The sequence below is a fragment of the Arthrobacter sp. K410C genome, from assembly GCF_059090105.1.
Map to the genome: position 1 here is coordinate 854,653 of NZ_JBNHFJ010000001.1, position 57,025 is coordinate 911,677.

The 57,025-nt window shown below is 62.3% G+C and carries 51 protein-coding genes (2 of these 51 running past the window's edge); 21 read left to right on the top strand and 30 right to left on the bottom strand.

The features are described from left to right. A protein-coding gene (locus tag AC5RU7_RS04045) for a glycoside hydrolase family 26 protein (protein WP_494051162.1) crosses the window boundary here: on the bottom strand, positions 1–1,236 show its 5' portion. 33 nt of this gene lie to the left of the window's left edge; the window shows 1,236 of its 1,269 coding nt (coding positions 1–1,236); it begins with the start codon at positions 1,234–1,236; its stop codon lies beyond the left edge, outside the window. A 504-nt stretch (positions 1,237–1,740) separates the two neighbouring features. On the opposite strand from AC5RU7_RS04045, the gene AC5RU7_RS04050 reads away from it, so the two are divergent. Then, on the top strand, positions 1,741–2,619 hold the full coding sequence (locus AC5RU7_RS04050; protein WP_494051163.1) for a glycoside hydrolase family 25 domain-containing protein: 879 nt from the start codon (positions 1,741–1,743) through the stop codon (positions 2,617–2,619). A gap of 107 nt (positions 2,620–2,726) precedes the next feature. After that, positions 2,727–3,389 (top strand): class I SAM-dependent methyltransferase, encoded by a 663-nt coding sequence (locus AC5RU7_RS04055; protein WP_494051164.1) that lies wholly within the window; start codon positions 2,727–2,729, stop codon positions 3,387–3,389. A gap of 759 nt (positions 3,390–4,148) precedes the next feature. Here AC5RU7_RS04055 and AC5RU7_RS04060 read toward each other — a convergent pair. Continuing rightward, complete coding sequence (locus tag AC5RU7_RS04060) at positions 4,149–4,304, bottom strand: hypothetical protein (RefSeq protein WP_494051165.1); 156 nt, start codon at positions 4,302–4,304, stop codon at positions 4,149–4,151. A gap of 306 nt (positions 4,305–4,610) precedes the next feature. Between AC5RU7_RS04060 and AC5RU7_RS04065 the strand changes: the two genes are divergently transcribed. After that, positions 4,611–4,961 (top strand): flavodoxin family protein, encoded by a 351-nt coding sequence (locus tag AC5RU7_RS04065; RefSeq protein ID WP_494051166.1) that lies wholly within the window; start codon positions 4,611–4,613, stop codon positions 4,959–4,961. A 512-nt stretch (positions 4,962–5,473) separates the two neighbouring features. Here the strand turns inward: AC5RU7_RS04065 and AC5RU7_RS04070 are convergent. Beyond that, positions 5,474–5,692 (bottom strand): hypothetical protein, encoded by a 219-nt coding sequence (locus AC5RU7_RS04070; protein ID WP_494010237.1) that lies wholly within the window; start codon positions 5,690–5,692, stop codon positions 5,474–5,476. A 226-nt stretch (positions 5,693–5,918) separates the two neighbouring features. Between AC5RU7_RS04070 and AC5RU7_RS04075 the strand changes: the two genes are divergently transcribed. Next, positions 5,919–6,644, top strand: a complete 726-nt coding sequence (locus AC5RU7_RS04075; protein ID WP_494051167.1) for a hemerythrin domain-containing protein — start codon at positions 5,919–5,921, stop codon at positions 6,642–6,644. A 247-nt stretch (positions 6,645–6,891) separates the two neighbouring features. Here the strand turns inward: AC5RU7_RS04075 and AC5RU7_RS04080 are convergent, their stop codons facing one another. Continuing rightward, positions 6,892–8,106 (bottom strand): acyltransferase family protein, encoded by a 1,215-nt coding sequence (locus tag AC5RU7_RS04080; protein ID WP_494051168.1) that lies wholly within the window; start codon positions 8,104–8,106, stop codon positions 6,892–6,894. 185 nt (positions 8,107–8,291) lie between these two features. Next, entirely contained in the window at positions 8,292–9,131 is an 840-nt protein-coding gene (locus AC5RU7_RS04085; RefSeq protein ID WP_494051169.1) for an SGNH/GDSL hydrolase family protein, read from the bottom strand. Positions 9,132–9,255: 124 nt separating this feature from the next. On the opposite strand from AC5RU7_RS04085, the gene AC5RU7_RS04090 reads away from it, so the two are divergent. The 3 genes from AC5RU7_RS04090 to AC5RU7_RS04100 all read left to right on the top strand — a co-directional run bounded on the left by AC5RU7_RS04090 (position 9,256) and on the right by AC5RU7_RS04100 (position 12,147). Further along, positions 9,256–9,642: a hypothetical protein gene (locus tag AC5RU7_RS04090; RefSeq protein WP_494051170.1), complete on the top strand. Its 387-nt coding sequence runs from the start codon at positions 9,256–9,258 to the stop codon at positions 9,640–9,642. Then, on the top strand, positions 9,635–11,662 hold the full coding sequence (locus tag AC5RU7_RS04095) for a DUF8189 domain-containing protein (RefSeq protein WP_494051171.1): 2,028 nt from the start codon (positions 9,635–9,637) through the stop codon (positions 11,660–11,662). Before AC5RU7_RS04090 ends, AC5RU7_RS04095 begins: the two co-directional genes overlap by 8 nt. Positions 11,663–11,901: 239 nt before the next feature. After that, positions 11,902–12,147, top strand: coding sequence for a three-helix bundle dimerization domain-containing protein (locus AC5RU7_RS04100; protein ID WP_494051172.1), 246 nt, complete (start codon positions 11,902–11,904; stop codon positions 12,145–12,147). Here the strand turns inward: AC5RU7_RS04100 and AC5RU7_RS04105 are convergent. The 6 genes from AC5RU7_RS04105 to AC5RU7_RS04130 form a co-directional block, all read right to left on the bottom strand. Beyond that, positions 12,113–12,928 carry an MBL fold metallo-hydrolase gene (locus AC5RU7_RS04105; RefSeq protein ID WP_494051173.1) on the bottom strand — a complete coding sequence of 272 codons (816 nt, stop codon included), beginning with the start codon at positions 12,926–12,928 and terminating at the stop codon, positions 12,113–12,115. The genes AC5RU7_RS04100 and AC5RU7_RS04105 overlap by 35 nt on opposite strands. 87 nt (positions 12,929–13,015) lie before the next feature. Beyond that, positions 13,016–15,169 (bottom strand): CBM96 family carbohydrate-binding protein, encoded by a 2,154-nt coding sequence (locus tag AC5RU7_RS04110; RefSeq protein ID WP_494051174.1) that lies wholly within the window; start codon positions 15,167–15,169, stop codon positions 13,016–13,018. A gap of 156 nt (positions 15,170–15,325) precedes the next feature. Beyond that, positions 15,326–16,510, bottom strand: coding sequence for a glycoside hydrolase family 16 protein (locus AC5RU7_RS04115; RefSeq protein WP_494051175.1), 1,185 nt, complete (start codon positions 16,508–16,510; stop codon positions 15,326–15,328). Positions 16,511–17,474: 964 nt separating this feature from the next. Then, entirely contained in the window at positions 17,475–18,128 is a 654-nt protein-coding gene (locus AC5RU7_RS04120) for a sugar transferase (protein ID WP_494010219.1), read from the bottom strand. A gap of 21 nt (positions 18,129–18,149) precedes the next feature. Further along, positions 18,150–19,283: a DegT/DnrJ/EryC1/StrS family aminotransferase gene (locus AC5RU7_RS04125; protein ID WP_494051176.1), complete on the bottom strand. Its 1,134-nt coding sequence runs from the start codon at positions 19,281–19,283 to the stop codon at positions 18,150–18,152. Then, on the bottom strand, positions 19,280–20,983 hold the full coding sequence (locus AC5RU7_RS04130) for a polysaccharide biosynthesis protein (protein ID WP_494051177.1): 1,704 nt from the start codon (positions 20,981–20,983) through the stop codon (positions 19,280–19,282). Before AC5RU7_RS04130 ends, AC5RU7_RS04125 begins: the two co-directional genes overlap by 4 nt. A 580-nt stretch (positions 20,984–21,563) precedes the next feature. On the opposite strand from AC5RU7_RS04130, the gene AC5RU7_RS04135 reads away from it, so the two are divergent. Continuing rightward, positions 21,564–22,616 (top strand): GNAT family N-acetyltransferase, encoded by a 1,053-nt coding sequence (locus AC5RU7_RS04135; RefSeq protein ID WP_494051178.1) that lies wholly within the window; start codon positions 21,564–21,566, stop codon positions 22,614–22,616. 165 nt (positions 22,617–22,781) lie between these two features. Continuing rightward, positions 22,782–23,687 carry an acylphosphatase gene (locus AC5RU7_RS04140; RefSeq protein WP_494051179.1) on the top strand — a complete coding sequence of 302 codons (906 nt, stop codon included), beginning with the start codon at positions 22,782–22,784 and terminating at the stop codon, positions 23,685–23,687. Between the two features lie 100 nt (positions 23,688–23,787). Here AC5RU7_RS04140 and AC5RU7_RS04145 read toward each other — a convergent pair whose 3' ends face one another. Continuing rightward, positions 23,788–23,895, bottom strand: coding sequence for a sugar transferase (locus tag AC5RU7_RS04145; RefSeq protein ID WP_494010368.1), 108 nt, complete (start codon positions 23,893–23,895; stop codon positions 23,788–23,790). Positions 23,896–23,915: 20 nt separating this feature from the next. Between AC5RU7_RS04145 and AC5RU7_RS04150 the strand changes: the two genes are divergently transcribed. Then, entirely contained in the window at positions 23,916–24,515 is a 600-nt protein-coding gene (locus AC5RU7_RS04150) for a YdcF family protein (protein ID WP_494010214.1), read from the top strand. A gap of 47 nt (positions 24,516–24,562) precedes the next feature. Here AC5RU7_RS04150 and AC5RU7_RS04155 read toward each other — a convergent pair whose 3' ends face one another. Further along, complete coding sequence (locus tag AC5RU7_RS04155) at positions 24,563–26,164, bottom strand: glucosamine inositolphosphorylceramide transferase family protein (RefSeq protein WP_494051180.1); 1,602 nt, start codon at positions 26,162–26,164, stop codon at positions 24,563–24,565. A 190-nt stretch (positions 26,165–26,354) separates the two neighbouring features. Between AC5RU7_RS04155 and AC5RU7_RS04160 the strand changes: the two genes are divergently transcribed. Continuing rightward, a complete protein-coding gene (locus AC5RU7_RS04160; RefSeq protein WP_494051181.1) occupies positions 26,355–27,668 on the top strand; it encodes an O-antigen ligase family protein in 1,314 nt (437 codons plus the stop codon). Between the two features lie 35 nt (positions 27,669–27,703). Here the strand turns inward: AC5RU7_RS04160 and AC5RU7_RS04165 are convergent, their stop codons facing one another. The 8 genes from AC5RU7_RS04165 to AC5RU7_RS04200 form a co-directional block, all read right to left on the bottom strand. Further along, positions 27,704–28,837, bottom strand: coding sequence for a hypothetical protein (locus AC5RU7_RS04165; protein ID WP_494051182.1), 1,134 nt, complete (start codon positions 28,835–28,837; stop codon positions 27,704–27,706). Between the two features lie 114 nt (positions 28,838–28,951). Next, positions 28,952–29,557, bottom strand: a complete 606-nt coding sequence (locus tag AC5RU7_RS04170; protein ID WP_494051183.1) for a YveK family protein — start codon at positions 29,555–29,557, stop codon at positions 28,952–28,954. Between the two features lie 285 nt (positions 29,558–29,842). Continuing rightward, on the bottom strand, positions 29,843–31,369 hold the full coding sequence (locus tag AC5RU7_RS04175) for a glycosyl hydrolase family 28-related protein (RefSeq protein ID WP_494051184.1): 1,527 nt from the start codon (positions 31,367–31,369) through the stop codon (positions 29,843–29,845). Positions 31,370–31,637: 268 nt separating this feature from the next. Next, complete coding sequence (locus tag AC5RU7_RS04180; protein WP_494051185.1) at positions 31,638–32,690, bottom strand: glycosyltransferase; 1,053 nt, start codon at positions 32,688–32,690, stop codon at positions 31,638–31,640. A 101-nt stretch (positions 32,691–32,791) separates the two neighbouring features. Beyond that, on the bottom strand, positions 32,792–34,078 hold the full coding sequence (locus tag AC5RU7_RS04185) for a nucleotide sugar dehydrogenase (RefSeq protein WP_494051186.1): 1,287 nt from the start codon (positions 34,076–34,078) through the stop codon (positions 32,792–32,794). A 52-nt stretch (positions 34,079–34,130) separates the two neighbouring features. Beyond that, a complete protein-coding gene (asnB, locus tag AC5RU7_RS04190; protein WP_494051187.1) occupies positions 34,131–36,098 on the bottom strand; it encodes an asparagine synthase (glutamine-hydrolyzing) in 1,968 nt (655 codons plus the stop codon). Between the two features lie 55 nt (positions 36,099–36,153). Next, positions 36,154–37,362 carry a glycosyltransferase family 4 protein gene (locus AC5RU7_RS04195; protein ID WP_494051188.1) on the bottom strand — a complete coding sequence of 403 codons (1,209 nt, stop codon included), beginning with the start codon at positions 37,360–37,362 and terminating at the stop codon, positions 36,154–36,156. Beyond that, a complete protein-coding gene (locus AC5RU7_RS04200; protein WP_494051189.1) occupies positions 37,362–38,300 on the bottom strand; it encodes an NAD-dependent epimerase/dehydratase family protein in 939 nt (312 codons plus the stop codon). Before AC5RU7_RS04200 ends, AC5RU7_RS04195 begins: the two co-directional genes overlap by 1 nt. 544 nt (positions 38,301–38,844) lie before the next feature. Between AC5RU7_RS04200 and AC5RU7_RS04205 the strand changes: the two genes are divergently transcribed. From AC5RU7_RS04205 to AC5RU7_RS04230, 6 genes are all read left to right on the top strand, one after another. Continuing rightward, positions 38,845–39,603: a prolipoprotein diacylglyceryl transferase gene (locus AC5RU7_RS04205; protein WP_494051190.1), complete on the top strand. Its 759-nt coding sequence runs from the start codon at positions 38,845–38,847 to the stop codon at positions 39,601–39,603. After that, on the top strand, positions 39,600–39,932 hold the full coding sequence (locus tag AC5RU7_RS04210; protein WP_494051191.1) for a hypothetical protein: 333 nt from the start codon (positions 39,600–39,602) through the stop codon (positions 39,930–39,932). The genes AC5RU7_RS04205 and AC5RU7_RS04210 overlap by 4 nt, the downstream gene beginning before the upstream one ends. Positions 39,933–39,966: 34 nt before the next feature. Beyond that, on the top strand, positions 39,967–40,326 hold the full coding sequence (locus tag AC5RU7_RS04215; RefSeq protein ID WP_494051192.1) for a hypothetical protein: 360 nt from the start codon (positions 39,967–39,969) through the stop codon (positions 40,324–40,326). Then, positions 40,323–41,921 (top strand): radical SAM protein, encoded by a 1,599-nt coding sequence (locus AC5RU7_RS04220; protein WP_494051193.1) that lies wholly within the window; start codon positions 40,323–40,325, stop codon positions 41,919–41,921. Before AC5RU7_RS04215 ends, AC5RU7_RS04220 begins: the two co-directional genes overlap by 4 nt. Before the next feature lie 20 nt (positions 41,922–41,941). Beyond that, positions 41,942–42,316, top strand: coding sequence for a hypothetical protein (locus AC5RU7_RS04225; RefSeq protein WP_494051194.1), 375 nt, complete (start codon positions 41,942–41,944; stop codon positions 42,314–42,316). Positions 42,317–42,498: 182 nt separating this feature from the next. After that, positions 42,499–43,227, top strand: coding sequence for a hemerythrin domain-containing protein (locus tag AC5RU7_RS04230; RefSeq protein WP_494051195.1), 729 nt, complete (start codon positions 42,499–42,501; stop codon positions 43,225–43,227). 366 nt (positions 43,228–43,593) lie between these two features. Here AC5RU7_RS04230 and AC5RU7_RS04235 read toward each other — a convergent pair whose 3' ends face one another. Beyond that, positions 43,594–44,793 (bottom strand): YVTN family beta-propeller repeat protein, encoded by a 1,200-nt coding sequence (locus tag AC5RU7_RS04235; protein WP_494051359.1) that lies wholly within the window; start codon positions 44,791–44,793, stop codon positions 43,594–43,596. 658 nt (positions 44,794–45,451) lie between these two features. Between AC5RU7_RS04235 and AC5RU7_RS04240 the strand changes: the two genes are divergently transcribed. Continuing rightward, positions 45,452–45,973, top strand: a complete 522-nt coding sequence (locus AC5RU7_RS04240; RefSeq protein WP_494051196.1) for a hypothetical protein — start codon at positions 45,452–45,454, stop codon at positions 45,971–45,973. A 62-nt stretch (positions 45,974–46,035) separates the two neighbouring features. On the opposite strand, the gene AC5RU7_RS04245 is transcribed toward AC5RU7_RS04240, so the two are convergent. The 3 genes from AC5RU7_RS04245 to AC5RU7_RS04255 form a co-directional block, all read right to left on the bottom strand. Beyond that, positions 46,036–46,653: a response regulator gene (locus AC5RU7_RS04245; protein ID WP_494051197.1), complete on the bottom strand. Its 618-nt coding sequence runs from the start codon at positions 46,651–46,653 to the stop codon at positions 46,036–46,038. Positions 46,654–46,676: 23 nt separating this feature from the next. After that, positions 46,677–48,089, bottom strand: coding sequence for a sensor histidine kinase (locus tag AC5RU7_RS04250; RefSeq protein ID WP_494051198.1), 1,413 nt, complete (start codon positions 48,087–48,089; stop codon positions 46,677–46,679). 233 nt (positions 48,090–48,322) lie between these two features. Beyond that, positions 48,323–48,865, bottom strand: coding sequence for a hypothetical protein (locus AC5RU7_RS04255; protein ID WP_494051199.1), 543 nt, complete (start codon positions 48,863–48,865; stop codon positions 48,323–48,325). Positions 48,866–49,405: 540 nt separating this feature from the next. Between AC5RU7_RS04255 and AC5RU7_RS04260 the strand changes: the two genes are divergently transcribed. Then, complete coding sequence (locus tag AC5RU7_RS04260; protein ID WP_494010193.1) at positions 49,406–49,627, top strand: hypothetical protein; 222 nt, start codon at positions 49,406–49,408, stop codon at positions 49,625–49,627. A 104-nt stretch (positions 49,628–49,731) separates the two neighbouring features. On the opposite strand, the gene AC5RU7_RS04265 is transcribed toward AC5RU7_RS04260, so the two are convergent. Genes AC5RU7_RS04265 through pdhA form a run of 3 tightly spaced genes read right to left on the bottom strand, consistent with a single transcriptional unit; the run spans position 49,732 to position 53,616 of the window. After that, the gene (locus AC5RU7_RS04265) at positions 49,732–51,258 is read right to left on the bottom strand and encodes a dihydrolipoamide acetyltransferase family protein (protein ID WP_494051200.1); all 1,527 of its coding nucleotides are present in this window, start codon (positions 51,256–51,258) and stop codon (positions 49,732–49,734) included. A 4-nt stretch (positions 51,259–51,262) separates the two neighbouring features. Continuing rightward, complete coding sequence (locus tag AC5RU7_RS04270) at positions 51,263–52,375, bottom strand: alpha-ketoacid dehydrogenase subunit beta (RefSeq protein ID WP_494051201.1); 1,113 nt, start codon at positions 52,373–52,375, stop codon at positions 51,263–51,265. Continuing rightward, a complete protein-coding gene (gene pdhA, locus AC5RU7_RS04275) occupies positions 52,372–53,616 on the bottom strand; it encodes a pyruvate dehydrogenase (acetyl-transferring) E1 component subunit alpha (RefSeq protein ID WP_494051202.1) in 1,245 nt (414 codons plus the stop codon). Before pdhA ends, AC5RU7_RS04270 begins: the two co-directional genes overlap by 4 nt. 161 nt (positions 53,617–53,777) lie before the next feature. Here pdhA and AC5RU7_RS04280 point away from each other — a divergent pair, with 161 nt between their 5' ends. After that, the gene (locus AC5RU7_RS04280) at positions 53,778–54,242 is read left to right on the top strand and encodes an Lrp/AsnC family transcriptional regulator (RefSeq protein ID WP_494051360.1); all 465 of its coding nucleotides are present in this window, start codon (positions 53,778–53,780) and stop codon (positions 54,240–54,242) included. Positions 54,243–54,824: 582 nt separating this feature from the next. Continuing rightward, positions 54,825–55,328, top strand: coding sequence for a hypothetical protein (locus AC5RU7_RS04285; RefSeq protein WP_494051203.1), 504 nt, complete (start codon positions 54,825–54,827; stop codon positions 55,326–55,328). Between the two features lie 632 nt (positions 55,329–55,960). Here the strand turns inward: AC5RU7_RS04285 and AC5RU7_RS04290 are convergent. Beyond that, positions 55,961–56,773 (bottom strand): hypothetical protein, encoded by an 813-nt coding sequence (locus tag AC5RU7_RS04290; protein WP_494051204.1) that lies wholly within the window; start codon positions 56,771–56,773, stop codon positions 55,961–55,963. A gap of 80 nt (positions 56,774–56,853) precedes the next feature. Next, positions 56,854–57,025 carry the 3' end of a hypothetical protein gene (locus AC5RU7_RS04295; RefSeq protein ID WP_494051205.1) on the bottom strand. Its footprint extends 293 nt past the window's final position, so the window shows 172 of its 465 coding nt (coding positions 294–465); its start codon lies off the right edge, out of view; the stop codon is at positions 56,854–56,856.

Here is a 57,025-nt window from a genome sequence, read left to right on the forward strand (position 1 = left end):
GGCTTCAGCAGATGAGCTGCTGCTGTTGATACGCCAGTCAGTTTCCTTGTTGAAGTGGAACCAGGTGACAGCTGTGACATCGCCCTGGGCAGCAAGGTAGCTGACCAATGAAGTGTTCCAGTCGGCTTTGGAGCCGCCCTGCTCGGCCGAGGACGTTTCAGCGATCAGGATCTGCTTGCCCGGCGCCAGGGTGCGGAGCTCTGACAGCCCTTGTCCGAATAGCTGGGAAGGCTCTTGCCAAGAGCTCCATGACGCTGATGTCCCCCAGTTGTAACCGTCCAACGCGACGGCGTCCACGTAGGAGGATCCGGGGTACAGCCCGGTCAGGGGCGTCGATCCCCAGTAGGGAACGTTAGGGTTCCAGACCCAGGTGATGTTGGACGCCCCGGTCGCTTCGAGCACGTCGTGGACATGCCGCCAGGCGGCGACGTAGTCGCCGGAGCTGTTGCTGTTGATACCCTCGGCCCAGGGGTACCAGTTGCCGTTCATTTCGTGCCCGAACCGCAGCATCACCGGATGTCCCCAACTGGCCAGCGCCTGACCCCAGCCCCGCAGGTAAGTATCGAAGTCTCCAGCGGCGATGCGGTCAAGGGCGTAGGCGGGCTGATCCGTGCCGCCGCCCCAGGTCCACGGTTCCCAAGTCAGCAAGGTAACAGCACCACGGGCCCGCACAGCATCGAGTTCAGTCAGCGGAGGCGCCTGGTTGAAGTCCTTGTAGGACAGTATGATCGAAGGCGCCTCCCCGGCCAGGGCTGCCACCTCATCCAGTTCTGCGCCGGCCAATGGTCCTCCGGGTGTCCCGACCCCGAAGCGCAGCGCGGCTGTGCTGATGGCGGCGGTTGTCGGGGCTGGTTCGGAGACCGTTGTCGTTTCCCCGGTGTCTTCGGTGGTGGTGGATGGTGAGCTGTAGGTGACAGTGAAACCCGCGACTGCCTGCGCTGCTCCCGATACAGCCTTGATGGCAACCGCCGGGTCGGTCGTCACCGGGATGACCACATCAACCTTGAAGTAACCCGAAGGACTGGTTTTGAACGGCACCTCATTGGTGCCACCAGTAACCGTGCCCAGGCTCTTTTTGGGAAACCCTGTCCCGGTGACCGTCACTGATGTTCCTGCCGGCCCCGAGGCGGGGTTCAGGCTGATGGCCGGGGTGGCGGCGTGAACGGCAGGAGCCGCACCGGCCAGCATCCCTGCCACCAGCGCCAGGACGCAGGCAATAAAACGAAGCTTTCTCATAAGACTCCCAGACTCCAGCCCCCTCCCCCGGTCTTGTCCCGGGGGGAAAAATTACGGGCACAGCAAATGCCATGCCTCATAAGTCTTCGCCCTGGCCTACACCAACACACGCCGGATCAGCGCAGGATTTGCCAAGGATCCTGTAAGCATCGTTTACGCGGCAGTGGCCGGGATGCGTTTCGGTGCTGGTCGTTCAAGGCCCAGCCCCCACCAGGAGCGGGTACTCCCCGCCGTCGGCAATCTCATTCGCTGCCGCCATGGCAGCCATGGCATCCTCTTCCTCGATCCTGACCTGGGAATCCCAGACAAGATGAATTCACCCCGGCCGTACGCCGCAGGCGACCGCCTACCCATCCCTTCGCTAGCGACCGAAATAGGGGGATTCGCGGTCTTTCACCCTTTGCCATGCCAGCGTAAAGTCTTACCACCTCCGGGTACGGGCCGGACGGCACGGCGCAGGACGCGCATGTACACCATAAGCAGCAGGTGACGGGAGCATTGGTCATGGCACGTTACGGGATGAAGATGGCTTACACGTTCCTGGCCCTTTTCGGGCTATTGGCCACAGGAACGGTTCCGGTGGCAGCGGCTCCGCCGTCCCAGAATAAGGACCTTGTGGGCATCGACATATCCTGGCCCCAATGCGACAAGATCAATACCCTTCCCACCGGGCAGGCTTTCGCGATCATAGGCGTCACCGGCGGACTGGCTAATAACAGCAACCCTTGCTTCGCTGAGCAACTCGCATGGGCCAAGAAAAATACCACCGGGCACCCCACCCAGCCCCAGATTTCTTTGTACGTAAACACGGCCAATCCTGGACATGAAGGCTCCTGGTGGCCAGCATCCAATGTGTATAAAGACGTGGTGGTCCCAGAGCCCTACGGTAAGTGCGAGCCCGCAAGCAAAGGCGAACTTGAAGGCCCGGTCGACCTTCCCTGCTCATACGTGTACGGCTACGCGAAGGCCTATGACGACGCCAAGGAACGAGGCGTGACGGACCCTGGCAGCTATTTCTGGTGGCTCGATGTCGAGACAGAAAACAGCTGGCAGACCGGCGAGGAAAACAGCACAGCCCTGAACCGGGCAACCCTTGAAGGGATGGTCGACTACTTCCAGACCATCACTGCCGGACGTACGGACGCCGAAGGCAAGGACGCCGGTGTCGGGATTTACTCGACAAGCTACCAGTGGGGAATCATCGCCGGGACCGTGCCGGCCGACAGCTCCCTCGATGGGCTGCCAAGCTGGCTGGCAGGTGCCAAAACCCTGCGGGGAGCGAAATCAAATTGCTCGCTTCCTGGCTTGACGCCCAGCAGCCCCGTAACAGTGACCCAATACGTATCGGCCGGACTCGACTACGACTACGCCTGCAAAAAATAAGCAGCTGAGCCGTACTTTCTACCGGGACTGCCGCTCTTGCCGTGGCTTCGTGCAACCGGAACTTCCTCCCAGTTACGATGACGACCTGACTACCCGGGAAGGTCGACATGCGCCAGACCACCAACAATGACATTACGAGAGCCTTCAACAGGAATGCGCCGCTTTACGACAGGTGGATGCGTCTTTTTGAACGATATATTGCCGTTGGAGCCCGGGCCTGGGCTGTATCGATGGCCCGCGGGAAGGTCGTTGAGATAGGGGTTGGCTCCGGCTTGAACCTTCCCCTGTACGGCCCGGACGCGCAGCACGTGACGGGGATTGAACTTTCCGAGGAGATGCTCGCCATCGCCCGCGAACGCGTAGCGAGCAAGCGCATCGACTTGCATCACGGTGACGCGCAGGCCCTGACCCTGCCGTCCGAAAGCGCAGACACCGTCCTTTCAACCTTCACTTTCTGCTCGATTCCTGATCCGCTGGCAGCCAGCCGCGAGGCTTACCGGGTGCTCCGTCCGGGCGGGTCATTCATACTGGCCGAACACGGCCGCCCCACCCACGCCCTCGGGCATCTGATGATGCGTGCAGTCGAACCGTTATGCGTGCTAGTGAGCGGCGAACACATCACCCGTAACCCCGTGCCATACCTCGTAGGCGCTGGGTTCACCGTCACCGAAGTCCAACGCGCCGGACCAGGCGGCATCATTTTTCAGATAATCGCCAGCAAGCGGCACCAATCTTCCCCCGAACCACAGGGGCCCGCTCGAATTACGTGAATCTGTTTCCTGAGCCACGACCACGCGATCGGCCGCTTCGCGGTGGATTAAGCACCAAAATCCACGCCTTGGTCGACGGTGAAGGCAGGCCTCTGCTGCTGGTTGCCCCGTGCAGGGCGAAGATGCACCCACGTTCACCCAGCTGATGGACCAGCTGAAAAGCAACCGCGCCGGTCCCGGCAGACCCGCACCCGCCCCAACCGTGTCCGCGGTGAGGTGGCATCAGGACCCCCCGCCTTTGACAAGGAAGACTACAAAGGCCGCAACGTCGTGGAGCCAACTTCGATATCTTCAAACAGCGGCGGGCGCCGGCAACACCCTAGACAAACTCGCCCTCACCTACCGCGGCGGAGCGGCCCTCCGGGCAATCAGCATCTGGCTGACACGCCCTAGTGGCGGGCTTTTGCGCGGATCACTCCGGCTGCCAGGAGGCCGGCAGCCCCGAGTGAGGCCAGCATGCTGCCAAGGGCTACAACGTACTCAGTAAGCGTCATTGCTTCCACTCCCCTTCGAATCCGAACTGTCTGATGGCCACAAGCTACGCCCGGCGGGTCAAGGTTGGCCGAAGGATCGCCGCGGGTTGGGTCAAGATCTGAACAGGAGTTTCCGCCCGGGCGCCTATCCCGGTGAAGCCGCAGTCACGGGTTTCGCACGCTTGTCAGCAGATCACCAACCTGGCAATCGAGCACAGGGTCATGCCGCGGTCTGCCAGCAGATCGTCCAGGTGGCAGTGGATGTTTGACGACTCCTCCGCCGGCACTAGACGAGCCCCTCGGTGTCTTTCTCGAGCCGGCGGCCGTACTCGAAGACTCCCGCTATCAGGAGCATTGCAATGCCCACCATGGCCGGGGCGATGTTGAATTCCGCCGAGAACACCGCCGACTCACCTGGCGTGCGGGCGTCCGCACCGATCATCTCTGCGAGCCGGCTCCGGCCAACGCGAGACTTGCAGCCGGGCCTGACGGCAGGACTGGGACAGTTGCTTCCACCGACGTGAAATGCCCTGTGGCCTCCAGCGACAGGCCGGAGGCTGTCTGGTGCGTCGTGGCCACCGGAAGCGCCAGCGTCACCGGCCCGGTAAAGAGCCCGAGGGTGCAGTGCGGGTCTGAACCTCCCTTCCCGCTGCACCTGGTAAACGGGTGGCCCATCCGGGACGAATCGTGTCCACGAATCGCTTGCGGGCACCGCAGGTGGTGCCCGCCCGGCAGCCAGGGCGTCCAGGTGTCCTCGCTGCGGGTGGTGGACCACAACGTGAAGCGCGGCGTGCAGGTGGACACTGGCGACGGGGACGAGTGGCCGCAACTGCGGGAGCGGATCCTCGCGGCGGACATTCTCCTGCTGGCCACGCCCATCTGGATGGGCCACCCCGCCAGCGTGGCGCAGCAGGTCCTGGAACGGCTGGACGCGGACCTGTCGGAGGAGGACGACCAGGGCCGGCCGGTCATGTACGGCAAAGTGGCGGCCGTCGCCGTCGTCGGAAAGGAGGCTGGGGCGCACAAGAGCGTCGCGGACATGATGCAGGGCCTGAACGACGTCGGCTTCAGCAGGCGGCAGGAGTATCCGGCCAAGTAGGCCGCCCGGACGCGGGCACTGGGTGTTTCCTCGGTAGCTGCGCAGGTCCTGTGCCGGTTTGGTCCGGCGGACTCCCGGGGGTTCGGACACTTAACCTGCCCAAGCCTTGACGGTTTCTTGACGGCAATTTCGCGTCCGCTTGAGGATGACGGTCCAAAGTAGTTTCTGAAAGGCCGCGGCGCATGGGGGTGCAGCTGGAGCTGGGTCCAGTGGTACCGCAGCCTTGAGTCGGGAAACCGACGGTTTCAGCGCTTGGCGGTGTTGAGCAAACAGCACCGCCAAGCAAATCCCCGAAAAGTCGTGCTCTTCGTTATTCCTGGTTTCAGCGGGGCTGGCTCCGGAATGCTGCCGTCAGAACCAGCCCCGCCTTTCTTGGCAGGCGCCGCGGTTGGTATCAACGCAAGCCCCGCCGTCGCATCATCTTCTGGCAATGCCCGGGCGCGGGACAACGTCTTCCAGGTAAACAGCAAGCAACCATTGGGGGCCACGGCCGCCGGCCCCATGTGGCGGGGTCAGACGGGGTTGTTGGAATCCAGCTCGTCCGGGTCCTGCTTGTCGCCGTAGCCCGTGGCTGAAGCCAGTCCCCCTACCTGCTGGCCGGCGTTGGTCAGGCCGGGCGTGAAATGCTCGTCCGGGGACGCCTCGTGCTCGTCCAGCGTTGCCGGGACGACGTCGTTCCGCAGATGCTCGTCGTCCGGAAGATCTTCTGTGTGTGGTGTCTTATCGCTCATCCCTCCAGCGAATCATCCCTCGGCCATGAGGGCAACGGCCGGTCGTGAAAACCGGAATGCGTGATTTATGGGCTTGCAGTTCCCGTCGTGTTTCGGAACTCCAGACGCCCCCGGCACCCTGCAGGTTGTAAGTGACGCATTTCGGTCACCGTTGTCCGGCAGGAAGGCAAGCGATACCATGCTCGCGGGGAGAGGGCTTTGTCTCACGACGAGTTAGGGGCCCATCATGACCGACTTCTTCACCATGCAGCCCGGCGAGACCGCAGCTCCCCTTCCTCCGGGGCCGGTCCTGTGCGGCGGATCGGCAGCCATGCGCCGCATCCACCGGTTCTTCCTGTGGGCGTACAGCGAGGCGCCGGGCCTGGTCCGCTCCGTCAATGCCGGCGACCCCGCCCGTGCCGCGTATGTGGGCGAGGTGCTGGGCAACTTCGACAAGGTGCTCCACATCCACCACGAGGGCGAGGACCTGCTGATGTATCCCCAGCTGGAGCAGCGGGCCCCGGCGTGTGCGCTGCATGTGGCGCAGATGCTTGAGCAGCACCGGCAGGTCACCCAACGGCTGGAGGCCATCGAGCCACTGCGCCTGCGCTGGATGGAGACGCCGGACGCCGCTTTGGGTGACGAGCTCGCCGGGCTTTATGAGGACCTGTCGGCGGTCCTGAATGTGCACCTGCGGCGCGAGGTCACAGAGGTGATGCCCGTCGCTGACCGGGTGATGACCGAGGAAGAGAGCAAGGCCATCGGGCAGCACGGCGTCAAGCAGTTCGACAAGAAGTTCATGGTTGCCTACCTGGGGATGGTGCTGGCCACCAACCCGCCCGCGGATCGCAAGGAACTGTTCGCCGAGATCCCCGCGCCGGTCCGCCTCGCGTACAAACTCGTGGGGCGCCGCATGTACCGGAAACAGTACGCAACGCTCTTCCCGGGACGGCCGATCCCCGAGACGCTCTAGTCGCACAGGCTCCTGGCCGTCTGAAGGATGGCATTCCCGACGCCACCCGCCTAACCCAGGCCTTTGAATCTTGAGGAATTCTTGACCGTATCTGTCCCTCGTCTTGAGTTGTTGGGTGCACAGTGATGCCTGGAGGGCTGCCCTGCGGGACCAACACCCCTTCGATTACTTGAGAACCAGACTCGGGGCCGGTGACGGAGGCGGCGGATCAGCGCAGATCCGCAAAAAGTCACCGGTCCCCTCATCTTTAAGCGCCCCGCCCCGCAGTAGCGAGTTCTCGCTCCGGCGCGCCATTGCGGACCGGACGGACGACGGCGGGCTCCAGCCTTTCGTTTGCCCAGCGCCGGAGCGGCCGCTCCACCAGGCGGAAGGACGCCCAGGCGAACAACACGGTGAGGGCCGCCGAGAGCGCGATGCGGAGCGGCAGCTCCGGGACCAGTGGCATCAGCAGCAGGTACACGGGGATGTGCCAGAGGTACATTCCGTAGGAAAGGTCCCGGCCAGGCCCGGCAAGCCAGGGGTGGCTGAGGAACCGTGCCATGGACCCGGCGGGCTGTAGGACAAGGGAGCCGAGCAGCACAGCTGTCAGCAGGGAGAGCACCGTGGGGCCGAGGGTCCAGAAGGCGCTGAACCAAGGGCCGGGCGTATGCGGTTCTTCCAGCAGGAACAGTGCCGCCAGCAGGATGAGGGCGGCCGGCAGCGCGGCCCGGCGGGACACGGCCTGCAGGGAAACGTGGGCCCGGGAACCCGGCCTGGTGCACACCAGCAGCAGGGCCAGGGCACACCCGATCAGCAGTTCATCGGCCCGGGTGTCCGGCCCGTTGTACAGCCGGCCCAGCGGCGCGCCGGCCATCACCAGCACGAACCGCTCCAGCAGGAAGGCCGCGGCCAGGCCGGCCGTAGCCCAAGCCACGGTGCGGACCCGCCAGAACCGCAGCATCACCAGCAGGAGCAGCGGCCACACCAGGTAGAACTGCTCCTCCACGGCGAGGGTCCAGGTGGGGCCGAGGGTTTCGCCGGTGATGGAGTTGCCGAACATCCCGAAGTGCGCCAGGTTCATGACGTAGCCCGCCGCCGGCAGGACGAACTCCGCCTGCCCTCCCCAGCCCGATGCGGGAAAGACAAAGCCCACCGCGAGGATGACCGCGCACAGGGCCAGCAGCGCCGGCCAAAGCCTGGCCAGCCGCTTGGCGTAGAAGACCCCCAGCCGCAGCCTGCCGGTTGCCTGCCACTCCTTCATGATCAGCAGGGTAATTACGAAGCCGCTCAGGGTGAAGAACACGTCCACCCCGATGAATCCACCGGGCATCTGTTCGGTTGCCGCGTGAAAGAAGAAGACGCCCGCCACCGCGATGGTGCGAAGCCCGTCCAGGGCATGCTTGCGCCCTGAAATCAGCCCGCCTTCCGGGCTTGAGGGGCGTTCCGAAACTGACGAATTTCCGCTGCTAGACCTAAAAACCACTAAGCAAGCATATATAACGTTTCGGTAACTGCGCTGGATGAAGTCTGGACGCAGGCTGGGAACCAGCCCCGCCGGACTACGATCCGAAGCGGCACCTCTCCCCTGCCCGCGGTGAGAGTTTTTGGGCAGATATGGCGGGCTGAGGGCCTTGGAAGTCGCCATATCTGCCCAAAAACTCCAGAGGGTTATTGGGTGAGGGTGGCCCAGGATTCCAGGAACTTTTCCGCAATGTAGGCGTGGCCGGCGGAGTTCGGGTGGGCACCGTCGGCGTCGAACTCCGGGCTGTTGGCAGGAGTGAACCAGCCGGCGTCGATGGCGTCCACAAACGGGGCGCCGGCTGCCTCGGCGCCGGCACGGACCGCGGTGTTCGTGGCGCGGAGCTCCTCCGCCAGCGGCTGGGGCGCCGAAGGTCCCAGCACCACCACCTGGATCCCCGGCCAGAACCGGCGCGCCGCCAGGATGGTCTGCGTGGTGGCGGCCTTGACCTCCTCCGGGTTGGGGATCTGGGCGTCGTTCTGGCCGCCCTGCAGGATGAGGACGTTCGGCACAAAGGACGGGGTGGCGGCAATCTCCTGGAGCCGAAGCTCGTACTCGCCGCCCAGTTCGTCCTGCGTTCCCCCGCCCCAGGCAAAGCCGGTTCCGCCCACGCCGTCGATGTTGGTGGGGTATCCAAGCGCGTTGGCAACCAGGTAGGCCCACCCCTGGTTCGGCGCATCAGCACCATCCCCGGCCGTGTAGGAATCGCCCAGGATCAGAACCACCGGCTCGGCCGCCAGCTCGATTCCCGCCGGCGGTCCTGTTGTAGGCGCCGTGGGAGTGGGGGTGGCGGTGGGAACCGAAGGAGAACTCGAGGCCACAGAGGCTGCGGGCGTGGACACCTGGGTGCTGGCTGGAAGAGGTTCCACGGCCGCCCCCAGGCCGCCCGGGTTCATCAGCGCGAGCGCAGCCACCCCAAAGGCGAGGACCGCCAGCACCGCGAGTGCAGCGTACTTGACCCAGTCCTGCATGCGCCTGCCGTTTCTCATCACGCGGCAAATCCTACCGGTCCCGCGTCGCCGCCCACGGAAGGGGCGTCCCCCGGGCAGTAACGGTGCAGTAACGCCCGTCTGATCGACTTATTCCTGTGGTTCGTTCGCGTGAGGACGGGTGATGATGGGGCAGCCGTGGAGTTCCCTCCGGGTGGCCGGTTTGGCGCTGGTCGTCCCGGAACAGCTGGCCCCCTCACAGGAACACACCATCGAGGGCGGCGCCGCTGTCCTCGAAGGCGCCGGCATCAGGCTGACCGTCGACGCAAGCCCCTTCGCCGACCCCCTCACCCGCTACGCGGCCAAACCCGGCTACGAGCACTGGCAGGAAAACGTGGGCAGCGGCACCGCGGACTTTGTCTCGTTCGAGGAGGAGGGAATCCGCACCCTTGCCGCCACCTTCCCCGGCCGCGCCACCGCCGTCGTCCATCTGTCCCCCGGCGCGGAACGGGACACCGCACTGCAGATCCTGCGAAGCATCCGAACAGATCAAGGAGAGTCCAATGACTGAAGAGCAGTACCGCGCGGCGCCGTATCTGGCCGCCGTCGAAAACACCGCCGCGGGGGAACGGCATCCGGGGTTCAGCAAGGTGCAAAGCTACCTTGAGCGGTTCGGCTACCTGGGCGAAGCAACCCCCAGAGAGCTCGGTGTCCTGGACGACCCCACCGAAGGGGCCCTGAAGAATTTCCAGGAATTCTTCCACCTGCCCGTCACCGGCGTCTTCGACGACGCCACCCGCGACGTCATGATGCAGGCACGCTGCGGCCTTCCGGACATGCGCGGCGGCGCAATCGCCTTCGCCACCCAGTGCGCGTGGACGGACCGGACCCTGACCTACGCGTTTGACACCGGGACCGACGACGTTGCGGGCACCGCTGACTTCGACGCCATCCGCCGTGCCATCCAGACCTGGCAGAACGTGGGCGGGCTGACCTTCACCGAGGTGGCCCTCGGCTCCAGCCCGGACATCCGCATCGGCTGGCGGCCGGCAGCGGACCCGGACCACTCGATGGTGGGCGGGGTCCTGGCCCACGCCGACTTCCCGCCCGGCTGCAGCGTGGTCACCAACACCCTGCCCAAGCCGGTCCACTTCGATGACAGTGAGCACGTCTGGAGCGTGGGTGCCGCGGCGAGCGCCTTCGATATCGAGACGGTGGCCCTGCACGAGTTCGGCCACATCGTGGGGCTGGCGCACTCCAGCGTGGCGAACGCCGTGATGGCCCCCACCGTGTCCTCCAACTTCACCAAGCGGACCCTCACCCAGGACGACATCGACGGGTTCCGTGCCCTCTACCCGGCGGCCCCGCAGGCCTGGTCCGGCTGGAACTCCCTGGGCGGCGTCATCACCTCGGATGTCTCGGTGGGCAACAACAAGGACGGCCGGCTGGAGGCATTTGCCCGCGGCACCGACGGCGCCGTGTGGCACCGGTGGCAGACCGCGCCCAACGGCAACTGGTCGGGCTGGAACTCCCTGGGCGGGGTCATCACCACCGAGATCGCCGTAGCCAACAACCAGGACGGCCGGCTGGAGATCTTTGCCCGCGGCACCGACAACGCCCTGTGGCACCGATGGCAGACAACCCCCAACGGGAACTGGGCCGGCTGGAACTCGCTGGGCGGCGTCATCACCGGGCCGCCTGCCACCGGCCGCAACGCCGACGGCCGGCTGGAGGTTTTCGCCCGTGGAACCGACGGCGCCGTATGGCACCGCTGGCAGACCGCACCCAACGGCAACTGGTCCGGCTGGAACCCCCTGGGCGGCGTCATCACCTCCGAGATCACCGTAGGCAAGAACAAGGACGGCCGGCTCGAGGTCTTCGCCCGGGGCACGGACAACGCGCTGTGGCACCGCTGGCAAGCGGCACCCAACGGCAACTGGTCCGGCTGGAACTCCCTGGGCGGCATCCTCACATCCAACATCGCCATCGGCAGCAACAAGGACGGCCGGCTGGAGGCCTTCGTCCGGGGCACCGACAACACGCTCTGGCACATGTGGCAGACGGCGCCGAACAGCGGCTGGTCCGGCTGGCGGTCCCTGGGCGGCATCCTCACCTCCGATATCGCCGTGGGCAGGAATGCGAGCGGCCGGCTTGAGGCCTTCGTCCGCGGCACCGACAACACGCTCTGGCACATGTGGCAGACCGCGCCGAACAGCGGCTGGTCAGGCTGGCACACCCTGGGCGGCATCCTCACCTCCAACATCACGGTGGGCAGCAACGCCGACGGCCGCCTGGAAGTCTTTGTCCGCGGCACGGACAACGCCATGTGGCACAGGTGGCAGAACATGCCCTTCCTCACGGAAGAGTCGACCGGGGCTGCGGCGATGGCCGGGGGCACGGACGTCTCGTCCGACGCCGGCGCTCCCCAAACGGTGGAGATGCCGCCTGGCGCCATGGCCGAGAGCGTGACAACCGACGGCCACAAGAGCCGCGAAGGACAGGACATGCCCGCGGGGGCGATGGACGGCGCGGAGAAGGAAGCCGTGAACGCGCAGGAGATGCCGGCGGGAGGCATGCCGACAGCCGTCTGACCAGGCACAAAGGCGGGACGTACGACGACGGCGCGCGGCCGCCGTCGTACGCTTCGGTTCCGGACGTGCCGGGCAGGCTCGGGCCGCAAACTGCCGCCCCGCGATGCCTGTTGCGGCTTTCCGCAGACTTCCTCCGCAGGCCCTTTTCCCAGCGCCGCCCGTCCGTATCATTCAAGGATGCAGCCCGGCTCAGAATCGCACAGGTTGTCGTTGGCTCTCCCCCGAGGGGAGGACCGGTAATGCTCAAAAGGACCGAAGCCCAGGCCATCGCGGCCGTGGTGGAGCGGCTCGCCGAGCGGTTCCCCGATGAGCCCCGCTCCGTAGTCGAGGACGTGGTTGCCGAGGAGTACAGCCTGCTGGACGGCTGCCGGGTGCGGGACTACGTCGCAATCCTCGTGGAACGCGGCGCCAAGCGCAGGCTTGTCCGCCGGCAGTTCACCGTGGACTTCGCTAGTGCTCCCGGCGGGTCTCCTGGAGCCGTTTGATGAACCAGCGCGACTGCTCCGGCCCGTAGGGCAGGACGGGGATCGCCTTGGTGGCGTCGCTTGGGGTGTCGCGGATGGACTGGCGCGCCTGGCGGACGGCGGTGGTCATGGTGTCCGCCATGGTCTTGACGAACTGGTCGCTGCACGGCTTCCCGTGCCCGGGGATCAGGAACTCGTAGCGGTGACGCAGCGCTGAGATGTGGCGCAGCGCGTCCGCCCACTCCTCCGGGTAGGAGTCCTCGAAGGAAGGGTGCGCGCCCTGCTCCACGAGGTCGCCCACAAACAAGGTGGTGGGGGTGCCCACCAGGAGGTCGCCGTCGGTGTGGCCGCGGCCCAGGTAGAAGAGCGTGGCGGTGAGGCCGCCCAGGTCCACCAGCACCGGCTGGTCCTTCACGATGGCGTTGGGGACCACCAGTTCCACGTTCTCGCCCTCACCGGCGGACATCTCCGATTCCAGCGTCCCCACGAAGCGGCGCTGCAGGTCCCCGTGTTCGTCGATTTCGGTGGCGCAGTTCTGGTGTGCCCAGAACTCCGTGACGCCGGCTTCGGCGAACACCGCGTTGCCGAAGAAATGGTCGTAGTGGGCGTGTGTGTTGACGACGACGAGCGGCAGCTGGGTCTTTTCCCGCACCGCGTCCAGGATTTCCCTGCCCTGCCGGGGGCCGCAGCCGGTATCGATCACCATGGCCCGTTCGGATCCGACGATGAGTCCGGTGTTCAGCAGCGATCCTTCGGTAACCAGCACATAGTTGTCCGCGCCGACTTCGAGCCATTCCGACATTGTTTCTCCGTACCTCCGGCAAAGCAGTGTTCGTTCGTCTGGCTCCCGATTGTACCCAGCACTGCTTGGAGATCCGGGGAAGCGCACCTACCGGAGGGTGAGGATCAGCTTGGGTGCGGCTGTGCTGCCGGCCTCCTTCGAGCTCACGGCCAGGCCGTCGGTGCTGCCGGTGTCCACGCCCAGGGTGAGCTGCTGGCCCAACTCACCGGCCAGGTCTGTGGCCGTCAGCGGAATGCTGTAGCCGGTGCTGACCGCCGTGGGGCCGAGCGTGCCGAGGCTGCTGGTGCCGAGCGCGGGACGGTTGGTGTAGGTGATCCCGCTTTCAGTCCAGCTGTCGTCGACGACCTGTTTGACGTTCTGCTTGCCCACTGAGGCATTGTCGCCAACGTTCAGCTGCAGCACCGCGCTCTCCAGCGTCCTGCCCGCATAGGCCGACAGGTCGAACTTGAGATACACAACCTCCACCGGGCTGTTGTCCACCCACAGTGCGGTTTTCTTGCCGTAGTTCGTCCCCGGCCCAAGGCTGGAGACGTAGCTGTCAGCGGTAGTCGTGAGCGTGACGGTCTCCGGTGTTGCGGGGGGCGCGGGAGCCGTTCTGAAAGTCCAGGTCCGGTCCGAGGCCAGCGCGTTACCCGCGGCATCCTTCACTCCGCCGGAACCGCCTTTTATCGTCGCCGTGTACGCCGTATCCGGCGCCAGGTCCGTGGCCGGGTCCAGCGTGGCAACGCTGCCCGTGCTGTTGAACGACACAGCCGCCGGCACCGCCGTCGTCCCCGCTGCCAGCGTGAACGTGTCCGCGGTGACCGTGGACGCGTCCAGCGTTTCCGAGAACTGTCCCGTCACGTTAGCTGTCACTGCCACGCCTGTTGCGTTGGTGGCAGGGGACGTACCCGTCACGGTTGGGGCGGTGGTATCGCCAGTGCCGCCGCCTCCGCCGCCGGCGGGTGGCTCGTAGAAGTGCCAGTACCGGCTGGTGGCGTTGACATCGGCGAGCACAAGCAGTCCGCTGTTGTCGGTGCCCCGCGCCTCGCTGTTGAGGTTCTGCTTGGTGGAGGTCACGTCGTGGGCATACTGGTCGGCATCCATGATGCGGTTGGTCTTTGTGGTGGTGAAGCTGATGTTGTCCAGGGGTGTGGACTTCTCGTAGATCGCGCCTCCCGAGCTGGTGCAGGTACCGGCGTTCGTGGTGCCGGCCGGCTTCGGATACGTGGCGAACGTCCGCAGCTGCTGGGTGCTCTCATCGATCAGGACCATCACCCGGTTGGGGCACTCCGCCACGGTGGCGATCGTGTGCGCGGACCAAGTGGTGCCGTTCAGCGCCAGCAGCTGGATCAGCGGCTGGGACGCCGAGGTGAATGAGGTCTTGATGGCGGCGAACACCCGGCCGCCGGAGGAGTCCAGCCATTTAAGGTTCATGTGGTCGTCACCGCTGCGCAGCCCCGACACCGCCGTCTCGGGAGCGGACCAGTCAGCTTCCGGCGCCCCGTCCACGTGGTGGCTCCAGTACATGCCGTCGGTGGCGTCGCCCACCTGGCGGCTCCACATCACACCGATTTTCCCGTCGAATGCGACCATCGCCGAAATGTCGTCCACTGACACATTGCTCAAGGATGCTGGATGAGGGAACGGGGTCCCCCATGTCTTGCCGTCCGTGCCGGTCACGTTCAGGTAGATCCGGTTGCCCTGCTGCCACGTGGCCCACATCCTGCCCGTGGAGTCCTTATCGATGGTCAGAACCTCGACTTTGGAGTTGTTGATCTGTGAAGAACCCAGCAGTGAATACTTCTTGGCGCTTGAGTCGTAGCTGTAGCGCCGCATGGTCGTTGGGAAGTTCGGCTCGGCCGGCAGTCCGTCGTTGACGAACCGGTAGCTCGCCACATACAACGTGGTCCCATCCCACAGCACGTCATGATGGGTGTTACCCCGCGCGTCCGTCACCACCCCCGTGCTGGCCCATGAGCCCGTCGCGGCGTCGAACCGGAATATGTGGAACTTCGAGCTTGCGGTGTCCCACAGGTTTCCCCACCAGATGCCGTCGTTGAACCACAACCCGCTCGTGGCCCGCTTCGTGCCCGTCGGCACTGACGTCCCCGCATGCGACGGCCCCTCCACCCCGATATCACCTTCGGCAGCCGAGGCCCCGGCCGGAACCGCGAGAATACCGGTTACTGCAAGCAGCAGCACTGACAGGAGTGCATGGAGCCGCAAATACCAGCGCCTGTCCAGATTCACGTCGAACACAATCCACCCTCTTCAGCTAGAGCGTGCCCCCTGCCCAGGGCGATTCCTCACCGTACCAATGGGGCTTCCAGCCGATCACCAGTAGCGCCTACCCGCTTCAGGGGGAGCCGGTACCCGCGGAAAGTGGTTCGATACCCGGATCCGGGCGGACTGCACCTAGTTCCGGGCCCAGATGGCCACCCAGTCAACGTAGACGTGGCCTGCGGTGTCGGGTGCCGGGCAACCGGTCAGGCAAGACTCGGTCTGCAGGAGGTAGCGCATCGGCTTGTCCGGCACCATGGACGTTGCAACGCCGATGGATTTGCCGTCCAGGAAGAATTCGATGCGACCGGGTGTCCATTCGGTGGTTGCCACGTGCCAGTCCGTGAACGGGACCTCGGGGCGGAAGACGTCGAAGGTGTGGTTCCCGTCCGGGCCGATGCCGTGCAGGGCGGCGTAGATGACTTTGGACAGGTCCCCTTCCGGGAAATCGATCTCGCCGTCCTGCGGCCACTGCTTGCTGACGGGCCAGAGCAGCCAGGCCACCTTGTAACCCGGGAGGGAATCGGCTTTGAAGCGTACGGAGTAGCGCCCGTAGAGCTGGCTGTTCCAGGGCGCCTGGGTGGTACCTGCGAATCTCGGGGATGGTGCTGCGCCCATGGAAACACCGTTTTCGGAGTGCAAAAAGAAGTCCAGGACGCCGTCGTGGACGCTGAGAACCTTGGACGGGTAGTACCCGGACGTTCTCGCATCCTTTGGCTGCGTTTTGCCATGGGTGTCCGGCGTGCCGTCCTTGTAGGTCTCGTGCCATCGCGAACCGTAGATGCCGGGAAAACCGCCAATGGGCACGTTTCCGTCCGTGAAGTCATCCACAAAGACCTGCCGCCAGCCGGGCAGGTCGCCCACCGGGACGGACTGGTAGAAGGACGGAAACTCAGGTTTTGGAGCCGGCTGGGAACCGCTGCCGTTTGTCGGCGCCGGGGAGGCGGTTTCGACCGTAGCCGCCGGGGTGCTTGCCTCGGCAGTTGCCTCGGCACTTGGCTCGGCACTTGGCTGCGAGGAACTTGGCTCGGAAGCCTGCTCCGGGGAAGGAGCATCCGTGGTGGGCTGTGCAGACTCAGTCACCTGGGTCGCGGGCTCGCTACTTGGCCCTTCGGAGCTCTGGGTCCGCGGGTTATTTGCTGCAACGCTGAGCGTGCCGATCGTGAGCGCCAGGGAAACGACCATCAGCACGGCCCCGCCGGTCCGCGCACGCTCCTTGACCGTCTGCGTGTGCGACGCTCCATCCTCAGGGACAAGATGCCGGGGCGTCCGGCGACCGCCCATCCAGGCAAAGCGGGAGTTGCGAGGGCTGTCTCCCATGGTGTCCTCCCAGCGTGGTCCGGCCGGGGACTTCTGGCAAGAACGGAGCGCCCCGGCCTCATCCCCTTTTGTTCAGCGTAGGAGGGGCCGCCGCAACAGGTCACGAGTACCGAGTACTCATATTTAGGATTCAACTCTCGCGCAGGTACTTGTTTTCCAGACGACGCGCTCCAGTACGTTCCGCTCGTAATGACGTCAGTCCCGTCTAAATCCGTGCATACGGGCAGCGGCGAGGCTGTGGCTTGCATCGAACTCTGCAATCAGCGGCTTCTTGGCCGGTGCCCACGCTTCAGGTCCATTACTGCTTGGCTGCTGCAAGTAACGCCAAAGGACCAGCCCCGTGCAGGCCATCAACAGCAACCCTGCAACCAACCCCCAACTTCGGGGTACCGGACCTCCCGCCGGCTTCAACTTGAAGTGTGAAGCTGCAACTTTCGGTGCTACATGTCTCCAATGTTCTTGGAGTCGGGGGTAGATGGGTTCCGTTCCGCCTGCTACCTCGTCAGCTAGCTGACGTAACGTCACCTGCAGACGGGGTGAAGCTGTTTCAAGGCCGGCATCTAGCCCGGCCACAACTTTCTGCAGCGCAACCTGAACACCCGGCGTGGCCCATTGCCTACCCTTCGCCAAATGATGAATCAGGTCTTGTGATAGGAGAAACGTCTGCTCCTTGTCAATCACATGCCCTGTTGTATGCACGGGTGCCTCCTATGAACAGCTACGTCAATGGACTACGTCGGGCATTGGTGACCGCTGGAGAGTAGCCGGCTTCGAAATGGAAGCCCTCGCCTCCGATCCGCTTCCACATTAGGACTCCTAACGCAAAGGTCGCCCGAGTAACTAGTACGCGTCTTCAAATCACCCGTTACGGGGCTGGCATGAGCGGACTCGTGAGACCCCCCGCGACCAGGGCGAAGTGGGACGAACACTTTACCCGTCCCGTTGACCAAGCTGGAAATTCCCATCAAAGTTGCTTTGCATTGCCCGTATCAAAATTGCCCGTATCAAAGTCGTCGTTCTCGTCCTGACTCAACGTTTCGACGACGCCCTCAGCTCTGAGAACTTTGAAGATCGTGGCAACCAGTATCTTGGCGTCCAAGAAAGGGCCCACGTCGGAGACGTACTCCAGGTCCTTTTTGATTCGAAGACTCCAGGGCGCCTCGGCCCTGTAAGTTACTTGCGCCAATCCTGTGAGCCCTTGAGGCACCAGAACCCGACGGGCCTGCTCGGGGGTATATCGCGCGTAATGGGCGGGCAGTGCGGGCCGCGGCCCCACGAAACTCATGTCTCCTCGAAGAATGTTCACCAGCTGGGGAAGTTCGTCCAAACTGTATTGTCGCAGTTTCACGCCCAGCGGTGGCACGAGATTCAGTTCCGGCAGAATGGACCCGCCGCCGATCTCCTCCGCATTGTTGATTAGGGTTCGGAATTTTACCATTGTGAAAACTTTGCCAAACTGGCCTATACGGCGTTGGCGAAAGAGAATCGGCCTCCCCATGCGGACGCGTATCAGGATGGCGATTAGTGCCATGAGTGGCGTGAGCGCCACAAGCATGAGTGCGGCCGTGACCCTGTCAAAAAGTGCGCGCCATGCCAAATACGTCTGATGATGATCCACGGGCTTCCCTCCGCTCAAACATCAATTTCGGGATGCTAGGAATGATTGAAGAGCCTCAATAACGCGGGAAAACTCACCAGACGTCAAAGCAGAGCCCGAAGGAAGCGTGAGACCTGTCATAAAATACCGCTCCGACGTACCGTCCACGAAACACTCAGCGTCCGCGAACACAGGTTGGAGGTGCATCGGTTTCCACAGAGGACGTGTTTCGATATTTTCTGCAGTAAGGTAGGCAGCCATATCCTGCGCTGTGAAACCGGCCGCCTCCGGGTCAATTACCACCGACGTGAGCCAACAGTTGTCCTCGTGATCACAGAGAGCCCCAAACAGTTCCGCACCTTTCACCTGTGAGAAGAACTCTCGATAGATTTCGCGACGCCGGCGGCGTATGGACATCATCCCGTCCAGTCGCAGGAGTTGTGCCCGCCCCAAGGCAGCCAAGACGTTGCTCATCCGGTAGTTATAGCCAATGTCCTTATGCTCGTAGTGAGTCACAGGTTGCCTCGCTTGGGTGGCCAAATACCGTACGCGGGATGCGGTCTTGGGGTCTTTGGTCAAAAGCATTCCGCCGCCAGAAGTCGTCATGATTTTGTTGCCGTTGAAGGACAAGGCGGCCATGTCGCCGAATGAGCCGGCAGCCTTCCCACGACGGGTGGCGCCAAATGACTCCGCTGCATCGGAAATCACCGCCATTCCGAACCGTTCAGCAATGCGGTCTATCTCGTCAAAGTTGCAGACCTTACCCAGTAGGTCTACGGGCAGAACCGCCTTGGCGGGACGAACTTCCGCTGCCAGCTTTTCCGCTGCTTCTTCCAATAGCGCCGTACTGATGTTGCCAGATACATCACTGTCAATGAAGTAAGGGCGAGCACCTGTGTAACGGATCGCGTTCGCTGTCGCAGCGAAAGTCATAGTCGAGGTCAGTACTATGTCCCCATGTCCGATGCCCTGGCTCAGCAGGGCCAGATGCAAGGCGGCAGTTCCCGATGCAAGCGCCACACCATAAGGAACTCCAACCCGCTTCGACACCTCGGCTTCAAATTCCTCGACATCCGGGCCCATAGGGGCGACCCATCCCGAACGGAGTGCGTTTAAAACAAACTTCTCTTCCAACTCACCGACATCAGGTGCTGATAGATAGATCCTGGTGTTCATTGTCTGCTCTCAAGGCTGAGTAACCGCAGCATGTCGTCCCTTGCCTGGGCAAGGGCTGGGTCGAAGCAGTTTCCCATTAGATCCTCGGGCGAAAGAGGCGGCACCACGGTATGGCTGATCTTCGGGTGGATCGGCCGTCTGTCCGTTTCGCCCTCCCCTACCAGCTCCTCGTGCAGTTTTTCTCCCTGTCGAAGCCCGGTGATACAGATGCTGATGTGACGGCCGGACTTAGCAATCATCCGTTCAGCTACATCCATAATTCGAACTGGCTCTCCCATATCCAAAATCAGCACTTCCCCTGGACATCCGATCGCGCCCGCCTGCACCACCAGCTGGCATGCCTCCGGAATAGTCATGAAGTAACGTGTTACGTCCGGGTGAGTTATGGTCAACGGACCTCCTGCCTCAATTTGTAGTTTGAAGGTAGGAAGCATAGAACCGCGGCTGCCGATGACGTTGCCAAACCGTACGGACAAATAGGACTTCTCTGTATCAGCGGCAAACCAAGCTGTTAACCGTTCTCCCAAGCGCTTCGAATAACCTAGGACACTCGTTGGGTTTGCCGCCTTGTCAGTAGAGATATTCACGAAGTTTTGAACGCCCGCTGCCTTGGCTGCACGCAGGACATGAAGCGTTCCGAGCACATTTGTTTGCCATGCTTCGTTCGGGTATTGCTCCAGCATGGGCAGGTGCTTAAGCGCAGCGGCGTGGAACACTATGTCCGGGCGTCTTTTCATGAAAATGTCTTCGATTGTGCACGCATCGCGAATATCGGCAAGCACAACATCGTCCGTGTCGAGTAGCCCGTGTCCAGAGATGGAAATTTGGGTGCCCTGCAAATTTGTCTCATCCCGGTCGAGCATGATGAGCTCAGAGGGTGCGAACCGCGTAATCTCCCGGCAGAGTTCAGATCCGATCGACCCACCCGCACCAGTGACCAGGACGCGTTTGTTAGCGATGAATCCAGCTATGGAAGCCAGTTCGGTGTCAACAGGCTGCCGGCCAATGAGGTCGGCTATGGATACGTCCCGAAGGTCCTTCAGCCCTGTACGGCCTTCAAGGACATCGGCGAGTAGGGGCAGAACAAGCAACCGAAGGCCTGCTTCATCCGCGGCATCTGAAACTTCGCGGAGTAGCTCGGCGTCCGCCCGGGCGATCGCAAAGATGAGTACTTCCGCTCCGCTGGCCCCTGCTACCCGGGCCAGATCCTCGCGGCGGCCCAGAACTGGTACCCCTTCCAGCCGGAAATTCCGGAGTCGGAAATTGTCATCTATGATGCCCACGGGACGGTAAGGCGAATACTTGTCCTCGTTCATCTGCCGTATGACGTGTTGCCCCAAATGGCCCGCTCCGTAGACCAGGGTGGGAGTGGCAGTTGCACCCGGACGGAGACGCCGCTCGCTAAGCGCTCGATGCGTTAGACGCACTCCTGCCATCAGAACAGCAGCAACGAGCAACGCAATGCAGGGTGCGCTTCGAGGGAAATGGTCTGACGCGGGAACGAAAAGCCGACCAATCGTCAAAATGGCGCCGACACTGGTCACCACCAACATGAGGTTCAAAGCATCGTGCCGGGAACCATACGGATGAAGATATCTGTAAAGGCCGAGGACCCACCCAAGCAGTGCCTGCAGGACAACCGCAAACGATATCGCTATACCGAGAATTACAGGATCAATCCTTGCAGCATCGAAATCCAATCGGATCAGTGTGCCAACAGGAAGTGCGGCGGCCCAGACACCGCTGTCCACCAGAAACTCTCGCCACCGAAAGACCCGATCCGGCGTTGAAGTAGTATCCGCGCCGCTCGCCCGGGCTGCATCAAACTTGCGCCGTCGCGCCAAGCCAAAGTTGGATCCCGGATGGGGTAACCGGACACCGCTGAAGTGTCCAATCACCGCAGGCCCCAAGAATTAGTAATCCAACGCTGCCGCACACCCACAAAGCCGCTATAGCGCGCACACTCTGAGCTCGCAGGTACAAAAGCTGCCTGACGAAACCTCATGTGAAAACGCTAAATCCGAGAGGCCAGCGGAGAACACAGTAGAGACTACTCGATTTAGAAACCATGGCTACCCGGAAAGACCGCACATTCGGGGCCATTGTTTTTTCGGCATCGCCTTGGCGCCGAGGGCGGCAGTGGTTAACAAAGGAAGGCAGCACAATTCCCTCTAGAGAGATGCTGTCCGTTCGCGCAGCCATTGTGTAGCGGAGCGGGCAACGCTAACATACTGGCGGGGAGGGTCTGGTCTCGCTTGACGAGCGCGAAGGGCCCATTACATGACCTCCTCCGCCCCCACCACCCCCGTAGCGTCCAGGCGGTTCATCCATGTAGTAGACGCCGCGGTTTGGGACTCACACATCGCCCGACTGGGTATCAGGGACACCTACAGCTGCGCTGCATACCACCGAGCGGCGGCCCTGATCGAACCGGAAGGCACCAAGCCAGTCCTGCTGGCTTACGAGGACGAGCGCGGCGAAGTGGCGCTTCCGCTGTTGTTGCGTCCGCTACCGGGGGGTCACGGGTGGGATGCCACCAGCGCGTACGGCTATGGGGGTCCGATCGGCCGGGGAGCCCCGGACTTGAACGCCTTCGGCGCCGCCGTAGACGCGTGGGCCCACGAGCAAGGAGTCGTGTCCACGTTCCTCCGACTGCACCCGCTTCTCGGCAACGGAAGGCTCGTGCCGCCAACTGCCGAGCTGTTCGACGTCGCGTCCACCGTGGCATGGGACCTGTCGCCAGGCCGGGACCTGCGGCGAAACCTGCACTCGGATCAACGTAGATCAGTGCGGAAGGCGGAGAATGCGGGTCTCACAATCACCATAGCAACCCACCCAACGAGCCTGGACGGCTTCCGGGACCTGTACGTCGCCACGATGCGGCGCCAACAGGCAGCGGACTTCTTCTTCTTCCCTGACGCGTACTGGCGGGCGCTGCTCACTGACGACCAATTCCTGGTACCGCTGCTGGTCGAAGGTCGGCTGGCGGATCGTCTGGTCAGCGCACTGCTGTGCTTTGCGGCAGAGCCCTGGCTTCACGCGCACCTCTCGGCCGGAGACGACGTGGCGCGAGCGATTGGCGCCTCCGCTGCCTGCTATCTTGCAGCTGCGGAATGGGCGCAGGCGAGTGGACTGACCAGCTTCCACTTGGGTGGTGGACTCGGTGGAAACACCACTTCTCCGCTTTATGCTTTCAAGCAGCGCTTCGACCCTTCCAGCCCGCCACGGCTGTTCCAAGTTGCAAAGTTGGTCCACGACCGTGATCGGTACCGGAAGCTCGCCGGGACAGACGCCACCGACGGGTTCTTTCCTCCATGGCGCCGCCCACAGTAGCCCCTCCGCGCTGACCCAAAGTAGCTCATCAACCAACGGCGTCAACCCTATCCATGCGAAAAGCCCCAGAGTAGGCTTGCCCGCACCACACTGAAGAAGCCCGAAAGTGGAGGACCCATGTCAGCCAAGCACCCGACTTCCCGGCGCGCCGTTTACAGTGCTGGCATGAGGCTCTTGTGGCCGATATACGAGCGGGCCGGAAGCGCATACCTGGCCGGCCGGGAAAGGGCCTCGGCCCTGGACCTGACCGAGCGCCTGCTGGCGGCAGGCTCGGCGGCAACCCTCGGATACTGGCCGCACCAAGGGGAGCCGGCCGCACAGGTGGCGGCTGAGGAGCGCTCCACCCTCAAGGCCCTCAGCCAACTGGGCGCCGTTGGAGATCGGGCTGATCTTTCACTGAAGGCCGCACGGCTTGGGTTCGACGCCGACGTCGTACGCCAACTGGCGAGGCTGGCCATGGAACAAAACACGCGGCTCGTCTTTGACTCGCATTCCCCCGCCGAAGCTGACCGTACCTTGGCGTTGGCCAGAGTCTCTCGTAGTGAAGGGGCATTGACCGGGGTAGTCCTGCCCGCACGCTGGCAACGAAGTATCGACGACGCGGTCATGGCATCCGAATGCAATATCTCGGTGCGTGTAGTAAAGGGCCAGTGGCGGGACGATATCCCCGGCGGCAGGGTAGACACTGAGTCCGCGCTGCGCTCATGGTACTTACGCCTGATTGACCGGCTGGACGGGCTCAACGTGCGCACCGCTGTGGCTACCCACGATGTCGTCCTGCTAGAAAAAGCTCTCGCCCGCCCGACGGCCACGGGCGCGCCGCGAGAGGTGGAGCTGCTGCTCGGCCTACCCGTCCGGCGGGCACTGGAGGTGGCCCTACAAGCGGGCGCGGCGACCCGGTTCTACGTGAGTTTCGGCTACCCGGGACTGCCGTACCCCTTCCGGGCTGTCCTCATGCGCCCGAGGCTGGCCCGGCTGCTTGCCCAAGGAATCATTCTGGGGGGCCGCAACCAGGTAATCCAGCGCAACGCCGCCCTCCAACGAGACTCATCATCCGCTACGGCTCCTTGAAAGAAGCCAAAGGATGGCGTGTAAACGTACCTCCATGGATGGAGCAACATGGAGCTTTAGAGCAACGTGACCATTTGGATGCGGAGACTCCATGGCGCGCCTAATGGACGGGCAGGGCTGGCCGCGGACCGACACAACTCATATCTGCCCGGAGTACATTCACCAGTTGAGGAAGGACTTTAGGCGCGAACCCGGCAGGGGCATATATCCGTGCGTACTATTGCCACTATGGATTCCTCACTGACCGCAGGGGAAGGCCATCTCCCGTCAGGAAGAGCCCACGGTCGCCGAAGACACCGAGTTCGGAACAGCTTTATCGCCACCCTCGTGTGCTGCGACGTCTTCCTGGTCGCATGGGTAATTGCCGGGGCTTTCCTATTTGCAAATCCGGCAGTCGATCAAGCCACGGAATCGGACGCCGTCATAGTCTTGGCGCCAGCGGCTGGCACAGGCCGACTGGATTACGCGTTAGGTCTCATGTCCGAAGGCTACAGTGAGACACTCGTTGTTTCGGCGCCGGACGATGAGAGCAGCATCTGCGGAGCAGATCGGCCTTATAGAATCGTGTGCTTCAGCCCAGATCCAGTGACCACGCAAGGAGAAGCCAGGGCTATCCAGGAGTTGAGCGAAGAAAACGGGTGGAAGAAAATCACAGTTGTAACAGACGACTCCCACGTCACAAGGGCTCGGATCCTAATCGCAAGGTGTTACTCCCAAGAGCTCAACATGTCCGCTTCCAGGCGAGAGCTCTCACCCTCCGGCTGGGCCTTTCGGTTTCTCTACGAGAGCGCCGCACTCGTAACAGTTGTCCTCAATCCCTCGTGCTGAGCCCGTGACCTGACAGGCTGTAGGTTCCGTCAACGGCGTGCCGGATGCTAGTCTGCCGATTTCCGCTTCAACCGTGCCAGAAATCTTCTCACCCCGGCTAGCGGCGAGAAGCAATCCCGATACCAGTCGAAAACCATCCGGCCATTGTCAAAGTTGAGCGTGTGGGGTCCCTTCCGGTCCGGAAAGCGGATCTCACCGATCGGTGTCTCGCTATAATCGCGGTCGCTGAGCGCCGTCACTTCGAAGGCGAAGATGCCGTTGCCATAATCGCCGAGAAAGCTCTGGCCGAAACGGATCAAACGCTCGCCATCCCGCACCAAAGCCCCGGCCATGCGGGCGCCCCGCGGGCTGATTCGCAAAGGGCTCTTGGGGTGCGGCACGAACATGCCCCCGATATCGTCGGCCGACCAGAGGAGGAGACTGTTGGTTCCGACAGTCTCGGTATTGCCGAACAGGTAGATCCGACCGCCATGTTCCAGCAGCGTGGGATCGGCGACGCGGTGGCTTCCTTCGACCCGAATCGGGAACGCCTCGGTCATTCCCGAAGGGCTCATGCGATAGGCCTTCAGTTCCGACCATTGCGCGATTTCCGGGACGATCAGCTCTTCGCCGCCGGCTCGAAACCGTGCCGGATAGGAAAAATGGCCGCCGTCGGGCGATACCCGTCGATGCTGGTCGCCGGCGACCAGCACGATCTCGCCGAGCGCGTTCTTTCGGCTGAGCGCTTCCACCAGGATGCCCGGCGGATCCCGGATAAAGAAGGGATCCGCGTAGAAGAGATAGTTGCTGGGGATCGGAAGCGTCTGCCAGGTTGCCGCTTCCGGAAAGGCACTCGCCACCAATGCCGCTGCCGGTTTTGCGGACGCGTGCGACACCTGCCAATGTTTTTCGAACATCGCGCCGTAGGCGGCGCGTCTGAGAAACGCGGCCGCCATTCCTGCCACGAACTTCAGCACCTGCCCGTTGGAGGGGAGGCGGTAATTTTTGCCCTGCGATGTCTTGGGCAGAGTTTCACCGGCAAGAGCGTTGGCGATGGCGGGATTGATGAGCAGCGGCGAATGGCGGTAGGCCTCGATCAGTGAGCGCCGGTAGGAATGCGGCTGGAGCTTGGTCTCGGCGAAGGCGACGACTTTGCCCGCATCAAGCTCATTGCTCAGCACCTGCAGGATCTGTCCCATCGTCTGCCGGCCGTGCAGCATCTCCCAGAAGCCCGCCGGACGGCCGCGATATTCGTCCGGATCGCCATGGTGGTAGGACAGGATCGGCGTCCTCAGCCGATCCTTGGGGGGAACCGTGAGCAGGCCCATGCCGAGCTTTATGATCACGTCGAACCCCGAGGCATCGAGCTCGGCGATCAATTCGTCCGGAAGCTCCTGCCACGTGCCGCGATAGCGGGATTCGAACGCCTTCTCGTAAACGATGCGCTTGTTGCACCCACGCAGGGAGACCACCCGCGTCATCGGGTTTCGGATCGAGACCAGGTTCAGCAGGTACCAACCGAGGTGCTTCCACGGCCGCCGCTTCGGCTTCGTGTTGGTGCAGGAGAAGACCGCGATTTCCTCACAGCCTTCGAGCGCGTTAACAGCCTCCAGCCCAAATAGGGGAACGAGCGCGAAATCGGTGAGGACCGCGATCTTAAACTTCTGCATAACGCACCTACCCATTCCGCTATTTCGGCCTCGACTTCTAGAAGTCCGTTCAGCGCTTGAGCCTTACCTCATCGTGGAACGTTATCGGCGCTGGGAGGGACGAGGCCACCGCAGTGGCTACTCGAGTTTTGAACGTCCTATACCTGCACCAGGACAAGTAGCCAGTAAGACTGGTACCTATCATTGGTTCATGACCGAGAAGAAACCCGCCGGCGCGGCACTCATGCGGTTCGTAGCAGCGGCGTCTTTCGCATACATACTGTTGATGCCGGTGTCGCAGGGACTTCTGCTCGTAGGAGTTTTCGCCGTGATGGTCACAGCCGCGCTCATGACGAGCCTGGTTCAGCGGAAAATCCTGACCTTGCCCGTCATGGGGGTGGCGTTCTTCACTCTCCTGCTGGGGATTCTTGGGCTCCTGGTCGGGGCGGAAAATCCGGGTCTGGTCAATTCAGCCGGCGTGTATGTTATCGCCCCGATGGTCTACTTCGTAAGCATCGCTGCTCTCGGCCACTCCTCCCTCAAGGCACTCCTCACTACATGCGCAGTCATGACGGTGATAGCCGGCACCTACATTCTTGTGTATGTGGGCGGCGAGTTGGGCGTGATTCCGCAGGTCATCCCGGACATAGTCCTCGAACTTACCGGGGCAGGATTTGGTAGAACGGGCGACGCGACAGAGATCCGCTTTTACGGTCTTTCAACGCTCGTCGCCTCCGCGCCGATGTGGCTGGCATCACTCTTGGTAAAACGCGACGACTTGTTACCAAGGATGTCCCTGCGTGCGGCTGCAGCAACGGCTGGAATCGCGGGAGCCATGGTGGGTGGGCGCCGTGCAATCATCGTGGTCTTGGTGCTGATTCCTTTGGTTGCTTGGGTAGTGAAGCGCAGCACCATGCGCCGAGGTCCCCTGACTGTATCTCCCCTTAAAGCGCTGGGGGCGATGGCTGCGCTTATCGCCGTTATTTTTGCTTCGCCGGCCATACTTGCCCACCCGCTCGTAGTCAATACTTGGGGTGCGGTCGTATCCCTCTTCTCAGGCGAGTCGTCGGATGTAAGCACCAGCCAGACGGAACGCAACGAGCAAGCCGACCAGCTCTTGAGGGCATGGTCGCAGTCGCCTATCTGGGGACACGGTTTAGGGGCTGTCATCCCCGGCTACTCGCGAAGCGATACACAGCCTTGGCAGTTTGAGCTGCAGTATCACGTACTCCTTATGCAGACGGGCGTGATAGGTGTGCTCCTGGTCCTAACAATCGCCGTATTCGTGGTGGCCGCGATCCGAAGGGCAGCCGGCCTCCGCCCGGATATGCTCCCCACGCTGACTGTCACTCTCTGCGCTGGCATTGCAATGCTCATCGCCAACGCCTCAAATCCCTACCTCCAGGCACCCGCACATCTGTGGGCGATTTTCCTGCCCCTCGCAGTCATAAACGTCATGCTCCGCGACCCTGCTTCTCGAGACGTCGAAAAGACCCTCCTGCCCCAACCTTCGACCTTGAAATAAGGCGCCGCCTGCCACGTACCGGAACTACCGCAGATTCAGTTAGGCGCCAACATGAGCGACACCCACGTAGTTGAAGAAACCAGGGTGGCTCCGACGAATCCCCAGATCGCACCCGGCAACCCAAAGAGCGCTGCGCCGAGTAATGGGCACCCGACAACGAGGACGGTTTGAACAAATCGGCCAGCACGAATTCTCTTCGCGGGCGAGTGCGCCCTGTTCAGCAAGTAGTAGAAATGGCCCAAAAAATTGCTAAAGACAAAAATTGAACAGGGCACGGCAAACACGGTCAGCGCCTCAAGTGTTCCTTGGACCAGATCAAAGCGGTCCAGTGACAGAAGTACGACGAAACAGGCAATCGACATCACCAGCCCAGACCCGAGGACTCCCAGCAGCAATTTCAGTCCAGTCCGACGTGCGTCCCCCATATGTGCCAGGAGTGGCCTAATCGGTTCGAGGACAAGCTGCACGGGTGACGCGACGCTGGAAACGCCGCGATAAATTCCAAACCCTTGAGCGCCCAAGCCAGGCAGTAGCAGCAGTGGACCGATGATCGCTCCACAATCCATGAGAAGTGAATCCGACAACAGCATACGGATCGTGCCCCACCTAAGCCTGCACCAACCCAAAAGTGCCCTGAACGGATTCGATAAGAGAGGGGGTGAGATACTGATGCTTGCTATGCCGGCGATAAGCCAAGCAACAGAGTGCGACGTCAGGTTGATTACCCCGATCGCCATAGCGCCAAATAATGGCGCTAGGAAAAATAGGAGGTTGCAAACCTCTGCCCAAAGCACCGACGCAGCACCGAACGTGAGCGACCGGAAAAAGCGCGCACCGAGGCGATAAACCCCCAGCGCTATGGCGCCGGAAGCCGACAGTGCAGAGAGAATGTCCGGATATATAAACAAGGACACGCCAAGCGCAGTAACAGCAACGAGAGACGAAAAGCCAACAAGAACCGACGAAAATTCCGCCCAAGTAATGCGGTCCCCTACTGCCCGCAGGAAAGTATCACAAATGACGGACAGGCAGACCGACCAGCCAAACGCGAAAACTGCGTAGAGGAACGCAAATACCCCGAACTCGTGGACCGGGAGCAGCAAAAGCGCCGCCACTGTTGGCGCAATACTTGACAAGGCGCCGAGGCCAGCAGACAGAAGTACCTGCACCCTAACTGCCAATACCCACCTTCTCAGCCGATCTCAACTCGTTTGAACCTTGACGTGGTTGGAACCACTTCGGTAGCCAGGATCGCAAGGATGTCTTTGACGGCCCGCTCCACATCAGCTTGGCTTCAAGTTCCTGCCATCAAGCACCTCGCGAAAAAATACATAGCCAAGTCCGAAAAGAAGTCCCAAAAGAACCCCCAGGACAAGATTGACGGGCACGTTCGGGGATGACGGGGAACTGGGGGCCGTGGCCTCCTCAAAAACGTTGAGGCTCACAAAGCTCACGTCTTCGACTGCATACACACCCGTGATAACTTGCTTCACCGAGGTATTTGCAATCCTGACAGCCTGTTGGGGGTCCGGGTCGGTGGCAGTTACCTCAATAAGGACAGTCCCTGCAGGCGAAGTGGCCGAGACTCTGCCTTCGAGTGATTTCGCTCCTTCGGTCAGGTTTAGTTCCCGGGCAACTGCCTCGAGCACCCTGTCGCTCGTTGCCAGGCTCACGTATGACTTGATCCGCGCTTCTGCAAATGCATTGCCCTGGTACAGTTCAGACGCCGAAGTCCCTGCCTTTACGGTAACGAAAATTTGGCTCTTGGCTTCGTATAACGGGGTTTGCAAGAACGTGTATGCCGAGGCCAGCCCCAACCCAATGAGGGTGAAGGCTACAATTGCTAACCAGCGTAGCCGTATGACACGTAGGTAGTCTCTCAACTCCATTAGTTTCCCAGCCCTGTCCGCTACGAAGGCAGCTTATGTCAACCAACCCCTGAGACGCTCGCCACGCCCATTTCCCATTGAAGCATGCCACGTTGCCGTAACAACAGTGACAGCCGATCTGGTCGCGGGGACACCTATTTGCCTGTCAACATACACCACAAGTATTAGAAGAAAACGGCGATGCAAAAGCCATCGACAGACTTCCGGCTGAAAGTGCTGTGGTGACAAACGACGTCCGTGTTTTCAAGGCAGAAACACAATCTCTATACCATCGACGTGCCCTAGCTAAGTCCCGGGACCTGGCCCATCAATCGGGAAACCGATGTTTCCAACGAAACTGTTCGTTGATGGAGTGGTAGTGCCAGCGCCAAAGCTTACGAGCCGGCTAACGTTCCTGCCGACGTTGTTCCGCACAATCAGCGCCGAGGTGGGGCCGGTGCCGGCAACCAGGATGAATGCGTTTTGCGCCGCCCCTTTTTTTGTGATGCTGTTGTCATCTATAGTTACCCGGTCGCCCACATTGAAGTTGATGACATAGCCGGGAGTTGTGCCACACTCCACAAAGACGTTGTTCGAGATGTTGATGTCTTTTACCGTGCTGGTGTTGTCGTAGCCCATTAGGACAATTTCGCCGGGCCACGAGTGAAAGCTGTTGCCATCGATCCGGACGCCGCGCAAGCCTTCTATGACGAACGCGGGGCCAGTGTTGGCCGCGTCGGGGGCGCTGATTATGTTGTCGCGGACGTTGATGTCGATGTAGGGGTCACTGTCCGTAGCGGCGTGGTTGTGCCAATGAAAGTAGAACGCAGCAGCCTTCGAACCTGAAAAAGTGTTCCCCGCAATTTCCCAGCGCTTCGATGTGAAAGTCGGCGGCACCAGCGAAGCGCCCACATCTGCCATGTAGCCGCCGCAGTCCCTGAAAGTGTTGTTGACGATTCGGATGTCGTTGCAGATTGCGGTGGTGTCGAATGCGTTCGGTTCCACGTCGACAGCACCGGGCATGTTTGGGCTTGTAAGCCGCGTGAAGGTGTTTCCCTCAATGAGGACGTCCTCACCGGCAATGACAGTTACACCGTTCCGTCCGGCGTAGTTCACGCCGTCGAACAGGTTGTTAAGGATGCGCACGTTGCGGTTACGAACCCCGGTGTCCGTTCCGCCAACGGCAGTGCGGGCGATGTTGATAGCGTCGCCCTGCATATTGAGGAACTGACAATTGCTCACAACAAGTCCATCGACGGCGGACATGTGCAAGAGTGCCTGATTCTCGCTAAGCGTCCCGGCACCCTTGAACACGAGATCCCTGAAGGTAATGCTGCTGTCATTCACAGACGGGTTGGCGGTCAGGTTCCAACCGATCAGTGGATCCACCGCGCCAGCGCCCGCCCGGTTGTACAGCAAGGTTGAGGCCCCTTGGACGCCTCGGAAAGTGACGTTTGACTTTCCCGTACCCACAATCCTGCGGCACAGGTAAGTTCCGGGGGGAAAGTAGACGGTAGAGCCAGGACCAGCGGCGTTCAGAGCAGCCTGAATCGATTCCGTGTCGTCGGTCGCTCCGCCGCCTGTGGCGCCGTAGTCCATGACGTTGAGGACGAGTTCGCCCCCGCCCACGGGCCCGTCATCAGCGTCGTCGCCGGTCAGGGAACCATTGAGTTGGGCGGCAAGGCCAGCCACGGAGACGACGGCGAGGGCGGCGGCTCCGGCAAGGACTATGCGGCGGGGAAGCTTTGACGAGGGATCGGGTGCTGAAGTGCTGGGACGCATCCTATTCTCCTTTGGCATACCACACAGGGGGAACGCGGCTGCAAAGGACATACCTGGCAATGGGATGGCGCTTCAAGCCTTGCCCCCGGCGTGTGAAGGATGTCCGGGATACGAAGATAGGTCCCTTGTCATGCTTCATTATCGAGTATGGCTAATGCTTGCGCACCCCTAACTTGATGCTTGCGCACCCCTAACTTGAGATGCTTGCCTGAGTCGCCAGCCGGGTAGGCCACAAGACGCTGCTCGCCCTCCGGGGGAAGATGTTATTCGCGCTGATCAGGAGCCCGCCGTGGTTTTCGCCGAGGGGCCCTTGAAGCGGCTAAATGCCCGTCGAGCTCCGCCAGACTTCCGACCAGCGATCAAAACTGTACTCCTTGCTGATAACGTCCCGCGCGCGCCGCCCCAACTGTGCCCGGTCCGCATCCGAGGACGCTATGAGGTCTCGGAGAGACCGCTCCCATTCCTGTGTGGTAGTCGCGGAAGGCCCACCCGTGGCTTCCAAAACTGCGCGGTTCGCTCCCACCGGACTTGCAACGGCCGGAAGGCCTGCCGCCCCGTACTGAAGCAGCTTGTACGCGCATTTACCTCGCGAGTATAAGGAGTTATCCAGCGGCATAATGCCTATGTCCGCTTGCGCCAGGACAGAGCCGAAGGTCTGCGACGACCAGTTGACCCGTTCCACAATTTGATCCAGTTCACCAAGCGACCTAGCTCCTGCACTGACTATGCGAAGGCGTATGCTTCTTTCCTTATGGATCGCCAGTAGGGGCTGAGTTAGCTGCTGCAAGTAGCGCTCGGTTGCCGGTGTTCCCATCCACACCAAGGTCGGGACCTCCGCCAATGCATAGTCAGATTTCGGGACATAGTCTGCCGGATTCACACAACTCGGAATAACGACGACATCATTGCGAAGCTTCGCTGCATGTTCAGCTAAATATTCGTTGCCAGCGATGACCACGTCGGCTGATCTCATAGCAGCAGACCACACCTTGGCTTTGCTCCAAAGTCTCTTAAGCCCACGCGGGTTAGTGTCAAAGACCGCGTCGTCAAAGTCATAAATACTACGACTTGCACCCGACAACAGAGCAAATTCGAGTCTTCCATTGCTGAATGGCGATGCCTCCCGACTCATGAATAGGGTCGACTTCGATACTTCCCTGGCGAGACGCCGCAAATCCGACTCGGCACGGAGCAGTTTTGGCAGCCCGCGCACAATCGTTCTCAACCCGTTTTCGCTGCCGCCCAAGTAATCGTGATGAACGGCACTAATATCTAGGAATTCAACCCATTCATGGATTCGAACTCTTGCACTACTACCGGTGACCCCGTAAGTGGTAACAGTAACGAGAGGGTTTTCTTCGCTTATTGCCAAGGGACTTTCCCCTCATATTGCGTAGGCGCGGAATGAATGGCGCATGCTCGCCGGAGCGACGTTGATTTCCCTGTCGCATAACGCGTGAATCCCGTCGGCATTCACAATGCCTCGATGTGATCGGCAAATAGCTTGTTCTTGGTATCGAGCACAGGAAGACAAGGAGAGGCTAACAACGCTAAGTCAAGATCATCGTGATCAGTAACGAGGACAGCGATGTCTGCCGTTGAGATCACAGCCTCATCCAGGGTCGCTCTCGTGACTCCTGGGGGCCAGCGGTGAGCCTCGATGTGGTCATCCACAGCGATGAGGCGGGCACCCGCGTCCAAAAGGAGCTCGATGAGGCGGAGCGAAGGGGCCTCGCGAATGTCGCCGGTATTCTTCTTGTAAGCCAATCCAAGGAGCAGAATAGTGGACCCAGAAATGGAGCGCTGTTCCCTATTAAGCATCAGCATCAGTCGCTGGACTACGTAGTCCGGCATATGGTCATTGACGTCATTGGCAAGTTCGACAAATCGAAAGTTCTGTCCCAGTTTGCGGCGGACCTGCCAGGATAAATAGCTGGGGTCCACCGGCAGGCAATGTCCACCAACGCCAGGACCGGGAGTGAACTTCATGAATCCGAACGGCTTTGACGACGCTGCTTCGATGGACTCCCATATGTTCACGCCGAGCTGGTGCGCGTAAATGGCCAGCTCGTTTACCAAGGCAATGTTTACGTGCCTGAAGGTGTTTTCCAGAAGCTTTGTCAGCTCGGCTTCTTTTGTGCCGCTGACGGGCACCGTCTGATTGACGAGCCTTCCATAGAAAGCCTCCACTCTTTTCAAGGATTCGGCATTGATGCCGGAAACCACCTTTGGCGTTTCGACGAAGCCCCAGACTTTATTGCCCGGATCGATCCGTTCCGGGCTATAGCCGACGTAGAAGTCTTTCCCTGCTTTCAGACCAGAGCCCTCCTCCAATATCGGCACGAGAAGCTCCTCCGTCGTGCCTGGATACGTCGTGGACTCGAGAACTACTGTGGCACCTGCCCTTACGTGAACGGCCAATGAACGCGCGGATTCCTCAATGAATGTCAAGTCTGGAAGCCTCTCACGCAGAGGCGTAGGAACACTGATCACCGCAATGTCAAAGTCTGCAGCGTCGCGATAGCTCGTAGTTGCCAGATAACGGCCCGACGTGAGTGCTGCATGCAAGGTTTCTTGATCGATATCATCCACGTACGATCTACCCGCCAACAACTCATCGATTCGGCGCTTGTCAATGTCCACCCCGACGACGTCGTAACCCACTTCCGCCGCGCGGATGGCCACAGGCAAACCTACGTAGCCCTGACCGACGATAACGACTTTTTCCTGCTCGTGAGACATCGGCGAGTTTCCCTTCATTTCTGAATTATCGGCGCATCAGCGGTGGTTGCAACATTTTCTGGAGTGCACTCTAGTGGCTGGTCAATTCCTGCTCTTCCAGCCAGGCCTGAAACATGAGGATGGTCCACAACTGGTGCTGGCGGTTGCGCTTGCCGCCGAGGTGGTCCGACCACATTCCCCTGACTATCTCGGGGCGAAAGTATCCTTCCCGTCGCAGTCGTTCCTCGTTCAGCAGGAGCTCGGCCCAGTCGCGAAGAGGGCCCCTGAGCCAGCTGTCAAGGGGAAAATCAAACCCCATCTTGGGACGTTCTATAAGGCTTTTAGGGACATGCCGGTAAAGCACCTGCCGGAGCAACCATTTTCCTTCTCCCGCTCTCACTTTCTTATCCAAGGGCATACGCCAGGCAAGCTCAATAACTGACGGGTCCAACATTGGCACCCGCGATTCGAGGCTCACAGCCATGGCCGCCCGATCGACTTTCACCAGAATGTCGTCAGTCAAATAAGTCAGGGTGTCCATCGCCATCATCCACTCCACGAAGCCTGAGGTCTCAGGCCATTGCCGTGGATCGGTCATAATCGTCGGCGGCTCGACACCCCCCAGAACCACGCTAGCGGGATCATCCCAGTGGCTGGTGAGCTGGCGGTAGAAGTTGGTCTCACTGGCGGTATCCAGCACTCCGGCTAACTTGTGGGCTTTATCGCCCGGGGCGTTCAGATGCAGCCGTTTGGGCAGTAACTTGCTGGAGGTTTCAAAAAGGGAGTCCCACGCGTGGGGCGGCACCGCCATAAGCCCCGCGGCAGCAACCCTCCGGAGTGGCGCAGGGAATTTGGCGACCCTGGACCAGACCGCGCGAGCGTCCAGATAACGGTTGTAACCGCCGAACACTTCGTCCCCGCCGTCGCCAGTTAGCGCCACCTTCACTTCCTTGCTGGCAAGCCTGCTGACCAAGAACGTCGGAATTTGTGAGCTGTCGGCGAATGGTTCGCAGTACATGGTAGGCAGGGCCGGGATAACGTTCAGCCCATCCGCGGGCTGCAAAATGAGCTCCGTGTGGTCGGTTCCCAAATGCCGGGCCACGGCCTTGGCATGTGCGGATTCGTCGTAGTGCGAGCTGGACGAGCCGATGGTGAATGTTTTGACGGGCTGCGACGCTGAGGCCTGCATGAGCGCAACAACCGTGCTGCTATCCACTCCTCCGCTCAAAAACGCTCCCAGGGCCACGTCGGCCACCATCTGCCGACGCACGCTGGCCCCCAGAACGCGTTCTAAAGCGTCCGCTGCCTCGGCGTCACTGCCAGCGAATGGCTCCAGCCGGCCCTGATCGACAGGTTCCCTTAACTGCCAGTATGGAACCGGTTCGGGCGACAACCCCCCATTCAGAGCGGCCCGCGTCAAAGTAAAATAATGGCCTGGGCGAAGCTTATGTACGCCCTTGAAAATTGAATGGGGAGCAGGGATGCAGTCATGCCGAAGCAGGAGGCATAAGGAGTCTCGACTAACCTCGTTTTCGAAAGCGGGGTGAGCCTTTAGCGCCTTCAACTCTGAACCAAAAAGAAATGCCCCTCTTTGCCAACCGAAGTAGAGAGGTTTCTCCCCGAATCGATCGCGTGCCAGCGTTAAAGCACCGTTTGCTCTGTCCCAGAGGGCGAGGGCGAACATGCCCTCGCAGGCCTTTAGTGTCCGCTCAATTCCCCAAGCGGCAAAGCACTCGAGAATCGTTTCCGTGTCCGAGTGGCCTCGCCAAGCAATAGGCTTCTGTGCGTCCAAGGCGGTGCGCAAATCAGCATGGTTATAGATCTCGCCGTTGAACACTATTACGAAGTCTCCATCAGCTGAGACCATGGGTTGGGCCCCTGCGTCGCTAAGGTCCAAGATGGACAGCCTTTGATGCCCCAGTGCGACGCCAACCGCCTCATCCACCCAGACTCCGCTATCGTCCGGGCCCCGGTGACGGATCCGCGCGATCATTGCTGCTGCCACGTCAGCCCGCGGTTGGACTGGGTATCTTTCGTAGAATCCGCTGATTCCGCACATCGGTGCCCTAACCCTGCCTGTCTATGTACTCGATTGCGATCGGAGCCTTTAATAGTCAGCGTGCCTCAGTGATAGTCACCGCCTCGGAATTGTGTCCTTGATGCAGCGACTGGGCATAAAACTCCTCCAGAAGACCCCAGACAAGAGGCCGGCGATAATGGTCGTGAGCCCGTTGCCTGGCGGCTTCTCCCATCCTCCTCCTTAGACCTGGATCTTCGACCAACATGGCCAGGCCGTCAGCCAGCATTACTGCCGAGTCGCGGGGAACCACAAGCCCGGTGTGACCGTCCACAACCGAGTCGACCGCACCGGTGGCATCCGTTGTCACCGTCGGGACGCCGGTAGCGGATGCTTCCAAAACCACGTTCGGGAATCCTTCCCGACGGGTCGGTAAACACAGCAGGTCCATGAGGCGGTAGAAGGGTGCAGCATCGAGAACTTGGCCGGTCTGAATCAACCGGCCGCTGCGCTCCAGCTCTTTCATAATGGCGGGAGCGGCGGAACCGTCAATTATTCCGACGACCAGTAACTGGTGGTCTATCCCCCTGTTGTGCAACATCTCCCGGGCCCTGGCCAGGTGCCTCAGGCCCTTGTCCTCGTTCAACCGGCCAACAAATCCTATAACCGGCACGTCCGGGGCGAGTCCGAGCTCGGCAGCAAGGTCGTGGCTGGCCTGGCAATCACGGTGCTCGAGATCATGGTTTGCAGGCTTAAAGTGCGAAAGATCTACGCCGTTGGAGCTTCCTGCGCCCAGCACGACGATCTTCTCGGGCCGCACCATGCCAAGCCCGACGGCCCGCGCACGCAGACTCGGACTTACGGCCAATGCCCTGTGCGCGGTAGCGAACGCCAGTTTCTCCAGGATCATGAGCACCCGGAATTTGGCCCCAGTAGCAGTTTCCAACGGAAGGCCGCGCAGCAGGTAAATCCGGTCGGGGACCCGGGTCAGCCATGCCGCAATTCCGCCGAGGAGACCGGCCTTCGGAGTTCCCACAGACGTAACGTCAGGCCGGAGACGCAGCAAGAGAAGGACCCACCGGCCTAAGGCTGCGAGGTCCGCAATAGGCGCTGGCCTTCGTGCCATCTCGATGCGATGGCACGTGACTCCTGGCGCGTCATCGAGCTCGTCCAGCAGCGGGCCGGGCGAGCAGACAACATGGACGTCCCAACCGCGGCTGGACAGATATTGCGGAAACCCCTCCATGAGCTTGAGGGACATGTCGGCTGTAATTCCCAGCACGATCCTGCGTTTGCGCGGCTTCACTAGCACACCTGCTTGTCCCGAAACCATTGAAGGGTACTGGCCAGACCCTCGTCCAGACCCACGGGAGTAATTGATGGAAAGAGTTCTCTGACCCGCAAACCGTCGGCTTGCGAGGCGCGGACATCACCGGCTCTTGACTCAACGTGTTGCACGTCAATCCTGCGGCCCAGGGCTGCTTCGATTCGTCCAATCAAATCCAGGAGCGTGGTGTTCGTTCCAAAGGCAAGGTTGACCGGATCCAGGGAGCAGATGCCTCGCCGGAAGGCGTCGTAAATGGTCGCGCATACCGTCTTGACATAGGTGAAGTCCCGGGACTGCAGCCCGTCCCCGTGCACAGTGACCGGCTGGCCGTTGATCGCTGCGTCCAGGAAGCGCGGTATGACTGCCGCATAGTCGTGGTCCGCCGGTTGCCTTGGCCCGAAGACATTGAAGAAACGGAACGCCAGGGTCCGCATCCCATAGGAGTGGCCGTAGGCGATCGTGTAGCCCTCGGTTGCCTGCTTACTCACTGCGTAGGGGCTCATGGGCCGGGTCCAGTCGAACTCGGACTTGGGGAGCGCTTTATTGCTGCCATACACCGAACTTGAGGACGCCACAATTACGTGGGCAGTCCGCATTTCTCGAGCGGCTTCGAGTACGTTGAGGGTGCCGGTGGCGTTCGCGTCATGACTGGGCCGGGGCGCACCGATGGAACGTGGGACACTTCCAATCGCCGCCAGATGAATGACGGCGTCGACTCCGCTCACGACCTCACGGAGCAGCTCGTAGTCAAGGATGGATCCTTTCGTAAAGGCAACATCGAGGCCATGAAGGTTCTCGATTCTGCCGGTACTTAAATCATCAATGACCCGCAGCTCGATATCAGGGTTTTCATGATTGAAGTAGGCCACGAGATTAGAACCAATGAAGCCTGCCCCGCCGGTTATTAGAACCTTCAACAAAACTCCTCAGAAGATCACGTCGCCGTCTCGTTCTGGCCGAAAGGTTGCCGTGATCGTACCTCCGCGCTAGCAGGGAAACAATGAATCCAGGCAGACCTTGATCCGAAATTGTTTTGCGGGGAATTTCCGGTTTCGTGGTCATTAGGTGAGCGAGTGCGGGGGCACGTAGGCGATATGTACGACGACGGCGCGCCCCGCCGTCGTAATTCCTCCTAGTCACCTCAAGGCGAAGTTCAGTTCCGGGCTGTTGGCTGACGTGAACCAGCCGGTCTCGGTGGTGTCAATGAATGGAGCGTGGCTGCCGCGGCCCCGTCGCGGATGGCGCTGCTCGCGGCGCGCAGCGTCTCAGCCAGCGGCTGGGCGCGACGGCCCGAGCACCACCACTTGAATGCCAAGCCAGAACCTGCGGGCCGACTCGATCGTCCGCGTTATGGCATTCCCGTCTCCCGGCAATTTCACCCGGACACAATTGCCCGGCGTTCTTCCTGTTCCGGTCGAAGTCGCAGGGGCGGGCAGGAAGGGTCGCTGTTACACTCTGCTCATGATCGGGCTTCCCTTCGCGGGAGACGGGCTGGTGCACGCCGGCTTATTGGGGCTGGGCATCCTTGCAGCCCTGCTGTTCTACGCTTACGAGAAGCGCCGCAGAGGCCTTACCGATCCCCGGCTGTGGCCGATTGCAGGTTTCGCCATCGCCTTCGGTGCCATCGGCTCCAGATTGCTGACCTGGGATTTTTCCCGGCAGATTTCCCTAGTTGACTGGTGGGGCAACGGCGACCGCAGCATCCTGGCCGGACTGGTCGGCGCATGGTTCGGCGTCCATCTGGCCAAGCGGATGACAGGTTACCGCGACTCCACCGGGGATCTGCTTGCGCCCGCTGTCGCCTTGGCCTTGATCATCGGGCGCGTCGGGTGCCTCCTCACCGAATTGCCTGGCACCCCCACCGGGGGGACGTGGGGAATTGTTCTCACGCCCGCGCAGGCTGCAATGTTGGGTGGAGTTCCCGGGGCGGGACTCCATCCCTCTTTTGCCTATGAAATCGTGTTCCATGTGGCCGCATTCGCACTCATGTGGCGTTACCGGGACCGCCTGCCCCGGTCCGGCGACCTCTTTATCTGCTACGTAACCTCCTACGCCCTCTTCCGCTTCGGCGTCGAATTTGTCCGCGGCAACGAGTTGCTCTGGCTGGGGATGAGCCGTCCCCAGTGGTTCCTCCTGGTGGTTTTCCCCCTGCTGCTCTGGCGGATGCTGCGGGTCTTCGGAAAACCCCTCAACCTCAGGATGGAGGAAAGAGCAGCATGAGTGAGGACTATCCGCCGCGCCAAGAAAGGGAGGAGGAGGATGAGGAGGATCCCCCCGAACCAGGTCTGGGCCCCATGGGGTTGGGAATCCTGGTGGGGGCTACTGCCCTTTATCTCTTCTATTTCTTTGCGCTCTCCTCCATGCATTTCCTCGCCGGGCCCGCAGCATTGATTCCGATCGGCGTCTATCTGTTGGTAGCGGCTGTTCTCGCGGTCAGGCCGCGCACCTCCCGGCTGGGTGCGGGGCTGCTGATTGGCCTGGGGATCTTCACCCTGCTCGGCGGCGGGATCTGCGTCGGACTCCTCGCGCAGATGAGGCCCCTGACATGAAACCACTCCGCCCGATGTTGAAGGAGCGAGCACCATGACCGATGACAATTCCAAAGAACCCTGGAGCCCCCCGCCATCGCGCCAAGAAAAGGAGCCCCAGGAACCAAGACGCGGCTCCATGATGCTTGGAATCCTGCTCGGAGCTGCTGGTCTCTATGTCCTCTATTTCGGGACAACAGCTGGAATTGCGCCGGACGAAGGCTATAAAACCCCTCTCGCCGGGCCGGCAGCGCTGATACCAATCGGGGTGTATCTGGCGGTAGCCGGTGGTCTGGCAATCTGGAAACGCACGTCCCGGTTAGGCACGGGGCTGTTGATTGGCCTGGGGGTCTTCATCCTGGTCGGCGGCGGGATCTGCGTCACGGCCCTCTCGCAGATGAGTAGCCGGATATGAACCCGTTCATTTCCCGGCAGCCGTTGCCGGGCCCCGGCCAGCCTCTTCGCGGGGACCGCATCCACCGCTATGTCACAGCCTTCTGTCCCCGCTGCCACGAGGCGAACCCCCCGCTTGCGCAGGTCCGGCGCCTCTCCGGCGCGCTGCTGATCCGCGACGGGCGGGTCTGGCTTGAACGCGGCTGCCCGGACCACGGACTCATCAGCACGTTGTACGACGAGTCCCCCGAAATTCTGCGCTACCTGGAGAGGTGGCAGGCCCCTACCAAGCAGCACATCCCGGACCAGGCCGGCAATTACCGCCAGGTCCCGGAGGCGTATGCCTACGGGCTGCCCGCCATGCAGACGCAGCACACGTGCATCCTCCTGCAGGACATCATCGAGCACTGCAACCTGCGCTGCCCCACCTGCTTCACCGCCTCCGGACCCCAGCTGCAGGGAGTAGCGCCGCTCAGTGAGGTGCTGGCCAATATCGACACCCGGCTTGCCCGGGAAAACGGGCGGCTGGACGTCCTGATGCTCTCCGGTGGTGAGCCCACGCTCTACCCGCATCTGGCCGAACTTCTGGATGAGCTCGTCGCCCGGCCGATCGTCCGGATCATGGTGAACAGCAACGGCATGCTCATTGCCACCGACGAGGACCTGCTCGCACTGCTGGCCAGGCACCGGGACCGGGTGGAGGTGTACCTCCAATACGACGGCCCGTCCAGAGCAGCATCCATCCACCACCGCGGCGGAGACCTGACCCGCTTCAAAGACCTGGCCATCGCTCGCCTGTCCGAGGCCGGCGTGTTCACCACCCTGACCATGACGGCGGCCCTCGGCGTCAACGACGGAGAGGTCGGCGCCGTCGTCATGCGGGCTCTGGAAACCCCGTTCGTAGGCGGGGTTGCGCTGCAGCCGGTGTTCGGTTCAGGGCGCGGCCACGGCATCGACCCTTTGGACCGGCTCACCCACACAGGCGTCCTGGACAGGCTCGCGGAGCAAACGAACGGGGTGGTCTCGTGGCACGACCTGACGGCACTCCCCTGCTCTCATCCGCACTGCGCCTCGGTGGGTTACATGCTGAAGGACGACGCCGGGGTCTGGCGTTCACTGACAGCCCTCATCGGGCACGACCAGCTGCTCGCCTGGCTGGAACTCAACCCCGACACCATCGCCAACCGGATCGCCGACAGCGCCATCCCGCTCGAGCTGCGAAACCTCATGAAGACCTCACTCCTGGACCTTCTCAGCGAGCAGTCCTCCCTATCCCACCCGCGGACAATGGATCTTTGGAAGAACATCTGCACCCAATGCGACCTCGGCATCGGCACCCTCACCACGCTGGCCGCCGGCAAGCTTCCAGGGCAGCAGCAGCGCCTGCGCCGGCTCCTGGGCGAACGGATCACCCGGATCATGGTGAAGCCCTTCATGGACATCTCCACCATGATCGAGGAACGGCTCACCCAATGCTGCATCCACGTGGGCACCAAGAGCGACGCCGGCGATCACCAGTGCGCCCCGTTCTGCGCTGTCCAGGCCTGGCCGGCCCTGGCCAGGCAACGGATGAGCACAGCCACGGGCACCCGACTCCTCCCGGTCCGCCAGGTCTGAGCCAGGAATAAGGGGAAATGATGAGTTCCGCTTCTGACGCCCGGCGCCTTGCCGCGGGGCCACCGCCGTCACATCTGGTGCGCGCCAGGCTTGCGGCCCGGCAGGGTCACCGGCCAGAGCCCGACGCCGGTCCGCAGTCACCGCCGGCCTTCGATCCATTGCGGCTCTGCATCTTCGCCACCATCGCCCTGCTGGGCTGGGCAGCCGGCCCGGTGGCACTGGCCGTGTTCGCCGCCGTCGGATTCGCAGGCTACTGGAAAGCCCGTCGGCGGGGCCTGACGAAGTCGAAGTGCTACCTCCGCGATACGAGGCTGGTCCTGGCCTACCTGGGCGCCCTCCTGGCAGCCGGGCTATGGGGAATGTATTCGCTGGCCGCCCAACTACTCGGCTTTTAACGCCTTCGCCGATCCGTTTCGTCGCTGCCAAGGGACCCCTCTAGCACCACTATAAAAGTAGTGACAGTTCACTACAAAAGTAGTAATCTGGCTCCGTGGCCACAATCTAATTCGGACCCGGCCCGGAAACCGCCGTGCCGGCGTCCGGGCGGGTATCGCCAGATTTTCCAATGGAGCCAGCCATGACTGATTTCTTCACCATGCGTCCCGGCGAAACCGCGGCACCCCTGCCGCCGGGGCCGGTCCTGTCTACCGGGTCAACCGGTATCCAGCGGGTCCACCGCTTCCTGCTCTGGGCCTATGACGAGGCGCCCGGCCTGGTGCGTTCCGCCAACCCCGGCGACACTGCCCGCGCCGCCTACGTGGGAAAAATGCTGGGTAACTTCCACACGGTGCTCCTTGTCCACCAGGAGGGCCAGGACCTGCTGATGTACCCGCAGCTGGCCGAGCGGGCACCGGCGAGCACACCGCACATAGAGGAGATGCTCAGCCACCACAGACAGATCCGGGACCACGTGAAGGCCATCGAACCCGTCCTTGAACGTTGGATGCAGACGGCGGACGCAGAAAGCAGGGCGGAACTCGCGCAGCGCTACGAAGACCTGCAGCCCGTCCTCAAGGAGCACCTGCGCCGCGAGGTCACCGAAGTGATGCCCGTCGTGGACCGGGTGATGACCGAGGAGGAACTGATGGCAGTACCCAAGCATGGGGTGCGGCAGTACGACAAGAAGTTCCTGGTCTCCTTCCTCGGCCTGGTCCTGGCCACGAATCCGCCGGAAGACCGGCGGAGAATCTTCTTCGACGAGATGCCCGCACCGGTGCGCCTCGCCTACCGGCTGATCGGACGCAGGATGTACCGCAAGCAGTACGCGGCGCTCTTCCCCGGCCGTCCCGTCCCGGAGACGTTCTAGCTGGCGGAGCACCAACGGGCATCAGGCTTTCGCCAGCACCATCGGCTGGTAGTAGCCGCTGACCTGGGGCGGATCAACCGGAACTTAGGTGAGCTGATTGCGAGGGCCCTGCTGCTAAGTCTGAGACTGTTCACCCACTAGGTCTTCACGGTGCTCGGCGCAGTGCACGTCAGGAACTATCCCGCCTCTTTCCTCATCCTTGAGGTAGTGCGTGAAGTGGTTAGTTGTCCTTCCGCAGACACTGCAGAAGGTTTGGTGCTGTTTGGTCCACACGTGACTTGTCCTTGTGCTTCACGAACCGCGCGTCATGTTGCGCGCATGTTCTGCCCTGATATTTGGCGGTGCTGCGTATCCGGCTGCTTCGGCTTACCGGATCTTCGCCTTGGTCACGGTTACCGTGATGAGGCCGGTGACCGTATCGGGCCTGACCCCGTTGGTGGCGGTCACACTGAACGTGAACCTGCCGGCCTTGGTCGGTGTTCCGGCCAGGACTCCCGTGGCGGCATCCAGGGTTAGGCCTGCAGGCAGTGCACCAGAGGAAACCTGGAAGGTCGGGGCAGGGACACCTGTTGCGGCAAACGCGTAGCTGTAGGGGGCACGCGTGGTCGCCTTTGTCGGCGGTGTCGCCGCGATGAACACCGACGCTGCTGCATTCACGGTGATGACCGACACCGTATTGGAGGACGTGTTTACGACATAGAATCTCGACCCGTCGGGGGCGACCGCAATACCAGTGGGAGACGCCCCAACCGGGATCTCAGAGGTCACAACGCGCGACTCCACGTCGATGACCGACACCGTGTTGGAACCGGAGTTGGTGACGTTGGCCGTCAACCCGTCCGGGGCGATCGCAACACTGTCCGGGGCCCACCCGACCGTGATGGTCGCGACCTCATCTTCGGTTGCCACGTCGATGACCGACACCGTGTCACTTTCGTTGTTGGCGACGTAGGCTGTGGACCCGTCCGGCGTGAACGCAACGCCGGTCGGAGACGACCCGACCGGGATGGTGGAGGTCATCGTGCTCGTGGCCACATCAATGACCGACACCATGTTGGAATCCTGCCCGTTGGTGACGTAGGCCGTCGACCCGTCCGGGGTGAACGCAATGGAGTTCGGAAGCGGCCCGGCCGGGATCGAGGAAGTCATCATGTTCGTGCCCACATCGATGACCGACAACGTGTACGTACCAGCGCTGGTGACATATGCCTTCGACCCGTCGGGGGTAAATGCAACGGCGGTCGGAGTCTCTCCGACCGAAATCGAGGAGACCACCGTGCCAGACGCCGCATCAATGACCGACACCGTGTCGGAACCGGTGCTGGTCGCATAGGCCTTCGTCCCGTCCGGGGCGAACGCAACACCGATTGGAAACGGCGCGACCGGGATCGAGGAGGTCACCGTGCCCGAGGCTACGTCGATGACTGACACTGTGTTGGATTCGGCGTTGGTGACGTAGGCCGTCGACCCGTCCGGGCTTAACGCAACCTCTCTTGGGCTCGACCCAACCGGGATCGTCGAGGTCACCATCGTTGCAGCGGTTGCGGGGATATTCCCGACCAGCATCAGTGCCACGACGATTGTGCCGACGACGGCCGCACGCCGCCGAGACCCTGTAGTTATTAGCTGCATCAGATTTCCCCTGTGAGTGAATGCGAATTCTGTTGTGGCGCTTTTGTGCGGCCCCGGAAATCCCCTGCCGTCGTCGTTGACGGTTGGAAATCGTCTTGGCGCAGCCCTGCGCCAAGACCAACGGGTGCCGGCAGGCACCCTTACAACGGGGGGCCGAACCAACCGGCTTAAGCCGGAGTTTATAGACCAGGCGAACCTACGGTCACCATTAGCCGGTACCTGTCTTTTGCGCTGGAGCTACCTGTTTCCATGCATCCGAGAAAAGAGGGCGTTTGCCCATCTAATGGCACTTCTATGAGTCCGCATACGCTGCCTTAAGGAACACCGTTTAGGCATTTGAACGCTTGGGCAAGGGTCAACCAGTCAGTTCCGGACTTACGCTGAATACAGGCAGGCCGGGGGGCTTACAGCAGATGCAGGGAGAAAAAAGGAGCAATGTTCAACAGGCCAGTCAGACACTGCCGTCATTACTGAACCTGTTCAAACGTTGCTTTCAGAACTCAGCTAAACAACAAATTCGGCTGCGGTTCTTTTCGTCCCTGACCTATCGATATAGCGCCTCCAGGCGCGCGGAAAATGTTGAGGAATAACCATGAACAGCAAGAGAATTCTGTCCTGCGTCGCTGCGACCGCGTTCGGGGCAACGTTGGTGCTTGCCACGCCTGCGACCGCGGCAGTCACGTTCGATCCGGCAACCGGCAGCGGGTTTGTTGGCAAGGGCGATGTGCAGCTGGCCTTCGGCTGGAATAACAGTACTTTGCAGAAGGAAGCAACCACCGTCAGCTTTGCAGCAGTATCCACAACCGTCTCGGAAGTGTCGTGGGTGTGCACCAACACCAGAAACGAGAACCTTCAGGAACGAGCGCGGACTACGACGACCAGCACGTCCGGTGTTGTCTCTGCCGTTGCCCGTGACAGCAAAAAGCAAGTGACCGGATTCAACCTCGTGGGATACAGCGGAACGCCCACGTCGACGGAGTCGACCGACGGGCCCCCACTCAACTCCTGCCCCACAAACTGGGTTCTTACGACGCCCGCCGGTGAATCCGAAATTGTGTCCAGCATTTCGACACTAAACGTTACGCATAACGGTGTGACAGTCGCTCTGACGTAACTCTGCGATGTAGCTGAACGCCTAGTAGGTGAGGGTTCCCGCAGCTGGTGGCCGCGGGACCCTCACCACTCTTTCAGCACTTGGAAAGCGCTCGCTCTGTCCTTGACCCGAAGTTTGCGCAAAACCGTCGAGACATGGACGCGTACCGTTGTTGGGGAAACAAACAACCTGTTGGCCACCTCCTCGGTGGACTCCCCTTGGCTCAGGAGTTCCATGACCTCCCGCTCCCGTGGACTCAACTTGGCGGCAGCCGCCGACTTACGTGGCATGAACCTTCGGTTGGGCGCTCTAAACTCCTGCAGGATACGGGTGACGAGTGCGGGAGACATGGCCGCCTCACCGGAGAGTACTCCGCGCAGCACGCCGGCGAGGGCTGCGGGATCTGTGGTCTTCAGCAGGTACCCGGAAGCACCAGCCCGCAAAGAGTCGAAAAGATCATCGTCGTCAGCCGACTGTGTCAGCATCACTACTGCGGCTTCGGGCAATGCTCTGCTGATCTGCTGAGCGGCGTAGATCCCGTTGCCGGGCATGTTGATGTCGAGCAACAGCACGTCGGGACGATGCTCGATAGCGAGCTGGATCGCTTCCTCAGCGGAGGCGGCCTCCCCGCATACCTCCCAACCATCCGCCTCCAGGATGTGCCGGACTTTCGCGCGAATTCGGACTTGGTCATCAGCCATGACAACCCGAAGCCGGTGCTGGTCTACCACGTCACCGTCACCACGCTTCCTTCTCCCGGCCGCGATACGAGGTCAAGGGCCCCTGGCAGGGACCGTGCCCGCTCCCGCATGCTGATCAGACCATAACCGGCGGCCGCACCAGTGGCCCGGGTAACCTCGAAACCCATTCCGTCGTCCTGGATCACCAGGCACTGCCGGTCCCCATTCCTGCACAAGCGAATGCACAGATACCGGGCGCGGCCATGGTGCACCGCGTTGGCCACTGCTTCCTGAGTGATGCGAACCAGCGCATGCTGCTGCTCCGCGGTAGCTTCGATGGAGCTATCAACCTCGACATCCGTGCGGACCTGGTACCGCTGGGACAGCTCGCGCGCCACCCGGCGCAGGACAATCCCCAGGGCTTCGTCGCCACCGTGGCCCAGAGCGTGCACTGCCGAGCGGGCCTCGTCCAGCGCCCGGTCGCAGGTTGCGAGGATCTCGTCCCTCACGGGCAGGGCAAGAGGAAGAGAGGAGCCCGACATACGCAACAGCGCAAGTTCCTGGATGACGCCGTCGTGCAATTCACGCGCCAGCCGCCGGCGATCCTCAAGCACGGCTACCCGGGAGTAGGCGTCCCAGTACTGCTTGATCTCCCGGCTGCCGCCGAGCAGGAGCAGCAAATAGAAGCCGGTTCGCAGTATGTCACCGGTATAAAACCAGTCCGTGTACAGCGAGGGGAACATAACGTAGTTGACGCGGGCGAAGGCAGCCAAGGCGCAAGCCGGCCCTAACCAGCGCAGCAGAGGATCGGCGCGATCTGCCGCGCGCACCGTGAAGGCAACTGATGCAACAAAGAAACACAGCGCCGCGCTTCCCTGGGCAATCGTCAACAGAGGGTGGACGGCCAGCAGCATCGGCTGCGGGGCTGCGTCCCCAGCTTGCCCGATAGCCAACGGGAGTAGGGACCGTCCTCCCCACATGACCGAGGACATGATGACGATGACCACCGCCGGCACGGCCAGCACCCACCATCCCGAGCTGAAGGGCACTTCGCGGGCCGGGCTTGTCAGCCCAGCGCACATTGTTAGGACCGCACCGACAAGCCTTAACGCCAGGGGCAGCCAGACATCGAAGGTTCCATCGCGATCCTCACCCAAGAACTCACTCATCCACGACAGCCCGGCCCCGGCGACGGCCAGGAGCACAAGGCCTTGAGCCAGCAACAGGTCCTGCAGCTTGCGGGTTCGCATGAACCGGCCGGAAAGGAGATATGCAACCAGCAAGGCCACGCAGGAATCGACTGAGTCCACCACCAGGTGCAGAGACGGGTTGCGGTACCCGAAGAGCACGTCCGGACTCCACAGCACGAGGCCGGTCACGATGAGGCCAAGCGCCCATCCGGCCAGCGCCAGCCACAGTGCGCGGCCAAGGCTCTCTGAATCGAGGCGGTCGTCCACCGGCCTCGGTCTCCTCACCAGATCCAGACGAAGAGCCTATCTTCCCGACTCAGTGCAGGTGATGTTATCCAACCCTGGGACATATTTCTAGGCCGGCACGGTGGGTTGCGCGTACGAGGACGGCAGGCGGCAGAAGCCGGGGGCGCCGCCGTCGGACGCCGAACATTTCCAGGTATGGCTGGAAACGTCCGGCGCCGACGGCGGACAGGCAGATGGCTGCCCCTTACGGTTCGCTAGCCAAGCGGGTGCCAGGTGTTCCCGTCGGCCGTCACTTCAAGGCCGCCGCCTGTTTCGGTTGTCTCTGCGTTTTCGTCGTAAACGAAGCCGCTGGGGTTGGCCGGGCAGGAGCCCACGGCAGGACCGTCCGTTACTGAGACGGAAGCGCCGCCTTCATATCCCGTCAGGAAGAAGCCCGTAACAGCGCCGTCCTTGCCCTTGGAGTTTTCCCGGGCCACGCTGGTGACAAGGCCTTGCGTGGTCACAGACGTGCTCCGCTCCTGGACAATTTCACGGACCACGTCGTTGCCCTGCACCACCTCTTTGCTGCAGGTCCACGAGGTTTCAGAGACTGAGTTGACGCGGAAGTCCACCTTGGCCGCGTTGTCCTGGAGCGCCTTGTTGGACCAGCTGAAGACGGTCTGCACATCGCCCTTCCCAACGAAACCGGTACCCGTGGCGGGGTCGAACGTTACCGCTGCGGTAGCGGGGACCGCCGCCAGCATCAGACCTGCAATAGCCGCCGAGATGGCGGTAATTTTCCTGGACGTGGTTTTCATGAGCTTGAAGCCCCTTCTCTATCGGCTCTGGCCGGGCGTGCGCCCGGTAACCGGAGCCTAGGGAGGATGCCCGCGCGAGTAATCAGAGGTGGTTACCCGACTTTTCGGGGCCGACGCGTCTGCAAGGGCCAGTGGTACTCACTTCCCGCGACGGCGTACCTGTACCACTACTTGCGCAGGGGTCCTCGGGGACGAAGCCGAAGAACCGCTCCACCTTGTTCAGCCAGAATAAATAGTTGGAGTGAAGTGCATGTGGAAATGCGGCGGTCCTGGGGAACTGGTATGACCGTTTCAGAAGAGGTCTTGACCGTCCCGTCCAGAGGGGATCACACTTTTTATGGGCGCGATTGACGACAACGTCTATCGGTCAATGTTCGGAAGAATCTTTTCACTCATCACGGAGAGAAGATTCCGCACCAGGTCGGAGAAATTTCCCATGATCGGGTCTCCTGGTGCGGCCGCAGACGCGGAGGGGACACCGCGATTACCTCCGTCTCACATCATTCATGCATAGGAAAATTACAAAGGGTGGGGTACGTAATGGACATTGAGCAGCTGTGGGATCGGCTCGAACCAGAAACGCGGCATTGGCTGGTGGATAATCCGGGGTGCCGCATCCTTCCCAGAACCATTGCGGCAGAGATCAAAGCGGCTACCGGAGCCGAGTTTGAACAGGACCGGCACGGTGAAAGTATCCTCTCCGCCAGCGACTGCGACTTCATTCGCAGGGCAGCGGAACTCCACGACGCCCGGCGGCACTGAGTCTGGGCAGCCGCGTTTTGGAAGGTTTCGTATCGAAATACCGCCATAAGTGAGCGAGCGTTGCAGGAAACACCGCCATAAGTGAGAGAGCGTCGGGACTCCGGTTAGATGTCGGCCAGGAGGGTGGAGGGGTTCTCCATCGCGTCTGCCACGAAGCGGAGGAAGCCGGCCGCCGTTCCTCCGTCGCAGACCCGGTGGTCGAACGTCAGCGTCAGCTCGGTGACTTTGCGGACCGCCAGTTCGCCGTTGACCACCCACGGCTTGTCGATGATCCGGCCGACGCCGAGGATCCCAACCTCCGGATGGTTGATGATCGCCGCGGACCCGTCCACGCCGAACACACCGTAGTTGTTCAGCGTGAAGGTACCGCTGCCCAGCTCCGTAGGGGTTGCCTTGCCCTGGCGTGCGACGTCGGTCAGCCGGCGGATCTCGGCGTCCAGTTCGCGGGCGCTCAGCTTTTCGGCGCCGCGGACAGAGGGCACCACCAGGCCGCGGTCAGTCTGGGCCGCGATGCCGAGGTTGATCCCGCTGAACGCGACGATATCTTGGGAGCCGTCGTCGGCCGTTTCGATGCGGGTGTTCAGCTCCGGGTACTTTTTCAGCCCGGCTGTGACAAAACGGGCGATAAACGCGAGCAGGCCCGGGACCTCTGCGCCGTTGGTCTTCATTCCCTCGCGGAGCTCCAGCAGCGCGGTCGCATCCACGTCCACCCACACAGTTGCCTCGGGAATCTCCGCGCGGCTGCGGGCCATGTTCGCGGCGACGGCCTTGCGGACGCCGCGGACCGGCGTGCGGGAGGAGACGGCCAGACCGGTGCGGGCGTCCACGCCCTCGGTCTCAACAGACCGGGCGGCAGACTGAGTTTCGGCAGGCTCCACCGCCGGGCGCGGCATAGCTTCGGCCGGCTTGGTTTCGACGGGGTGAATGGCTGCCTCGACGTCGCGGCGCATGATCAGCCCGCTCTCGCCGGAGCCGTGGAGCTCGCCGAGATCCACGCCGTGTTCCTTCGCCATCCGCCGGACCAGCGGGGAGATCACCGCCCCGAGCTTCCCGGGCACGCGGGTACGCAGCAGCGAGAGGTCGTCTTCGGCAGGCTTGCTCTCAGCAGGCTCAGCCAGCGAGCGCGACGGCTCAGCGAGCGCAACCGAACTCTTCCGGGCGCGGGTGCGGCGGGCGGTGCCGTGGCCGCCGGGAGTTCCGTAGCCGATCAGGACGTTTCCGGACCCGGCCTTCTCCTCCTCCCGGTAGGACTGGGCCACGTGGGTTTCGCCGGGCTCAACCGGTGCGGACTCGGCCACCGGCTCGCCCAGTTCCGTTTCGGCAGGTTCAGTCACAGGCTCCGCAGGTTCCGGCGCGGGGGCGGCATCAGAAGCGGCGGCCCCGGAAGAAGCGGGCGTCACCGAGATCAGCGGCTTCCCAACGTCGATGGTCTCCCCCGGCTGCCCGTGCAGCTCGGCGACAACACCCGCATAGGGAGAGGGCACCTCAACGGTGGACTTGGCCGTCTCCACCTCCGCTATCGGCTGGTCCACGGAGATGGTGTCCCCAACAGACACATGCCAGGACATCAGCTCGGCCTCGGTCAGCCCCTCCCCCAGGTCCGGCAACAAAAACACGCGAGTCTCGCTCATGAAATCAGTCCTCCCACTGAAGGTCGTCGACGGCGTCGAGGATGCGGTCCACGCCGGGCAGGTAGTACTTCTCGAGTTTGGGTGCCGGGTACGGGATGTCGAACCCTGTGACGCGGCGGATGGGTGCGGCCAGATGGTGGAAGCAGCGCTCCTGGACCCGGGCCACGATCTCGGAGGACACGGACGCGAAGCCGTGCGCCTCGGCGATCACCACGGCCCGGCCGGTCTTCCGCACAGATTCACAAACAGTAAAGTCGTCGAACGGGACGAGGGTCCGCACGTCGATGACCTCCAGGGAGCGCCCCTCCAGCGCGGCTGCCTCGGCGGCCGCCAAAGCCGTGGGAACGGACGGCCCGTACGCAATCAGCGTGGCATCGGTGCCGGGACGCGCGACGGCGGCCCTCCCCTCGGTGGTGGCGCCCGCCGTCGTGCCTTCCTCATAGGAAGCACGCAGGGCCGCGAGGTCCACCAGGTCCTTGGACCAGTACAGCTTCTTGGGCTCCATAAACATGACGGGATCGTCCGAGTCGATGGCCTCGCGGAGCATCCGGTACCCGTCCGCCACGGTAGCCGGGGTGAATACCTTCAGGCCGGCGGTGTGGGCGTAGTAGGACTCGGAGGAGTCACAGTGGTGCTCCACTCCCCCGATGCCGCCGCCGTACGGAACCCGGATCACCATGGGCAGCTTCACGGCCCCGCGGGTGCGGTTGTGCATCTTGGCCACGTGGCTGACGATCTGCTCGAACGCCGGGTAGGCGAACGCGTCGAACTGCATCTCCACCACCGGGCGCATCCCGTTGATGGCCATGCCCACGGCCATGCCCACGATCCCGGACTCGGCCAGAGGCGTGTCGAAGCAGCGCTGCTCGCCGAACGTTTTGGTGAGCCCGTCGGTGATGCGGAAGACCCCGCCCAGGGTGCCCACGTCCTCGCCGAAGACCAGGACGGAGGAGTCGGCGGACATGGCGTCCACCAGGGCGGTGTTGAGGGCCTTGGCCATGGTGACCGGCTGCGGGCCGGCGGCTTCGGCGGTGGCCGCGGCGGAGGCGGCGGCCCGGGCGGTGGCGGCGGAAACGTTGCCGTTGGCCTCGGAGGAGGTGGTGACGGTGGGGCTCACTTGGCGGCCTCCTGGCTTGAAGAGCTCTGGGCTGCGGCGTCGCGGGCGAGTTCGTCGGCGAGCAGGGCGGACTGTTCCCTCAGCTGCGGCGTTTGCCGAGCGAAGACGTGGCGGAAGAGTTCCTGCGGGTCCACGGGGACGTCCTCGCTGAGGCCCTCGCGGAGCTGCGCGGCCACGGCCTCGGCCTTTTCGGCGATCCGGGCCTCCCCTGCGGAGTCCAGCAGGCCGCGGTCCGTCAGGTAGGTCCGCATCCGGTTCACGGGGTCCTTGGCCCGCCACTCGGCAACCTCGGCGCTTTCCCGGTAGCGGGTGTCGTCGTCGGCATTGGTGTGGGCCTGCATGCGGTAGGTGTTGGCTTCCACCAGCAGGGGGCCGGAGCCTTCGCGGGCGAGCTTCACGGCGCGGTCCAGGACGGCGAGGAGCGCGACGACGTCGTTCCCGTCCACACGTTCGCCCGCCATGCCGTAGCCCACGGCCTTGTGCGCGAGCGACGGCGCCACGGACTGGTGTGCCAGCGGCACCGAGATGGCGTACTTGTTGTTCTGGACGAAGAAGATGACGGGCAGGTGGAAGACGGCGGCGAAGTTGAGGGCCTCGTGGAAGTCGCCTTCGCTGGTGGCGCCGTCGCCGCACATGGCCAGCACCACGGTGTCCTCGCCGCGGAGCTTGGCGGCGTGTGCGACGCCGACGGCGTGCAGCAGCTGCGTGGTCAGCGGGGTGCACTGGATGCCCACATGGTGCTTGACGGGATCGAACCCGCCGTGCCAGTCGCCGCGGAAGATGGTCATCACCTGCACGGGGTCCACGCCGCGGGTCATCACGGCGACGGCGTCGCGGTAGGTGGGGAACATCCAGTCGCCGTCGGACAGGCACAGGGCAGCCGCCACCTGGCAGGCCTCCTGCCCGTGGCTGGACGGGTACACGGCCATGCGGCCCTGCCGGACCAGGGCGGAGTTCTGGTCGTTGACGCGGCGTCCGACGACGAGCTGTTCGTACGCTGCCAGCAGTTCCTCATCGCCGGGCAGGGGGTATTCGTGGCCCGGTTCGGTGCCCTGCTCGGCCTCGGGCTTGAGCCGGCCGTCCGGATCCACCATCTGGATCTGGTGCCGGGCCGGGAGCATATAGTCCTCGGCCGTGATGCCGAACTTCTTCACCGCTTCGGTGAGCGCGTCCTCGTGCGGCATGCCTGCCTGGCCGGTGCTTGTTGCGTCCCGTGCCGTGTGGTCTGCGGAGATCGTCATTGGTCCGTTCCTTCTGTTGCCACTATTCCTTCCCAGTATTGACCTGCGGGAGGTTTCGTATCCAGCACCTGCGGAAATCGTGGAGAAGCTGCTCAGCTTTCCCTAAACTGGGAGACGATTTGCAAATGTGAGCCAGATTACGAGTGGGGGTCGTGGACAAAATGCCAGCACAGGAAGCGCGGACGGAGCCGGTGCCGCTGGACGACATAGACCGGAGCATCATTGCCGAGCTCACCCGGGACGGCCGGATGTCCGTGACCCAGGTGGCGGAGAACGTGCATATTTCGCGGGCGCACGCCTACACCCGCATTGCCCGGCTGACGGGTGAAGGGGTACTGTCCCGGTTCACGGCCGTGGTGGACCCGATCAAGGCGGGGCTGAAGTCCTCCGCCTACGTGACGCTGAAACTGAAGCAGGACGCCTGGCGGGAACTGCGCGACCAGCTGGGCGCCATCCCCGAGGTGCACCACATCGCCCTGGTGGGCGGCGACTTCGATGTGATCCTGCTGGTCCGCGCCGTGGACAACATCGACCTGCGCCGGGTCATCTTCGACCAGCTGCAGTCCATGCCGGGCGTGCTGGACACCCAGACGTTCCTGGTGTTCGAGGATGTGGACACGCGGTGATTAAGGGCAGTAGTTCTCTCCCGTGACAGCATGGTAACGGGGGCTACAGGATTATAACGGGGAGCGGCGGGTCACTTTCAACCACGATTCTTGAGCAAGGCGCAGCCGCTTTGCGCCCAAAGCGGCCGTTCAAGTAGCCAAGGTTGCGGGCGATACCATCTCCGCCGCCGATGCCGCCACCTTCACTATCCGCATGCCGGACCCCTCCGGATTCACTGCCGGGCAGGAAACCGACTTCGTCACGCTCGGCGCCGGGCAGGCCACCTTCGAGCCGCAGGCCACAAATTACTACCCCTTCCCGAACACCGACGACTTTGCCGGCGGCATCTGGACCGGTCGCACCGCCACCGTCTCCGTCGTCAGTGAGTCGGGGCGCCGCCATCCTCGCCACCGCCACGGGCACCTCCACATCCGGCGGCTTCGGGCACGCCAACGACTCGGCCGTCGTCCCTGGGCTTGCTGCTGGGGTCCAAGCAGATGGCGGCACCCGGCAGGGCACGGCGCTACGCGGCGCCGGGCAGTTGATCCTTGCGCCCCTGGGAACAACCCCCGATGTCCTGACTTCCACGTCACAGCTTTTACATGGACCGCGACTACGGGCAGGCCGCCATCTACGCTCCCCTCGGCCCGCTGAGGGGATTCTCAGGCACCGCCTCCAAATCCGGGCGGTTCTACGCCGCGCACTTCCAGCCGTCCCGCGACATGAACATCAAGTCCGCGACGTTCCGTCTGACCGTAACGGCCACCACCAACGATCCGGTAGAGGTCGTCATCCTCGACTCGACCGGCGCGAGGATCGCCACGTCCGGCTCCGTGTCCGTGTCCTCCCTGATGAACTCGACGGGAACGAAGGTCATCGCCCTGCCCAGCGTGCCCCTGGTCAAGGGGCAGAACTACTACGCCTGCCTCCTGACCGTGAGCCCCGGCACCGCGGCATCACTGCGGCCGGTCAACGTCTTTGGGGATGCCTTCGCGCAGGCGGAAACGTGGTACGTGTCCGGGCAGACCATCCCTGTCGGCGCATCGGTCACCGGCGTCACCAGCACGGGCGGCGTTCCCCTGCTCGTTCTCCGGGAGTTCGCATGAGCAATAGCCCGCCCATCCCGGCGAACACTCAGCAGCCGCTCCTGCGGGATGCGCCTCCTGAGCTGTCGTCATCCCGCATGGTGACCATCACCGACGACCCTGCCACCCGGCTGATCCAGCTCAACCCCGGCGGGGACTGCCTCATAACCGCTCCGTCAACGGTCCGGTACCTAAAGGCTGCATTCGCAGTCGAAATGGACCGCATGGTGACCGTGGTCGGCGGCCGGAACGTCGCATGGTTCGGCGGGCACCTCGTCGGGGAGCCCAGCCCCATCGCGACGCTTACCCGTCGATTGACGCTGACGGGCTCACACTCACGGTGGCCAGCACCACCGGCTTCACGGGCGCCGGCTGGTTGCGGCTGGACGGCGAAGGAATCCGGTACACGTCCAAGCCGCCGCGGAATCGTCAGACGGCGGAGCCGTCCAGCGGATCGAGGCGTTCGATGTGGAGTTGATAAGAGCTAACGATGTCACGAACACTCTCCTGACACACTCCGCTGCCGAGACAGAATGGACGTATCCTCCCCGGCTCCCGACTTCGTTCTTGCGAAGCGGTAGGCGCGGGCTACGTCCATGCCGGATACCGCCGAACCTAAAAAAGCGCCCCACGCTTTGTGCGTGGGGCGCTTTTTAGGTTCGGGCTGCGTGCGCTGGATATCTTGCCCGCACGAATTTACCTCGGGCCCAGAAGAACATCGGTGCGAGGAAAACTGCATAGAGGAAGAAGTAGCTAGCGAAGTCGATGCCAAGGCTCATGTACACGCCCGCGTGGAATGCGAGCATAACCAGGATGCCAAGACGGAACAGGGCCGGGACCAGTACAGCCATGATGAGCCAGCCTTCGGCAAAAATCGTCGTATAGTCCATAAACTTCCAGAAGAGGTGGTTATCGAAGGCGAAGATGACGTCCACCAACGGGCCGAGCTTCTCACTTTCAGCAATGTCACGGGCGATGAAACCGCGGCTCGCTTCCTTCCCAGGGTCGAGCCAGCCGGCGACCGCCTTAGGAAGCGCTGCCGAGAACAGTGCGTACGCCACGGTGACCGCCCAGAGCAGCATTGGGAAGCCTCTCGAATCTCTGGCCCTGCTTTGGCGCGCGTCCAGCGAGTAGGCGGCGCCCCAGCCGGCGAAGGCCATGAAGGCAGGGAAGAGTTCGTAGAGGATGAAGTGGTCAAGTTTACCGAAGGAGTGGGTGACACCTGCGCCAATGATCATGACCGCTGTCAGCGCAATCGAAGTTTGGAACGTCTTGATGCCGACCAGCACGGCGAGAGCGAGCACCGCACGGAGGACTTCCAAGCCGACCATGAACCACATGTCGGGCGCCGCTGTCATCCAAGCGAAGAGTCCCGGGCGGGGCTGGAAAAACGCCGCTGGGGCATCTGCCGTCCAGGTGTAGTCCACGCCGAAAACGATCACGTGCGCCGCGAACAAGATCCGCACAACCCCAAGGTATGCCGGCTGTACGCGGTAAGAGTCGGCGGTCCTGTCTACCCAGGAGGCGGCAAAATCGACTGCCTTACTCAAAACGTCACCACCGTCGTCTCGCAGGGCTTGGCGTTTACTACCGAGGCGTTTCTTACATCGACTGCCGCGTCCTGCCAGCAGATCTCGACAGAAGCAGGCTTCCGGCCGTCGCCAACGGCTTCGGCTCTCGCTTCCAACCAACTGCGAGTCTCAGCGTCAATCTGCTTG

Excerpts from the sequence above, each read along its gene's own strand:
- AC5RU7_RS04050 (WP_494051163.1), top strand. The coding sequence starts at position 1,741 with ATGGCACGTTACGGGATGAAGATGGCTTACACGTTCCTGGCCCTTTTC.
- AC5RU7_RS04055 (WP_494051164.1), top strand. The coding sequence starts at position 2,727 with ATGCGCCAGACCACCAACAATGACATTACGAGAGCCTTCAACAGGAAT.
- AC5RU7_RS04060 (WP_494051165.1), bottom strand. The coding sequence starts at position 4,304 with ATGATCGGTGCGGACGCCCGCACGCCAGGTGAGTCGGCGGTGTTCTCG.
- AC5RU7_RS04070 (WP_494010237.1), bottom strand. The coding sequence starts at position 5,692 with ATGAGCGATAAGACACCACACACAGAAGATCTTCCGGACGACGAGCAT.
- AC5RU7_RS04075 (WP_494051167.1), top strand. The coding sequence starts at position 5,919 with ATGACCGACTTCTTCACCATGCAGCCCGGCGAGACCGCAGCTCCCCTT.
- AC5RU7_RS04085 (WP_494051169.1), bottom strand. The coding sequence starts at position 9,131 with ATGAGAAACGGCAGGCGCATGCAGGACTGGGTCAAGTACGCTGCACTC.
- AC5RU7_RS04090 (WP_494051170.1), top strand. The coding sequence starts at position 9,256 with ATGATGGGGCAGCCGTGGAGTTCCCTCCGGGTGGCCGGTTTGGCGCTG.
- AC5RU7_RS04095 (WP_494051171.1), top strand. The coding sequence starts at position 9,635 with ATGACTGAAGAGCAGTACCGCGCGGCGCCGTATCTGGCCGCCGTCGAA.
- AC5RU7_RS04100 (WP_494051172.1), top strand. The coding sequence starts at position 11,902 with ATGCTCAAAAGGACCGAAGCCCAGGCCATCGCGGCCGTGGTGGAGCGG.
- AC5RU7_RS04105 (WP_494051173.1), bottom strand. The coding sequence starts at position 12,928 with ATGTCGGAATGGCTCGAAGTCGGCGCGGACAACTATGTGCTGGTTACC.
- AC5RU7_RS04115 (WP_494051175.1), bottom strand. The coding sequence starts at position 16,510 with ATGGGAGACAGCCCTCGCAACTCCCGCTTTGCCTGGATGGGCGGTCGC.
- AC5RU7_RS04125 (WP_494051176.1), bottom strand. The coding sequence starts at position 19,283 with ATGAACACCAGGATCTATCTATCAGCACCTGATGTCGGTGAGTTGGAA.
- AC5RU7_RS04135 (WP_494051178.1), top strand. The coding sequence starts at position 21,564 with ATGACCTCCTCCGCCCCCACCACCCCCGTAGCGTCCAGGCGGTTCATC.
- AC5RU7_RS04140 (WP_494051179.1), top strand. The coding sequence starts at position 22,782 with ATGAGGCTCTTGTGGCCGATATACGAGCGGGCCGGAAGCGCATACCTG.
- AC5RU7_RS04150 (WP_494010214.1), top strand. The coding sequence starts at position 23,916 with ATGGATTCCTCACTGACCGCAGGGGAAGGCCATCTCCCGTCAGGAAGA.
- AC5RU7_RS04155 (WP_494051180.1), bottom strand. The coding sequence starts at position 26,164 with ATGCAGAAGTTTAAGATCGCGGTCCTCACCGATTTCGCGCTCGTTCCC.
- AC5RU7_RS04160 (WP_494051181.1), top strand. The coding sequence starts at position 26,355 with ATGACCGAGAAGAAACCCGCCGGCGCGGCACTCATGCGGTTCGTAGCA.
- AC5RU7_RS04170 (WP_494051183.1), bottom strand. The coding sequence starts at position 29,557 with ATGGAGTTGAGAGACTACCTACGTGTCATACGGCTACGCTGGTTAGCA.
- AC5RU7_RS04175 (WP_494051184.1), bottom strand. The coding sequence starts at position 31,369 with ATGTCCTTTGCAGCCGCGTTCCCCCTGTGTGGTATGCCAAAGGAGAAT.
- AC5RU7_RS04185 (WP_494051186.1), bottom strand. The coding sequence starts at position 34,078 with ATGAAGGGAAACTCGCCGATGTCTCACGAGCAGGAAAAAGTCGTTATC.
- asnB (WP_494051187.1), bottom strand. The coding sequence starts at position 36,098 with ATGTGCGGAATCAGCGGATTCTACGAAAGATACCCAGTCCAACCGCGG.
- AC5RU7_RS04205 (WP_494051190.1), top strand. The coding sequence starts at position 38,845 with ATGATCGGGCTTCCCTTCGCGGGAGACGGGCTGGTGCACGCCGGCTTA.
- AC5RU7_RS04210 (WP_494051191.1), top strand. The coding sequence starts at position 39,600 with ATGAGTGAGGACTATCCGCCGCGCCAAGAAAGGGAGGAGGAGGATGAG.
- AC5RU7_RS04215 (WP_494051192.1), top strand. The coding sequence starts at position 39,967 with ATGACCGATGACAATTCCAAAGAACCCTGGAGCCCCCCGCCATCGCGC.
- AC5RU7_RS04220 (WP_494051193.1), top strand. The coding sequence starts at position 40,323 with ATGAACCCGTTCATTTCCCGGCAGCCGTTGCCGGGCCCCGGCCAGCCT.
- AC5RU7_RS04225 (WP_494051194.1), top strand. The coding sequence starts at position 41,942 with ATGAGTTCCGCTTCTGACGCCCGGCGCCTTGCCGCGGGGCCACCGCCG.
- AC5RU7_RS04230 (WP_494051195.1), top strand. The coding sequence starts at position 42,499 with ATGACTGATTTCTTCACCATGCGTCCCGGCGAAACCGCGGCACCCCTG.
- AC5RU7_RS04235 (WP_494051359.1), bottom strand. The coding sequence starts at position 44,793 with ATGCTGGTCGGGAATATCCCCGCAACCGCTGCAACGATGGTGACCTCG.
- AC5RU7_RS04240 (WP_494051196.1), top strand. The coding sequence starts at position 45,452 with ATGAACAGCAAGAGAATTCTGTCCTGCGTCGCTGCGACCGCGTTCGGG.
- AC5RU7_RS04245 (WP_494051197.1), bottom strand. The coding sequence starts at position 46,653 with ATGGCTGATGACCAAGTCCGAATTCGCGCGAAAGTCCGGCACATCCTG.
- AC5RU7_RS04255 (WP_494051199.1), bottom strand. The coding sequence starts at position 48,865 with ATGAAAACCACGTCCAGGAAAATTACCGCCATCTCGGCGGCTATTGCA.
- AC5RU7_RS04260 (WP_494010193.1), top strand. The coding sequence starts at position 49,406 with ATGGACATTGAGCAGCTGTGGGATCGGCTCGAACCAGAAACGCGGCAT.
- AC5RU7_RS04265 (WP_494051200.1), bottom strand. The coding sequence starts at position 51,258 with ATGAGCGAGACTCGCGTGTTTTTGTTGCCGGACCTGGGGGAGGGGCTG.
- pdhA (WP_494051202.1), bottom strand. The coding sequence starts at position 53,616 with ATGACGATCTCCGCAGACCACACGGCACGGGACGCAACAAGCACCGGC.
- AC5RU7_RS04280 (WP_494051360.1), top strand. The coding sequence starts at position 53,778 with ATGCCAGCACAGGAAGCGCGGACGGAGCCGGTGCCGCTGGACGACATA.
- AC5RU7_RS04285 (WP_494051203.1), top strand. The coding sequence starts at position 54,825 with ATGGACCGCGACTACGGGCAGGCCGCCATCTACGCTCCCCTCGGCCCG.